Origin of the sequence: Pseudomonas sp. (assembly GCF_017744435.1) — a bacterium.
Classification (GTDB): Bacteria; Pseudomonadota; Gammaproteobacteria; order Pseudomonadales; family Pseudomonadaceae; genus Aquipseudomonas.
The window spans coordinates 55,650-112,298 of sequence record NZ_JAGIBG010000010.1 but is presented as its reverse complement, the minus strand read 5'-3'; the positions used below and the strand labels follow the sequence as shown (position 1 = coordinate 112,298).

General features: G+C 63.3%; 51 protein-coding genes, 4 tRNA genes and 1 pseudogene (2 of these 56 running past the window's edge). 30 read left to right on the top strand and 26 right to left on the bottom strand.

Annotated features, from left to right (window positions below):
- Window positions 1-866, bottom strand: the 5' portion of a protein-coding gene (dusA, locus tag J7573_RS09750; RefSeq protein WP_294333650.1) for a tRNA dihydrouridine(20/20a) synthase DusA. Its footprint begins 145 nt before the window's first position; the window shows 866 of its 1,011 coding nt (coding positions 1-866); the start codon lies at window positions 864-866; the stop codon falls past the left edge of the window.
- Between the two features lie 282 nt (window positions 867-1,148).
- Here dusA and J7573_RS09745 point away from each other — a divergent pair.
- A pseudogene (locus tag J7573_RS09745) lies at window positions 1,149-1,493 on the top strand (DNA adenine methylase); the annotation flags it as partial.
- 91 nt (window positions 1,494-1,584) lie between these two features.
- On the opposite strand, the gene J7573_RS09740 reads toward J7573_RS09745, so the two are convergent.
- From J7573_RS09740 to J7573_RS09725, 4 genes are all read right to left on the bottom strand, one after another.
- Window positions 1,585-2,031, bottom strand: coding sequence for a hypothetical protein (locus tag J7573_RS09740; RefSeq protein WP_294333647.1), 447 nt, complete (start codon window positions 2,029-2,031; stop codon window positions 1,585-1,587).
- Window positions 2,028-2,582, bottom strand: coding sequence for a UDP-4-amino-4,6-dideoxy-N-acetyl-beta-L-altrosamine N-acetyltransferase (gene pseH, locus J7573_RS09735; RefSeq protein WP_294333645.1), 555 nt, complete (start codon window positions 2,580-2,582; stop codon window positions 2,028-2,030). Before pseH ends, J7573_RS09740 begins: the two co-directional genes overlap by 4 nt.
- A gap of 182 nt (window positions 2,583-2,764) precedes the next feature.
- Window positions 2,765-3,367: a phosphatase PAP2 family protein gene (locus J7573_RS09730; RefSeq protein ID WP_294333643.1), complete on the bottom strand. Its 603-nt coding sequence runs from the start codon at window positions 3,365-3,367 to the stop codon at window positions 2,765-2,767.
- 151 nt (window positions 3,368-3,518) lie between these two features.
- The gene (locus J7573_RS09725) at window positions 3,519-5,276 is read right to left on the bottom strand and encodes a phosphoethanolamine transferase CptA (RefSeq protein ID WP_294333640.1); all 1,758 of its coding nucleotides are present in this window, start codon (window positions 5,274-5,276) and stop codon (window positions 3,519-3,521) included.
- A 457-nt stretch (window positions 5,277-5,733) separates the two neighbouring features.
- Here J7573_RS09725 and J7573_RS09720 point away from each other — a divergent pair, with 457 nt between their 5' ends.
- The 12 genes from J7573_RS09720 to J7573_RS09665 all read left to right on the top strand — a co-directional run bounded on the left by J7573_RS09720 (window position 5,734) and on the right by J7573_RS09665 (window position 18,226).
- The gene (locus J7573_RS09720; protein ID WP_294333639.1) at window positions 5,734-5,991 is read left to right on the top strand and encodes a hypothetical protein; all 258 of its coding nucleotides are present in this window, start codon (window positions 5,734-5,736) and stop codon (window positions 5,989-5,991) included.
- A 192-nt stretch (window positions 5,992-6,183) separates the two neighbouring features.
- Entirely contained in the window at window positions 6,184-6,471 is a 288-nt protein-coding gene (locus tag J7573_RS09715; RefSeq protein ID WP_294333635.1) for a DUF3077 domain-containing protein, read from the top strand.
- Between the two features lie 165 nt (window positions 6,472-6,636).
- Window positions 6,637-7,731 (top strand): dimethylsulfone monooxygenase SfnG, encoded by a 1,095-nt coding sequence (gene sfnG / locus J7573_RS09710; protein ID WP_294333633.1) that lies wholly within the window; start codon window positions 6,637-6,639, stop codon window positions 7,729-7,731.
- Window positions 7,732-7,892: 161 nt separating this feature from the next.
- Window positions 7,893-8,492: a DUF2491 family protein gene (locus J7573_RS09705; protein ID WP_294333631.1), complete on the top strand. Its 600-nt coding sequence runs from the start codon at window positions 7,893-7,895 to the stop codon at window positions 8,490-8,492.
- Between the two features lie 12 nt (window positions 8,493-8,504).
- Window positions 8,505-8,930, top strand: a complete 426-nt coding sequence (locus J7573_RS09700; RefSeq protein ID WP_294333628.1) for a DUF350 domain-containing protein — start codon at window positions 8,505-8,507, stop codon at window positions 8,928-8,930.
- A 16-nt stretch (window positions 8,931-8,946) separates the two neighbouring features.
- The gene (locus tag J7573_RS09695) at window positions 8,947-9,678 is read left to right on the top strand and encodes a DUF1190 domain-containing protein (protein WP_294333627.1); all 732 of its coding nucleotides are present in this window, start codon (window positions 8,947-8,949) and stop codon (window positions 9,676-9,678) included.
- Window positions 9,679-9,680: 2 nt separating this feature from the next.
- Complete coding sequence (locus J7573_RS09690) at window positions 9,681-10,838, top strand: glutathionylspermidine synthase family protein (RefSeq protein WP_294333624.1); 1,158 nt, start codon at window positions 9,681-9,683, stop codon at window positions 10,836-10,838.
- A gap of 256 nt (window positions 10,839-11,094) precedes the next feature.
- Window positions 11,095-11,577, top strand: a complete 483-nt coding sequence (locus J7573_RS09685) for a formate dehydrogenase subunit gamma (RefSeq protein WP_294333621.1) — start codon at window positions 11,095-11,097, stop codon at window positions 11,575-11,577.
- Complete coding sequence (locus J7573_RS09680) at window positions 11,571-13,130, top strand: formate dehydrogenase beta subunit (protein WP_294333618.1); 1,560 nt, start codon at window positions 11,571-11,573, stop codon at window positions 13,128-13,130. The genes J7573_RS09685 and J7573_RS09680 overlap by 7 nt, the downstream gene beginning before the upstream one ends.
- Window positions 13,127-15,997 carry a formate dehydrogenase subunit alpha gene (fdhF, locus tag J7573_RS09675; RefSeq protein ID WP_294333617.1) on the top strand — a complete coding sequence of 957 codons (2,871 nt, stop codon included), beginning with the start codon at window positions 13,127-13,129 and terminating at the stop codon, window positions 15,995-15,997. Before J7573_RS09680 ends, fdhF begins: the two co-directional genes overlap by 4 nt.
- Window positions 15,994-16,197, top strand: coding sequence for a formate dehydrogenase subunit delta (locus J7573_RS09670; protein ID WP_159409542.1), 204 nt, complete (start codon window positions 15,994-15,996; stop codon window positions 16,195-16,197). The genes fdhF and J7573_RS09670 overlap by 4 nt, the downstream gene beginning before the upstream one ends.
- Window positions 16,198-16,420: 223 nt before the next feature.
- The gene (locus J7573_RS09665) at window positions 16,421-18,226 is read left to right on the top strand and encodes an ABC transporter ATP-binding protein/permease (RefSeq protein WP_294333615.1); all 1,806 of its coding nucleotides are present in this window, start codon (window positions 16,421-16,423) and stop codon (window positions 18,224-18,226) included.
- A 138-nt stretch (window positions 18,227-18,364) separates the two neighbouring features.
- On the opposite strand, the gene J7573_RS09660 is transcribed toward J7573_RS09665, so the two are convergent.
- Window positions 18,365-19,069 (bottom strand): SOS response-associated peptidase family protein, encoded by a 705-nt coding sequence (locus J7573_RS09660; protein ID WP_294333613.1) that lies wholly within the window; start codon window positions 19,067-19,069, stop codon window positions 18,365-18,367.
- A gap of 102 nt (window positions 19,070-19,171) precedes the next feature.
- Here J7573_RS09660 and umuD point away from each other — a divergent pair, with 102 nt between their 5' ends.
- A complete protein-coding gene (umuD, locus tag J7573_RS09655; RefSeq protein ID WP_152956159.1) occupies window positions 19,172-19,603 on the top strand; it encodes a translesion error-prone DNA polymerase V autoproteolytic subunit in 432 nt (143 codons plus the stop codon).
- Between the two features lie 6 nt (window positions 19,604-19,609).
- On the opposite strand, the gene J7573_RS09650 is transcribed toward umuD, so the two are convergent.
- Window positions 19,610-20,812 (bottom strand): MFS transporter, encoded by a 1,203-nt coding sequence (locus J7573_RS09650; RefSeq protein WP_294333608.1) that lies wholly within the window; start codon window positions 20,810-20,812, stop codon window positions 19,610-19,612.
- A 138-nt stretch (window positions 20,813-20,950) separates the two neighbouring features.
- Between J7573_RS09650 and umuC the strand changes: the two genes are divergently transcribed.
- Window positions 20,951-22,225, top strand: a complete 1,275-nt coding sequence (gene umuC / locus J7573_RS09645) for a Y-family DNA polymerase (RefSeq protein WP_294333607.1) — start codon at window positions 20,951-20,953, stop codon at window positions 22,223-22,225.
- 164 nt (window positions 22,226-22,389) lie between these two features.
- Here the strand turns inward: umuC and J7573_RS09640 are convergent, their stop codons facing one another.
- The 4 genes from J7573_RS09640 to J7573_RS09625 form a co-directional block, all read right to left on the bottom strand.
- On the bottom strand, window positions 22,390-23,718 hold the full coding sequence (locus tag J7573_RS09640; RefSeq protein WP_294333605.1) for an MFS transporter: 1,329 nt from the start codon (window positions 23,716-23,718) through the stop codon (window positions 22,390-22,392).
- Window positions 23,715-24,608: a glycine betaine ABC transporter substrate-binding protein gene (locus tag J7573_RS09635; protein WP_294333604.1), complete on the bottom strand. Its 894-nt coding sequence runs from the start codon at window positions 24,606-24,608 to the stop codon at window positions 23,715-23,717. Before J7573_RS09635 ends, J7573_RS09640 begins: the two co-directional genes overlap by 4 nt.
- 95 nt (window positions 24,609-24,703) lie before the next feature.
- On the bottom strand, window positions 24,704-24,973 hold the full coding sequence (locus tag J7573_RS09630) for a cupin domain-containing protein (protein ID WP_294333602.1): 270 nt from the start codon (window positions 24,971-24,973) through the stop codon (window positions 24,704-24,706).
- A 19-nt stretch (window positions 24,974-24,992) separates the two neighbouring features.
- Complete coding sequence (locus tag J7573_RS09625) at window positions 24,993-26,657, bottom strand: choline dehydrogenase (RefSeq protein ID WP_294333600.1); 1,665 nt, start codon at window positions 26,655-26,657, stop codon at window positions 24,993-24,995.
- 255 nt (window positions 26,658-26,912) lie between these two features.
- On the opposite strand from J7573_RS09625, the gene J7573_RS09620 reads away from it, so the two are divergent.
- Window positions 26,913-27,770, top strand: coding sequence for a LysR substrate-binding domain-containing protein (locus J7573_RS09620; protein ID WP_294333599.1), 858 nt, complete (start codon window positions 26,913-26,915; stop codon window positions 27,768-27,770).
- A 52-nt stretch (window positions 27,771-27,822) separates the two neighbouring features.
- On the opposite strand, the gene J7573_RS09615 is transcribed toward J7573_RS09620, so the two are convergent.
- Genes J7573_RS09615 through J7573_RS09605 form a run of 3 tightly spaced genes read right to left on the bottom strand, consistent with a single transcriptional unit; the run spans window position 27,823 to window position 30,069 of the window.
- Window positions 27,823-29,106 (bottom strand): arsenic transporter, encoded by a 1,284-nt coding sequence (locus J7573_RS09615; RefSeq protein ID WP_294333597.1) that lies wholly within the window; start codon window positions 29,104-29,106, stop codon window positions 27,823-27,825.
- Window positions 29,107-29,116: 10 nt separating this feature from the next.
- Window positions 29,117-29,593 (bottom strand): RES family NAD+ phosphorylase, encoded by a 477-nt coding sequence (locus J7573_RS09610; RefSeq protein ID WP_294333595.1) that lies wholly within the window; start codon window positions 29,591-29,593, stop codon window positions 29,117-29,119.
- A complete protein-coding gene (locus J7573_RS09605) occupies window positions 29,593-30,069 on the bottom strand; it encodes an antitoxin Xre/MbcA/ParS toxin-binding domain-containing protein (protein ID WP_294333593.1) in 477 nt (158 codons plus the stop codon). The genes J7573_RS09610 and J7573_RS09605 overlap by 1 nt, the downstream gene beginning before the upstream one ends.
- 249 nt (window positions 30,070-30,318) lie before the next feature.
- Here J7573_RS09605 and J7573_RS09600 point away from each other — a divergent pair, with 249 nt between their 5' ends.
- Window positions 30,319-30,858 carry a histidine phosphatase family protein gene (locus J7573_RS09600; RefSeq protein WP_294333591.1) on the top strand — a complete coding sequence of 180 codons (540 nt, stop codon included), beginning with the start codon at window positions 30,319-30,321 and terminating at the stop codon, window positions 30,856-30,858.
- Window positions 30,859-30,877: 19 nt separating this feature from the next.
- On the opposite strand, the gene J7573_RS09595 is transcribed toward J7573_RS09600, so the two are convergent.
- Both J7573_RS09595 and J7573_RS09590 read right to left on the bottom strand, forming a co-directional pair.
- Window positions 30,878-31,663 carry a sulfite exporter TauE/SafE family protein gene (locus J7573_RS09595; protein ID WP_103448188.1) on the bottom strand — a complete coding sequence of 262 codons (786 nt, stop codon included), beginning with the start codon at window positions 31,661-31,663 and terminating at the stop codon, window positions 30,878-30,880.
- A 103-nt stretch (window positions 31,664-31,766) separates the two neighbouring features.
- The gene (locus J7573_RS09590) at window positions 31,767-32,378 is read right to left on the bottom strand and encodes an XRE family transcriptional regulator (protein WP_294333588.1); all 612 of its coding nucleotides are present in this window, start codon (window positions 32,376-32,378) and stop codon (window positions 31,767-31,769) included.
- 115 nt (window positions 32,379-32,493) lie between these two features.
- Here J7573_RS09590 and J7573_RS09585 point away from each other — a divergent pair, with 115 nt between their 5' ends.
- Genes J7573_RS09585 through J7573_RS09575 form a run of 3 tightly spaced genes read left to right on the top strand, consistent with a single transcriptional unit; the run spans window position 32,494 to window position 35,145 of the window.
- Window positions 32,494-33,624, top strand: coding sequence for an FAD-dependent oxidoreductase (locus J7573_RS09585; protein ID WP_294333586.1), 1,131 nt, complete (start codon window positions 32,494-32,496; stop codon window positions 33,622-33,624).
- 18 nt (window positions 33,625-33,642) lie between these two features.
- A complete protein-coding gene (locus J7573_RS09580) occupies window positions 33,643-34,020 on the top strand; it encodes a RidA family protein (RefSeq protein WP_294333584.1) in 378 nt (125 codons plus the stop codon).
- A gap of 60 nt (window positions 34,021-34,080) precedes the next feature.
- A complete protein-coding gene (locus J7573_RS09575) occupies window positions 34,081-35,145 on the top strand; it encodes a hypothetical protein (RefSeq protein WP_294333581.1) in 1,065 nt (354 codons plus the stop codon).
- A gap of 43 nt (window positions 35,146-35,188) precedes the next feature.
- Here J7573_RS09575 and mcpA read toward each other — a convergent pair whose 3' ends face one another.
- Window positions 35,189-37,075 (bottom strand): methyl-accepting chemotaxis protein McpA, encoded by a 1,887-nt coding sequence (gene mcpA / locus J7573_RS09570; protein ID WP_294333579.1) that lies wholly within the window; start codon window positions 37,073-37,075, stop codon window positions 35,189-35,191.
- Between the two features lie 144 nt (window positions 37,076-37,219).
- The gene (locus J7573_RS09565; protein ID WP_294333577.1) at window positions 37,220-38,098 is read right to left on the bottom strand and encodes a LysR family transcriptional regulator; all 879 of its coding nucleotides are present in this window, start codon (window positions 38,096-38,098) and stop codon (window positions 37,220-37,222) included.
- A gap of 100 nt (window positions 38,099-38,198) precedes the next feature.
- Between J7573_RS09565 and J7573_RS09560 the strand changes: the two genes are divergently transcribed.
- Window positions 38,199-38,627, top strand: coding sequence for a PACE efflux transporter (locus J7573_RS09560; RefSeq protein WP_294333575.1), 429 nt, complete (start codon window positions 38,199-38,201; stop codon window positions 38,625-38,627).
- Window positions 38,628-38,642: 15 nt separating this feature from the next.
- On the opposite strand, the gene J7573_RS09555 is transcribed toward J7573_RS09560, so the two are convergent.
- The 8 genes from J7573_RS09555 to folD form a co-directional block, all read right to left on the bottom strand.
- Window positions 38,643-39,707, bottom strand: a complete 1,065-nt coding sequence (locus J7573_RS09555) for a hypothetical protein (RefSeq protein WP_294333571.1) — start codon at window positions 39,705-39,707, stop codon at window positions 38,643-38,645.
- An 81-nt stretch (window positions 39,708-39,788) separates the two neighbouring features.
- Window positions 39,789-40,469, bottom strand: coding sequence for a GntR family transcriptional regulator (locus tag J7573_RS09550; protein ID WP_294333569.1), 681 nt, complete (start codon window positions 40,467-40,469; stop codon window positions 39,789-39,791).
- A 16-nt stretch (window positions 40,470-40,485) separates the two neighbouring features.
- Window positions 40,486-41,190, bottom strand: a complete 705-nt coding sequence (locus J7573_RS09545; protein ID WP_294333567.1) for a FadR/GntR family transcriptional regulator — start codon at window positions 41,188-41,190, stop codon at window positions 40,486-40,488.
- A 44-nt stretch (window positions 41,191-41,234) separates the two neighbouring features.
- Complete coding sequence (locus J7573_RS09540; RefSeq protein WP_294333566.1) at window positions 41,235-42,545, bottom strand: C4-dicarboxylate transporter DctA; 1,311 nt, start codon at window positions 42,543-42,545, stop codon at window positions 41,235-41,237.
- A gap of 343 nt (window positions 42,546-42,888) precedes the next feature.
- Window positions 42,889-47,691: a DUF6543 domain-containing protein gene (locus J7573_RS09535; RefSeq protein ID WP_294333564.1), complete on the bottom strand. Its 4,803-nt coding sequence runs from the start codon at window positions 47,689-47,691 to the stop codon at window positions 42,889-42,891.
- A 66-nt stretch (window positions 47,692-47,757) separates the two neighbouring features.
- Window positions 47,758-48,249 (bottom strand): Lrp/AsnC family transcriptional regulator, encoded by a 492-nt coding sequence (locus J7573_RS09530; protein ID WP_294333562.1) that lies wholly within the window; start codon window positions 48,247-48,249, stop codon window positions 47,758-47,760.
- 74 nt (window positions 48,250-48,323) lie between these two features.
- Entirely contained in the window at window positions 48,324-49,415 is a 1,092-nt protein-coding gene (locus tag J7573_RS09525) for an ornithine cyclodeaminase (protein ID WP_294333664.1), read from the bottom strand.
- A gap of 225 nt (window positions 49,416-49,640) precedes the next feature.
- Window positions 49,641-50,495: a bifunctional methylenetetrahydrofolate dehydrogenase/methenyltetrahydrofolate cyclohydrolase FolD gene (folD, locus tag J7573_RS09520; protein ID WP_054883547.1), complete on the bottom strand. Its 855-nt coding sequence runs from the start codon at window positions 50,493-50,495 to the stop codon at window positions 49,641-49,643.
- Between the two features lie 270 nt (window positions 50,496-50,765).
- On the opposite strand from folD, the gene J7573_RS09515 reads away from it, so the two are divergent.
- From J7573_RS09515 to lon, 9 genes are all read left to right on the top strand, one after another.
- Window positions 50,766-50,842, top strand: a tRNA-Arg gene (locus J7573_RS09515).
- Between the two features lie 43 nt (window positions 50,843-50,885).
- Window positions 50,886-50,961 (top strand) — tRNA-His (locus J7573_RS09510).
- A 56-nt stretch (window positions 50,962-51,017) separates the two neighbouring features.
- A tRNA-Leu gene (locus tag J7573_RS09505) sits at window positions 51,018-51,102 on the top strand.
- A 44-nt stretch (window positions 51,103-51,146) separates the two neighbouring features.
- A tRNA-His gene (locus J7573_RS09500) sits at window positions 51,147-51,222 on the top strand.
- A gap of 240 nt (window positions 51,223-51,462) precedes the next feature.
- On the top strand, window positions 51,463-51,762 hold the full coding sequence (locus J7573_RS09495) for a DUF6388 family protein (protein WP_294333555.1): 300 nt from the start codon (window positions 51,463-51,465) through the stop codon (window positions 51,760-51,762).
- A gap of 249 nt (window positions 51,763-52,011) precedes the next feature.
- The gene (tig, locus tag J7573_RS09490; RefSeq protein ID WP_294333553.1) at window positions 52,012-53,325 is read left to right on the top strand and encodes a trigger factor; all 1,314 of its coding nucleotides are present in this window, start codon (window positions 52,012-52,014) and stop codon (window positions 53,323-53,325) included.
- Between the two features lie 91 nt (window positions 53,326-53,416).
- Window positions 53,417-54,058, top strand: a complete 642-nt coding sequence (gene clpP / locus J7573_RS09485; protein ID WP_003250240.1) for an ATP-dependent Clp endopeptidase proteolytic subunit ClpP — start codon at window positions 53,417-53,419, stop codon at window positions 54,056-54,058.
- Window positions 54,059-54,166: 108 nt separating this feature from the next.
- Window positions 54,167-55,450 carry an ATP-dependent Clp protease ATP-binding subunit ClpX gene (gene clpX / locus J7573_RS09480; RefSeq protein WP_054883550.1) on the top strand — a complete coding sequence of 428 codons (1,284 nt, stop codon included), beginning with the start codon at window positions 54,167-54,169 and terminating at the stop codon, window positions 55,448-55,450.
- Window positions 55,451-55,615: 165 nt separating this feature from the next.
- Window positions 55,616-56,649: the 5' portion of an endopeptidase La gene (gene lon, locus J7573_RS09475; RefSeq protein WP_159409581.1), read on the top strand. 1,363 nt of this gene lie beyond the right edge of the window; only the first 1,034 of its 2,397 coding nucleotides appear in the window; the start codon lies at window positions 55,616-55,618; the stop codon falls past the right edge of the window.

Genomic DNA, 56,649 nt, shown 5'->3' with positions numbered 1-56,649 from the left:
TGCATCGCGCCACCACTCTCCATATGCGCCACGATATAAGGCCGCAACTGCTCCAGTGCCTCGCTGCGGCTCACTACCGGCGCTTCGCTGGCAAACAGCTGCTGATCCACCTCGGCCAGCAGGTAAGGGTTATGGTACGCCTCGCGCCCCAACATCACGCCATCGAAGGTCTCAAGGTGCGCCTGGCATTCCGCCAGGGTCTTGATCCCGCCGTTGAGCACGATCTCCAGGTCCGGGAAGTCGGCCTTCAACTGCGCGGCCACGTCGTAGCGCAGCGGCGGGATCTCGCGGTTTTCCTTCGGCGACAGCCCTTCGAGAATCGCGATCCGTGCATGCACGGTAAAACTCCGGCAGCCGGCCTCACGCACCTGGCCAACGAAATCGCACAGCTCGGCATAGCTGTCGCGGCCATTAATACCGATGCGGTGCTTGACCGTCACCGGCGTGGATACCGCATCCTGCATGGCCTTCACGCAATCGGCCACCAGTGCCGGGTGGGCCATCAGGCAGGCGCCGATCATGTTGTTCTGCACCCGGTCGCTCGGGCAGCCGACGTTGAGGTTGACCTCGTCGTAGCCGGCTTCCTCGGCCAGTTTGGCGCAGGCGGCCAGGTCGGCTGGCACACTGCCGCCCAGCTGCAGGGCCAGCGGGTGCTCGGAGACGTCGTGGCTCAGGAAACGGTGGGCGTCGTTGTGCAGCAGGGCACCGGTGGTGACCATTTCGGTGTAGAGCAGGGTTTGCTTGGAGAGCAGGCGCAGGAAGAACCTACAATGACGATCCGTCCAGTCCATCATCGGCGCAACGCTGAAGCGGCGGGACGGATCAGGCCTTGTGGTGCTTGGGTTCGTGGTCTGTTCTAGGGGCATTGGGGTCTAGGGCAACGATCGGAACAAGGAAAAAGGCCGATGGCGCGGTCAGTGACCTCGCAGATCGGCCTTTGGAAAATGTTGCCCTAGTTTACCAAAGGTGGCTGGCGTGTGCCTGCCTACAGCCTGGCTGGCGATGGAGCGCCGATTTCATATCAAACCTTGGCGCCTCCATTGGAAGGTGGGGAGCTCATCAATCACCTGCAGCTTCTTTTCTGCATGTGTTACGCCAACTGCGAGTAGGCAAAGCGTAAAGCTGACAATCCTTTGCATCGTAAAAATCGGTTTTTCTACCTGCAGCAGCATGCCTTCGGCGACAAGGTCACGGGGCAGACGTTCGGTACCTCCACCACTGGACCGGCCATCAACCTGCTGCGCATCGAGGAGAATCTGTCCGCCGCTTGGCAGCGCCTCGCCGGCACCTACGTCGAGAACCTGTCCTGGCTCGCCTGCGCTGAGCGCTACGATCGAGCGCACACGTTCTTCTGCATGGACCCGACGTACTGGCAGACCGCCGGCTATGGCGTCGACTTCCCCTTCGAAGCGTACGAGCGTATGGCCGACTTTATGCGCCGGTGCAAGGGCAGGGTAATGATCAGCATCAACGACCACCCGGACATCCGGCGCGAGCGACGAAGGTGATCGAGCAGTGATTGCGCTGTGCCAGGCACGCGTGCCTGAAATTATCAGGCAGTGACTAGGCAGGCGGCCCCGCGACTTATTCGGGCTTTGACTTCGTTGCCTTGCTAAGAAGATAAGAGTTCTGCACGTGCACCCCTCCAGTTGAGAGGATCGCAGAGATCAGCGAAGCGTTCCCTGGGTTGGAGTTGATGCTGAATTGGCCCACTCGTTTCGATTTTACCGCAGGCAGAGGCTCATGGTTGTTAACCATTTTGCCCAGCAAATCGGACTGAAGGTGAGAAAATTCATCTATTAAGAATACGCCGATTTCATTATTTTCGGTTATGTAGGTTGATCCAATGGTCGTGCCGTCCAGTGTTACCAGATACCAGTATCGGTATGGCTTGGACTGGACAAATAACTCATGTTCCGCATACTCAGGCACGGCATTGTGGCTGATGGAGTGAGTGGTTGAGCGCTTCTTGAGGAGCTCATAAAGCGTAAGGGGAGCACTTTCGGATTCGTATACGCTGATTAAAATCATGACTTTCGTTTCAAACGAGCGATAATCGGTTCAATTGAGGGGCGGTGAGCAGTCCACTCATCTTTCGTTATGCCCAGCAGTACTACGTCGATACGATTGCCATCTTTGAGGATGTTTTTTCTGCGGACCCCTTCTATCGTAAAGCCAAATTTCTGGTGCATCTTTACCACTGAGGGGTTCGTCTCAAGTACCTCGCAGTTCAGCTTTTCCAAGCCGGCTTCATCGAATGCATAATCAAGCATCCAGAACTCCACCAAGCTGCCGAACCCTTGGCCTTGCAGTTCGGTGTCCAAGTAGAAAGCCCAATCGGCCGTTTTTTGCGTGGTGTTAATCGCGTTCAGGGAAACCACGCCTGCGGCTTTGTCATCATGGATTGCCACGAATACAGATTGGCGCGCATTGCCCTGCAGCGATTTCAGCCAGTTCTCATGCTCTTGCAGCGAGATCTCATGGGAGGTGTACATATATTTACGGACTTCTTCTTGGTTTCTCAGAAGCCGTATTTCAGTTTGTACTTCGGGGGCGGCGTCAATTAGCTGAGAAAAAATCATGTAATCTCCCTGTTGAACCACGAACCCAAGCACCACCGGGCCTGAACCGTCCCGCCGCTTCAGGCCGATGGCGCGGTCAGTGACCTCGCAGATCGGCCTTCAGGAAAAGTTGCCCTAGTTTACCAAGAGTGGCTGGCGTGTGCCTGCCCACTGCCAGGATGGCGACGCAATGTCAGTTTACCTCAGCCCCGCAGCCAACCCGCCCTGATCGGCACCGCCATCAGGCTGCGGTAACACCGTTCCGCCAGATCGGTGACAGGCTGGCCGATACGTCGCCAGAGTGGCGAGAACCCTGCGTAAACCAACAGCGAAACGACCATCGCGCCGACCATGTCGAGCGGGAAGTGCACGCCCAGGAACACCCGCGCCCAGGCGACACTGAGCCCGGTCAGCAGAATGATCACGCCCCAGCCCGACAGGCCATCCAGCAGCAAGGTCAAACCGATGCAGCCGAACACGGTCATGTGATCGCTGGGGAAAGACGAATCAGGTGCGTGCAGCATCCACGTATGCCCCAGCCCGATCATGAACGGCCGGGGATGGGGCCAGATTGCCCAGAGGAGCTGGTTGGCAAGCAATGCGATCACGGTAACCAACGCTGCCTTGAGCACCAGTTGGCGCTCCCCCCGGGTGCCCCACAGCCAGAAGCCCAGCAGCAACACGGGAAGCAGGTAGATCAGGCCGGCAGCAATGCCGATGGCGAGCTGGATCAGCCAGTGCGGCGTGTCACTGCCGCCGTTGATCAGCAGGAAGAGGGAGCGGTTGAATGCTTCGAATTCGCCCATGGTGTTTTTCCCTGCCGTGCGTTCAGACGCTGTATTGATTTCAAGTAAAGCTGCTGGCACGCATTGCGCAGCAGCCGGACAAAGAAAAGGCCGATGGCGCGATCAGGGACCTCGCCATCAGCCGTCAGAGCGGTGGGTATCCGTCCGCTCGCTACTGCTGGGAATTGGCCGCGGTCTGTTGAGTCTGCTCCGCCGTGTCCTGCGGCAGCTGGTCGAACTCATGCAACCCATCCTTGCGGTACGGGTCGCCAATCCAGCGTGGCGTTGGCGTGAACTGCGCGTTCACCAGGCTCTTGGCCGGCTCGAACTTGTCATAGCTCAAGCCCGCCAGGTCCGACAGCGTATGAATCAGGTGCGAGCTGCTATAAGGGCGCTTGGCCATCGACTGCAGGTCACGTGGGTGTTCGGCCTGCCAGCTCGGTGAGGTCCACAGCAGGAACGGCACGGTGTACATCGGCCGGGTCGGCGCGCCTTCGTTGCGGCCCAGGCGGTCGTGGTTGCCGGAGCTGTACACGTCTTCGCCGTGGTCGGACAGGTACAGCAGGAAGCCGTTGGGCGTGGCCGCCGAATACTGCTTGATCAGGCTCGACACCACGAAGTCGTTGTAGCGCACCGCGTTGTCGTAGAAGTTGTAGGTTTCCACCTGGTCATCGGTCAGCGCAGCCGGCGCACCCTTGCGATCGGTGAAGTGCTGATAGGCATCCGGGTACCGGTAGCGGTAGTCCATGTGCGTGCCCAGCAGGTGGACGATGATGAACTTCTTCGGCGCCGGGTCCTTCAGGGCCTTCTCGAACGGTGGCAGCACCACTTCGTCGTACTGGCTGGCGTTCTGGTTGCGCTGGTTGTTCAGGTACACCTGCTCGTCGGTCTGCTGCGAGAACGTGGTGAGCATGGTGTTGCGCTTGGTCATGGTCTGCTGGTTGGTGATCCAGAAGGTCTTGTAGCCTGCCTGTTTCATCAGGTTGATCAGCGACGGATCGGTGAGGAAGCGGTCGGGGTGTTCTTCGTCACCGAAGGTGAGGATCTGCTGCATCACCTCGATGGTGTAGGGGCGCGGGGTGACCACGTTCTGGAACACGGTCAGGCTCTTGTCGGCGGCGGCCAGGGCGTCCAGGTTGGGGGTAGTGTCGCGGTTGTAGCCGTACAGGTGCATGTGCTCGCGGGTAGTCGACTCGCCGAGTACCAGCACCAAGGTGCGCGGGGCGTCGCCGCTGCTGTCCTGGAGGTTCTGAAGGGGTGGCAGGGCAGCGTTCTGTGCCAGCAGTTTCTGCATGTTGTTCAACTGCTGCAGGTACTGGCGGTAGCCGACCACCAGCTGCCACGGTACGGCCGGTTCCATGCGCTGCTGGACCTTCTCCATGGCATCGGCGAAGTTGCGTTCCTGGGTGACCATCTGCTTGTAGAACGGCAGCACCAGGTTGGCGGCCAGCAACAGCACCACCACCGGGATACGGCTGCGCAGGCGCAGGGTGACCGGGCGCACACGGGTCCACAGCAGTACGGCGCCCACGGTGTAGGCCAGCAGGCCGAGCATCAGGCCAATGCTGAAGTACTGGCTGAAGTATTCGCCCGCTTCGGCGGTGTTCGACTCGAACATCACGAAGATGACGCTTTGCGAGAACTCCTGGTGGTAGATGCCGAAGTAGCTCAAACCCACCAGCGAGGCGGCCCATAGCACCACGCCAATGACGGCGGCGAGGGTGCGGGTGAGGCGTGGCAGCAGCAGCACCGGGACGAACCACAGGGTGCTGAGGAACAGGGCATCGCGGAAACCGGCGAAACCGGTGGTGCCACTGAACAGCAGGAGCGCCTGGGTGACGCCGGAGAAGTACCAGAAGAACAGCAGGAGCCAGCCCAGGCCGGCCCAGTCCACGCGCTTGGGCGCGGATGGGGATGCGGTGTTTGCCACGTGTGCCTCGTAGAACCATGGCGGCAGCCAGAAAAGGATGGGGCTGCCGGAAAGGCAGAGAGGCTAGAGGGCGGATCGTGAAAATTACGTTAACTAAATATGGAAGAAATCTTAACAAAGCATTACGAGAGGGCGGGGAGTGGGTGGTTCCTACGAATGAAGAAACAGATTTTTCCTCTGGTTTGTAGGACGCGTCTGAATCAGTCTTTGGGGCATTGCGGTGGGAAAGTGAGCTCCCTAGGCTGGCGGTGCCGTTGCAAATTCAATGGCCAGGTCTGCAAGCCTGTCGAAGCCTCAGGATTCGTGCTCACCGTGTTCAATGGTGGCTGCGTATGGGTGACCTTATGGTCAGCCGGGATTCTTGAGGCCTCGGTCTTGCAGGCCCGTATGCAGCCGCCACCCATTTCTCTGCAAGCGATGGGCAGTGGTTTCTCTCACAACGCCTCGAGATACGACCATGCTCAAGATTGTTCCTGATCCACCGTTCACCCCCGACGCCTCCCACTACCTCGAAGACACCCTGGTCGAGGCCACCGAATACCTGCTCTGCGGACTTGCCCTGGCCCAGCAGACCGTTACCACGTTGCCCAAGTCGCCCGCCACCGTCATGACCCTGTCGATGATCCATGAGATGGAGGCCGTGCGCGCGTTGCTGGAGTCGGCAATTGCGCAGGTGCAGTTGAAGCGGCCTCGGCAGGGGCACACGCTGCACTGAGGCGCCGGCTCATTCGGCTGATGGCTCGTATAAACAGGTTGTCCGGGCAAACGCATTCGCGGGTAAACCCGCTCCCACAGGGATCGCGCAAGGTCTGAAACTCTGCACAAGGCTCAGGCCCGACAGAGTAGTTGTGGGAGCGGGTTCACCCGCGAAGAGGTCATCAGCCTCAGTAAGTAAAGAGGATTGAGAATGGACAAGGAACTCCCCGAAGCAACCGCCAGGCTTGGCGTCACCGTCGGCTCGGCCACCTGCCTGGAAGCCGTGGCCAAAGGCAAGCGCCTGTTCCGCGTAGAACCCGGCAACTGCTGCGACCACGCCATGGCGCAAGCCTCTGTACTGATGGACTGCTCGCGCCGCGCCTCCTTCATCGGCGTGATGGACGACGAACCCGCGCTGGTCTGGGCCTCGCACTACCTGTGCGAGATGGCCAAAGCACTGATGGACGATGCGCACTTGGGGATGCTCAAGCACCACTGAAACACTGTTGCCCGGGCAACAGCAGTTCAGCAGCTTGCTCCGCCAGCCTGCAGGGCAGACCATCAGCCCTTTCGACCAAGTCTCTGACCTGCATGGCATTTTCACCCTGGCACGGTTGCTGCTCCGCTCCCTGGACACTCTCAAGTCCTGCCAAGGAGCACCTGCATGAGCCAGCAACCGATCAAATTCGCCTACTGGGTCCCCAACGTCAGTGGTGGCCTGGTGGTCAGCACCATCGAGCAGCGCACCAGTTGGGACATCAACTACAACCGCAAGCTGGCGCAGATCGCCGAGCGCGCCGGTTTCGACTACGCCCTGTCACAGATCCGCTTCACCGCAGGCTACGGCGCCGACAACCAGCACGAATCGGTCACCATCAGCCACGCGTTGCTGGCGGCCACCGAGAAACTCAAGGTCATCGCCGCCATTCTGCCGGGCCCGTGGAACCCGGCGCTGGCGGCCAAGCAGCTGGCCAGCATCGACCAGTTCACCAACGGCCGTGTCGCCATCAACGTCGTGTCGGGCTGGTTCAAGGGCGAGTTCCACGCCATTGGCGAGCCGTGGCTGGACCATGACGAACGCTATCGCCGTTCCGAGGAATTCATCCGGGCGCTCAAGGGCATCTGGACCGAAGACAACTTCACCTTCAACGGCGACTTCTATCGCTTTCGCAACTACAACCTCAAGCCCAAGCCGTTGCAGCAGCCGCACCCGGAAATCTTCCAGGGCGGCAGTTCGCGGGCAGCGCGGGACATGGCGGCGCGGGTCTCGGACTGGTACTTCACCAACGGCAATACGGTCGAAGGGATCAAGGCGCAGGTCGATGACATCCGCGCCAAGGCTGCCGCCAACGGGCATTCGGTGAAGATCGGGGTGAATGCCTTCATTATCGCGCGCGATACCGAGGAACAGGCGCGGGCGGTGTTGCAGGAGATCATCGACAAGGCCAACCCCGAGGCGGTGAAGGCTTTCGGCCATGAAGTGAAGCATGCCGGCGCCGCCAGCCCGGAAGGCGAGGGCAACTGGGCCACGTCCAGCTTCGAGGACCTGGTGCAGTACAACGACGGTTTCAAGACCAATCTGATTGGCACGCCGCGGCAGATTGCCGAGCGCATCGTGGCGTTGAAGGCAGTGGGTGTGGACTTGATTCTGTCCGGTTTCCTGCATTTCCAGGAGGAGGTGGCGTACTTCGGTGAGCAGGTATTGCCATTGGTGAGGGCGCTGGAGGCAGAGAAGGCAGAGGTGCAGGCTGTCGCTTGAGCTGCGCAATACTCGGGGGGATCGCCGGCAAGCCGGCGATGAGGTAGTAACATCACATTTCCAGCGACAAGAATGCTCATACCATCAGTGTTGGCCCTGGTGGTGAAACCCGTTAAGGTGTCGCCCCCAGCAAGGAACGCCGCGACCCCAGGGAGTAGTCGATGTCGCTTTTCAATCGGGCCAACCCACCTTTCGGCCTGCGCAAGGGCAGTATCTTCACGCCTGCCCGAACGCTCGAACCGCTGTTCGACGGTTACTCGGAGCTCCAGTTTCCCGGCCGGGAAACGGTGTGGGCCTGCGGCGAGGTCGACCTTGGCCAGTCGGTACGTCTGTTGCGTTACTACCTGGACAACGAAGATTACTGGCTGCAAGTGCTGATGCACGGCAGCCAGCCGGGCGATATCGTGCTGTTCGGCTACCACAGCGCCATCGCCGTGCGCGACGACGCACACCGGCAGTATCTGGTCGGCTGCCTGTCCAAGGTCGGCCTGCCGATCTACACGCATGATGGCTGCCTCTACTCGCGCCAATGGGGCCAGGCCCAAGGGCAGGCTGAGCTGGTCCAGTTCCAAGAGCAGGTGGTCAGCCCGCAAGCGCGCTATGGCATCCAGCACCTGTCGATGCTTTATGCTCGCGACACGGGCCTGCTCGACCGTCGCGAATTCCTGCTGTTTTCCCTCGAAGAAGATGAGCACGGCGCGCTCACCTTCACCACCTCGCTGGGCGTCACCCTGTTCCCCACGGACTTCAACGTAACCTGACAAGGATTCACCATGCTCGACGCGCTTCGCCTGTCACTCAATGCTTCGGCAGTGACCGGTTTCATCCTCTATATCAGTGTGGCACTGCTGTTGTTCTGGCTGTTCCAGTTCATCTACACGCGCCTCACGCCCCACCGCGAGTTTTCACTGATCCGCGAAAACAATCCGGCAGCCGCCATCGCCTTGGGTGGCTCGTTGATCGGTTTCTCGCTGCCGGCCAGCAACATCATCGCCTACAGCGTGAGCATTCTCGACTTCGTCGCCTGGGTGGTGATCGCGGCAGTGGTGCAGCTGCTCGCTTTTGGCCTCACCAGCCTGGTACTGCGCGACCTGTCCAGGCGCATCGCCAACGGTGAACTGGCTGCGGCCATATACGCCGCCAGCGTGGCAATCAGCGTGGGCTTTCTCAACTCGGCCTGTATGACCCCGGCGGCCTGAAGTGCAAGGAGCCCCCATGAAGCCCCCTATTCGACGCAGCTCCGTCAAGCTGGTGCTGGCCGGCTCGTTGCCGCTGGCGCTGACCGCTTGCGGCCCGCAGGAAGAGCTGTACACGGTCACCCAGCAAAGCAATTACGACAGCGTTGCGGCCTGTGTCGCCGACAATGTGCCGGAACCCGTCTGCAACGATGCCTTCAAGCGGGCGCTGGCAGATTACCAGCGCAATGCGCCGACGTTTTTCACCAAGGCGGAGTGCGAGGCGCAGTTCACCCCGGACGGTTGCCAGATCACTGTTGGTGGCCGCTACATGCCGCGCATGAGTGGCTTCGAGCTGCAGACCAGCGCTGAGGTGACGCAGTCTCAGCTCGACGCGGGTTATGCCCAGGGCGGAGGCTATGGCCATGTGGCCACTGCCGCGGTGGCCGGCATGCTGCTTGCGCAGATGGGCAACAGCGCCGGCCGTCACTACAGCGCGCAACCGTTGTATGCCTACCGCGACGGTGCAGGCCAGCGGCATGGCTTGCTTGGCCAGCGCTATGGTGCCATGGGTGGTATTCAGCGCGTGAAACAGGACGAAGAGAGCAGCAGTTCTTCGAGTGGCGGAGGAGGGGGCGGCAGCTACGGCGGCTCGAGCCGCAACGAATCGCGTTCGGCGACCTCGGCTTCGGTCACGCGCGGTGGCTTTGGCGGCCAGGCCACTGCGCGCAGCGGTTGGGGTGGCAGGTCCGGCAGTTACTTCGGGGGATAGGCATGCGCAAGGTCGAACTGGCGGAGCGTCCCGACTGGCGCACGACAGCCCTGCGCGAGGGCTTTGCCTTTCACACGATCGGCGGTGAACGTTACTGGGACGAACGTGGGTACTACCAGTTCAGCGAGGCCCAGGTGGTGCATGACCTGCACGCCCCGACCGCAGAGCTGCATGCGATGTGCCTGGACGCGGTAGGGCGCATCGTCGAAAGCGAAGCACTGATGGCGCGTCTGGCGATCCCGCCAGCCTTCTTCGATCTGGTGCGCCGCTCATGGCAGGAAGGGCAGGCGCACCTCTACGGGCGCTTCGACTTCAGTTATGACGGCAACGGCCCGGCGAAGTTGATCGAAGCCAACTACGACACGCCCACTTCGTTGTATGAAGCGGCGGCCTTCCAGCTGATCTGGCTGGAGGAACAGATCCAGCGGGGCGTTCTGCCCGCCGAGGCCAGCCAGTTCAATACCCTGGCCGAAGACCTGGTGCAGGCATTTGCAGCGATGCCGGGGCATGGCGAGTTCCATTTTTCCACCATCTCCGGTTCGTTGGAGGACCGCGGCACCACCGACTTCTTGCGCAAGATGGCCGAGCATGCCGGTATCCGCACCCGGCATATCGACCTGGAGGACATAGGCCTGGATGGTGAGGGCCGCTTCGTCGACCTGCAGGGGCGGGCAATTGAGCGGCTGTTCAAGCTGCATGCCTGGGAGCACATCTTCCACGAGGATTTCGGCCAGGCGATTGCAGGGTGCGACACGCAGTTCGTCGAACCACCCTGGAAGGCGTTGATTTCCAACAAAGGCATTCTGCCGTTGCTCTGGGAGTGGCATGAAGGCCATCCGAACCTGTTGCCGGCCTTTGTCGACGACAGCCCGCAGTTAGCGGTGCCCAAGGGCTGGGTACGCAAGCCGTACTTCTCGCGGGAAGGGGCTAATGTGGAGATCCGCACCGCCGAGGGGGAGCGGGTTTTCGAGGACGGGCCATACGATGATGCGCCATATATCCTGCAGGGGTTTGCGCCGCTGCCTAAGTTTGGTGACAGCTATACCTTGATCGGGTCCTGGGTGATTGGAGGCAGGGCCTCGGGGATTGGCATCCGTGAGGATGATTCGTTGATTACCAAGGACAGTTCGCGGTTCTTGCCCCATGTGGTGATCGGCTGAGGAGGTCAGGACCACCCGCATGAATCCTCAGGTCGGTTTCAGGATGCGCCTGGTCGCTCGCACACAACCTTCCGGCAGCACAAGTGCCATGCTTGTGGGATGCCCATGAGTCCAGTGCGCGCAGACGCACGGCCATCGGCAAGGAGGCCTCCGCGCCCACGCCACCGTGACGTGGCCGGTGTGCCGCAGCAGAACACGCCGGACACCCGCCCTCCATAACAATTCAGGCAGGGTCCGTGATGCCGAGGTCCGCTGTATGCCTGATGAACTGCTTCACCTGCCGGTAATCCAAAGCATCCTGATCCGCGAGAAGGACACCCCCGGCGCGCTGTTGCCGATCCTTCACGCCCTCCAGGACGCTGTCGGTTTCATCCCCGAAGCTGCCGTCCCTGAAATCGCCCATGCCCTCAACCTCAGCCTCGCCGAGGTGCGCGGGGTGATCAGCTTCTATCACGACTTCCGCACTACGCCGCCTGCCCGCCACATCCTGCGCCTGTGCCGCGCCGAATCGTGCCAGAGCCGTGGCAGTGAAGCCCTGGCCGCGCAACTGCGCGAACAGCTGGCGCTGGATGACCACGGCACCAGCGCCGATGGTGCCATCAGCCTGCGCCCGGTGTACTGCCTGGGCGCCTGCGCCTGCTCGCCGGCGCTGGAGCTGGATGGCCAGGTGCATGCGCGGCTCACCCCCGAGAGCCTGCGGGCGTTGGTGAACGGTTGTCTGGAGGACGAAACATGCTGAAGTTGTTCATCCCCTGTGACTCGGTCGCCCGTGCAGTCGGCGCCGATCAGGTCGCCGATGCGATCAAGGCCGAGGCCGAGCGCCGCCAGCTGCCCATCGAGGTTCAACGCACCAGCTCGCGTGGCCTGTACTGGCTGGAGCCGCTGCTGGAATGCGAGAGCAGCGAAGGGCGCCTGGGCTTCGGCCCGGTCACCCCGGCAGACGTGCCGTCGCTGCTTGACGCCCTGGCCGGTGAGCCCGGCGGCCATTCGCTGGCGCAGGGCCCGGTCGAAGAAATCGCCTACCTGAAATCCCAGCAGCGCCTGCTGTTCGCCCGCGCCGGCATCACCCGCCCATTGTCGCTGGACGACTACCGCGCCCACGGCGGTTTCAAGGGCCTGGAGACGGCCGTGGCGCTGGACGGCGCCGCGGTGGTCGCCACCGTGCTCGATTCCGGCCTGCGCGGACGTGGCGGTGCGGCATTCCCGGCCGGCATCAAGTGGCGCACCGTGCGCGACGCCAAGGCAGAGCAGAAGTACGTGGTGTGCAACGCCGATGAAGGCGACTCCGGCACCTTCGCCGACCGCATGCTGATGGAGGGTGATCCGTTTCTGCTGATCGAAGGCATGATCATCGCCGGCCTCGCCGTCGGGGCCGACAAAGGTTACATCTATGTGCGTTCGGAATACCCCGACGCCATCCGCGTGCTCAACCAGGCGCTCGCCATCGCCCGCGACGCCGGTTACCTCGGCAGCAGCGTGGCCGGCAGCGGCCAGGCCTTCGACCTGGACGTGCGGGTGGGCGCCGGTGCCTATATCTGCGGCGAGGAAACCGCACTGCTCGAATCCATCGAAGGCAAGCGCGGCATCGTTCGCGCGAAGCCGCCGTTGCCCGCGCTCGAAGGCCTGTTTGGCCTGCCCACGCTGGTGCACAACGTGCTCACCCTGGCCTCGGTGCCAACCATTCTGGCCGAGGGCGCGGCGTTCTACCGCGATTTCGGCATGGGCCGCTCGCTGGGCACCATGCCGTTCCAGCTGGCCGGCAATATCCGCCATGGCGGCCTGGTGGAACGCGCCTTTGGCCTGACCCTGCGGGAACTGGTGGAAGGCTACGGCGGCGGCACTGCCAGCGGCCGCCCGCTCAAGGCTGCGCAGGTTGGCGGCCCGCTCGGCGCCTGGGTACCGCCCAGCCACTTCGATACCCCGCTGGACTACGAGGCCTTCGCCGCCATGGGCGCGATGCTCGGCCACGGCGGCGTGGTGGTGGCTGACGATACCCTGAACATGGCCAGCATGGCGCGCTTCGCCCTGCAGTTCTGCGCCGAGGAATCCTGCGGCAAGTGCACCCCGTGCCGGATCGGCTCGACCCGTGGCATGGAGGTGGTCGACCGGCTGATCGCGACCAGTGACTTCACTGAGCGCCATGACCAGGCCCTGCTGCTGCGCGACCTGTGCGACACCATGCAGTACGGCTCGCTGTGCGCCATGGGCGGCATGACCGCCTACCCGGTGGCCAGCGCCCTCAAGTACTTCCCCGCCGATTTCGGGCTGACCACCACGGAGGCCGCACAGTGATCAACTACTTCGATCCTGAAACTGACCTGGGCACGCCGGCCCGCGACAGCGACGTACAGGTCAGCCTGAACATTGATGGCCGCAGCATCAGTGTGCCGGCCGGCACCTCGGTGATGCGCGCCGCCGCCATGCTCGGCACCAGCATCCCCAAGCTGTGCGCCACCGACAGCCTCGAAGCCTTCGGCTCGTGCCGCATGTGCATGGTGGAAATCGACGGCATGCGGGGCTACCCGGCCTCGTGCACCACACCGGTCAGCGAAGGCATGGTCGTGCGCACGCAAACCCCGCGCCTGGCCGACCTGCGCCGTAATGTGATGGAGCTGTACATCTCCGACCACCCGCTGGACTGCCTGACCTGTTCGGCCAACGGCAACTGCGAACTGCAGACCGTTGCCGGCCAGGTCGGCCTGCGCGAGGTGCGCTACGGCTATGACGGCGCCAACCACCTGGCGGAGAAGAAGGACACCTCCAACCCGTATTTCGACTACGAACCCAGCAAGTGCATCGTCTGCAGCCGTTGCGTGCGCGCCTGCGAAGACATCCAGGGCACCTTCGCCCTGACCATCACCGGGCGTGGTTTCGAGTCGCGGGTGGCAGCGGCCGGCGGCGACAACTTCCTGGCCTCCGAATGCGTGTCGTGCGGCGCCTGCGTGCAGGCCTGCCCGACCGCGACCCTCACCGAAAAGAGCCTGGTCCAGCTTGGCCAGCCCGAGCGTGCGGTGATCACCACCTGTGCCTACTGCGGCGTTGGCTGCTCGTTCCGCGCCGAGATGAAGGGCGACCAACTGGTGCGCATGGTCCCGGACAAGAACGGCGGCGCCAACCACGGCCACGCCTGCGTCAAGGGCCGCTTCGCCTGGGGCTATGCCACCCACCCCGACCGCATCACCAGGCCGATGATCCGCAAGCGCCTGGAAGACCCGTGGCAGGAAGTCAGCTGGGATGAGGCGGTCACCTACGCCGCCAGCGAGTTCCGCCGCATCCAGCTCAAGTACGGGCGCGACTCCATCGGCGGCATCACCTCCAGCCGCTGTACCAACGAAGAAGCCTACCTGGTGCAAAAACTGGTGCGCACGGCGTTCGGCAACAACAACGTCGACACCTGCGCCCGGGTGTGCCATTCGCCGACCGGCTATGGCCTGAAGCAGACCCTCGGTGAGTCGGCCGGCACCCAGAGCTTCGACTCGGTGATGCAGGCCGACGTGATCCTGGTGATCGGCGCCAACCCCACCGACGCCCACCCGGTGTTCGGCTCGCAGCTCAAGCGCCGCCTGCGCCAGGGCGCACGGCTGATCGTAATCGACCCACGGCGCATCGACCTGGTCGACTCGCCCCACGCCCGTGCCGAACTGCACCTGCAGCTGCGCCCGGGTACCAACGTGGCCATGCTCAACGCCCTGGCCCACGTGATCGTCAGCGAGGGCCTGCTGGCCCAGCGTTTCATCGACGCCCGCTGCGAAACCGAGGACTTCGCCCGCTGGCGCGACTTCGTCAGCCTGCCGGAAAACACCCCGGAAGCCCTGGGGCCCGTCTGCGGTGTGCCCGCCGAGCAGATCCGCGCCGCTGCCCGGCTGTACGCCACCGGCGGCAACGCGGCGATCTACTATGGCCTGGGGGTGACCGAGCATAGCCAGGGCAGTACCGCGGTGATGGGTATCGCCAACCTGGCCATGGCCACCGGCAACATCGGTCGCGAAGGGGTCGGGGTGAACCCGCTGCGCGGGCAGAACAACGTGCAGGGCTCCTGCGACATGGGCTCGTTCCCCCACGAGCTGCCTGGCTACCGGCACATCTCCAACGAAGGCGTGCGCGCCGAGTTCGAGCAGGCCTGGGGCGTGACCCTGCAGCCTGACCCGGGCCTGCGCATCCCCAACATGTTCGAGGCGGCGCTGGATGGCAGTTTCAAGGCGCTGTACTGCCAGGGCGAGGACATCGCCCAGAGCGACCCCAACACCCAGCACGTCACCGCTGCCCTGCGCGCCATGGAGTGCGTGGTGGTGCAGGACATCTTCCTCAACGAGACGGCCAAGTTCGCCCACGTGTTCCTGCCGGGCAGCTCGTTCCTCGAGAAGGACGGCACCTTCACCAACGCCGAGCGGCGCATCTCGCGGGTGCGCAAGGTCATGGAGCCGCTGGCCGGCAAGGCCGACTGGGAGGCTACCGTGGCCCTGGCCAATGCCCTGGGCTACCCGATGAACTACCGCCACCCGTCCGAGATCATGGACGAGATCGCCCGCCTGACGCCGAGCTTCCACCGCGTCAGCTATGCCGAGATCGACCGCCACGGCAGCCTGCAATGGCCGTGCAACGACGCCGCTCCCGACGGCACCCCGACCATGCACATCGACCAGTTCGTGCGCGGCAAGGGGCGCTTCATGCTGACCGGTTATGTGCCGACCGACGAGAAGGTCAACAGCCGCTACCCGCTGCTGCTGACCACCGGGCGCATCCTCAGCCAGTACAACGTCGGCGCCCAGACCCGGCGCACCGGCAACACCGCCTGGCACGATGCCGACCGGCTGGAGATCCACCCCAGCGACGCCGAAAGCCGTGGCATCCGCGACGGCGACTGGGTGGGTATCGGCAGCCGTGCGGGGCAGACCGTGCTGCGTGCCAAGGTCAGTGCGCGGGTAGCCCCTGGGGTGGTGTACACCACCTTCCACTTCCCCGAGTCCGGTGCCAATGTGATCACCACCGACAACTCCGACTGGGCCACCAACTGCCCGGAATACAAGGTCACGGCGGTGGAGGTGGTGAAGGTGTTCCACCCGTCGGAATGGCAGAAGCGCTACCAGGACTTCAGTGACGAACAGCGGCGCCTGCTCCAGGAGCGCCGCACTGCGGAAAAAGCCGAGGTGCGCCGATGAGCAGCGACAACTTGGTCAAGATGGCCAACCAGATCGCCCACTACTTCGACAGCGAACCAAACCGGGCGCTGGCGGTGCAGGGGGTGAGGCAGCATCTGAACAGCTTCTGGACACCGGCCATGCGCCGGCAGCTGGGGGAGTGGATTGCCGACCATGGTCAGGAAGGGCTGGATGCCAAGGTGGTGGAGGCCTTGGCTTAGCGCTGGCCTGTACCGGCCTCTTCGCGGCGGTTCGACGCCTCGATAAACCCGCTCCCACAGGGTGGTGCGCAAGGTCCGAACCCTGCGCAATATCTTGTGGGAGCGGGTTTACCCGCGAAAGGGCTGGTACAGGAAAAAATGAAATGTCCGTCATCTATGTCTGAAGAATCCTAGGGCAATGCTACGCTCGCGAATATTCCTACATTTTTCGCGGACGCTTCCTATGGACATGAACTGGCACCAGGCCCTGCAAGAGAGCCTGAGCTGGCTTGCAATCGCCTCGTTCATCACCCTCATCGGCTTCACCGCTGCTGCTTCCCTGGCCGTGCGCTACACGCGCTGGGGCAGCCAGTTCTGGCAGTTGGCGGGACCGTACTTCACCTTCCGGCGCAGTTGGCGCCCGCTGCTGCTGTTTGGCCTGCTGCTGGTACTGACGCTGTTCTCGGTGCGCCTGAACGTGCTGTTCTCGTTCTGGTACAACGGTTTCTACAGCGCCTTGCAGGCGCTGGACCAGACCGCCTTCTGGTACTTGCTGGGGGTGTTCGCGGTGCTGGCCACCATCCATGTGCTGCGTTCGTTGTTCACCTTCTACGTGACCCAGGCCTTCAGCATCCAGTGGCGGGTGTGGCTGACCGAGCGCCTGACCGGCGACTGGATGAAAGGCGATGCCTACTACCGCGGCCGCTTCCTCGCCGAGCCGGTGGACAACCCCGACCAGCGTATCGAACTGGACGTCAGCGCGTTCGTCAGCAACTCGGTGTCGCTGGCCCTGGGTGCGGTCAGCGCGCTGGTCTCGCTGGTGGCCTTTACCGGCATCCTCTGGGGCCTGTCGGCGCCGCTGACGGTGGCGGGGTACGAGATTCCCCGGGCAATGGTGTTTGCGGTTTACATCTATGTGCTGATCGCCACCTGGATCGCCTTCCGCCTCGGCCAGCCGTTGATCCGCCTGAATTTCCTCAACGAAAAACTCACGGCGAACTTCCGTTATGCGCTGATGCGCCTGCGCGAGAACGCCGAGAACATCGCCTTCTACCAGGGTGCGCCGGTCGAACGGGCAACTCTGCTGGGGCGCTTCGGTGCGCTGATCGTCAATGTCTGGGCACTGGTGTTCCGGAACCTGAAATTCAGCGGCTTCAACCTCGGTGTCAGCCAGGTGGCCGTCGTGTTCCCTTTCATCCTGCAGGCACCGCGCTTCTTCAGCGGCGCAATCAAGCTGGGTGACGTGATGCAGACCGCCCAGGCGTTCGGCCAGGTGCAGGATTCGCTGTCGTTCTTCCGTGAGTCCTACGACACCTTCGCCCAGTACCGCGCCACCCTCGACCGTCTGACCGGTTTCCTCGATGCCAACGACCAGGCCAGCACGCTGCCACGGGTGTTGACCGAAGACCAGCCACGGGCGCTGGACATCATCGGCCTGCAGGTGCTGCGCCCGGACGGCCATGCACTGATCGCCGACCTCGACCTGCGCCTGCACGGTGGCCAGGCGCTGCTGATCAAAGGGCCGTCGGGCAGTGGCAAGACCACCTTGCTGCGCGCCCTGGCGGGCCTGTGGCCGTATGCCGAGGGCGAAGTCCGGCGGCCGTTGGGTACCCAGGCGTTGTTCCTGTCGCAGCGGCCATACCTGCCGCTGGGCGACCTGCGTACCGCCATTGCCTACCCGGCCGACAGCCAGCCGGAGGATGAAGCCCGCATGCAGCAGGCCTTGCGCGAGGTCAACCTGGCACACCTGGCCGAGCGGCTGGCAGTGAACTGCGACTGGTCGAACATTCTCTCGGTCGGTGAGCAGCAGCGCCTGGCATTTGCCCGGGTGCTGTTCAACCGGCCGCAGGTGGTGTTCCTCGACGAGTCCACCTCGGCGATGGACGAAGGGCTGGAGCATGCGATGTATGCGTTGCTGCGCAAAGAGATGCCCGAGACCTTGCTGGTGAGCGTGGGGCATCGCAGTACCTTGGCCGACTTCCATACCCACCGGCTGGAAGTGGACGGGCAGGGCGGCTGGGCGCTGCGGCAGCAAGAGGTTCTGGCTTAACCTGCGGCAGGTGTATTGTCAGTGCTGGCCTCTTCGCGGGTAAACCCGCTCCCACAGGGATCGCGCAGGTCTTGAACTCTGTGATGTACTTGTGGGAGCGGGTTTACCCGCGAAGAGGCCGGCACTGACAACCGAAATTCAGGGCTGATGCTCGGCATCGAGCATAACGATCAGCTCAGCCCCGTCATTACGCACATTCCCCACGTCCTTGCCCACCGCAAACCACTCGAACGCCTCCACCGGCAAGCACTGCTCCCGCGCCAGGCGTTCGGCCTCCTCGGCAGGTACCTCAGGGTCGATCCATGCCCGCGCATGCTCCGGGCTCAGTACCAAGGGCCGGCGGTCATGGATATCGACCATCCCTGCATCGCTGGCGGCGGTGATGATCACGAAGCCATCTCCCTCGTTCGGCTCCAGCCCCGCATGCACCTCGGCCAGCGCCGCCATGAACATCGGCGCCTGGCTTTTCAAACGAATGAAATATGGCTGTTTGCGCTTGGGGTCCTGTGGGTCGGCCACCCATTCATACCAGCCATCGGCCATCACCAAGGCCCGCCCTTGCGGCCAAAGGGCCTTGAAGAACTTGCCGGTGGTCACCGTCTCGACCCGCGCGTTGATCGGCGCCGGCCGTTTACCCGTGGCCCAGAACGGCGCCCAACCCCAATGGCAAGGGTCGATGCGCAGGCCATCGGTGGCGTGATGCAGGATCAGCACGCGGCTGCCGGGGGCGACGTTGTAGCGGCCGATCGGCACGTTGTCGTAGCCGCTGATCACGTCCTGCTCGGCGTCCAGTTCACGCAGGTAGTCGGCCAGGCCCTGGTACTGGGCGAAGCGTCCGCACATGGCATGTACCCCCACTTGTCGAAATATCCTACGGCGAAATTGACCGGATACTCGCTACGGCGTTTACTGTATATCTATACAGTTTAATATCAAGGCCGTCGCATGACTTCCATCCTGGGTCCCATCACGGGCGGCAGTGTTGCCGTGCCGCGCTATCTGTTCCGTGTCCCGGCTGGCTTTCCGTCGCCAGCCGCCGACCACATGGAGCAGCCCATCTCGCTGGACGAGCTGCTCAACCTGCGCGCACCGCACATCTATCTGGTCAGGATAGACGGCGACAGCATGCAGGGGGCTGGTATCTTCGATGGCGACCTGGTGCTGGTCGACCGCTCGATCGAGGCGCGCCATGGCCATATCGTGATTGCCGCGGTCAACGGCGAGCCCTTGTGCAAGCGGCTGCAGCACGTTGCCGGGCAAGTGCTGCTGCGCTCGGAGAACCCGCGCTATGCGCCACGCTACATCATGGAGGGTGACGACTTCATGATCTGGGGCGTGGTGACCTTCAGTGTGCGCAGCCATGACCCGGCAGCCTGAGCCGGCTTAGCGCAGCAGCATCACCCCGACCAGGGTGGCACCGGCAAAGCCCGCCCCGACCAGGAAGGTCGCCTGGAACCCCGCGCCATCCCACAGCAGCCCGGCCACCACACTGGCGACCAGCAGTGCCACCCCGGTCAGCAGGTTGAACAGGCCGAATGCCGTGCCGCGCAGGTTGGCCGGCGCACTGTCGGCGATCAGCGCGGCGAAGACGCCTTGGGTGAAGCCCAGGTGCAGGCCCCAGGCGGCAACCCCCAGCGCCAGCCCGGCCCAGCCTGGCAGCAGGGCCAGCAACAGGTCGGCGGCGATCAGCAGGGCCAGCCCGATCATCAGCACGCCACGGCGGCCCACGCGGTCGGACAGCGCGCCAGCCGGGTAGGCCGACAGCGAATAGGCCAGGGCCATGAGCACCAGCACCGCCGGCGCCCACAACGGCGCCAGGCCCATGTCCTGAGCGCGCAGCAGCAGGAATGCCTCGCTGAAACGGGCCAGGGTGAACACCATGGCCAGGCCGATCAGCCGCCAGTAGGCCGGGCCCAGTCGCACCAGCTCATGCAGCGCCAGCGGCGAGCGCACCGGCCGCGCGCTGGGCGCCGTCTCGGGCTCGCGGACGAAGGCAACGAGAATGTACACGGCAACGAACGCCGGGATCACCGCCACCCAGAACACCGTCTGGAAATGGCTCGCGGTCAGCCACATCAGCACGATCGCCAGCAACGGGCCGAGGAATGCGCCGACGGTGTCCAGCGTCTGGCGCAGGCCGAAGGCCGCGCCGCGCAGTTCGGGCGGAGTTACATCGGCCACCAGCGCATCCCGGGGGGCACCGCGGATGCCCTTGCCGATACGGTCGACGAAGCGCGCCGCCGTCAGCCATTCCAGCCCGGAGGCCATGGGGAACACCGGCTTGGTCAACGCGCCCAGGCCATAGCCCAGCACCGTCAGCAGCTTGCGCTTGCCGAGGCGGTCGCTGAGCGCACCGGAGAAAACCTTGGTGATCGCTGCGGTGGCCTCGGCGATGCCCTCGATGAAGCCGACGGCGACCACCGAAGTGCCGAGCACTGTGACCATGTACAGCGGCAGCAGGGCGTGGATCATCTCCGAGGAAATGTCCATGAACAGCGACACGAAGCCCAGCGCCCAGACGCTGCGGGGAATCTTCGGCAGGGCCTTGGCGGTGGTGCTGTGCTCGGTTTTTTCGGCGCTGCGCATCGGGAGCCTCGGCGCGGTTGTCACAGTTCGAAACTGTAGGAGTTCGTACGCGGGATGCAAATCGGATGAGTGGCGGGAGGCATCGGTGGGAGGTTGTGGTTAACTGTATATAAATACAGTATTTGTTGATGCTGCCAGATGAACCCCATCCCTGTCTTTGCCCTGATCGACTGCAACAGTTTCTACGCCAGCTGCGAGCGGGTGTTTCGCCCCGACCTGCAGCGCACGCCCATCGTCGTGCTCAGCAACAACGACGGTTGCATCGTCGCCCGCAGTGCCGAGGCCAAACCGCTGGTGAAGATGGGCCAGCCGTACTTTCAGGTGAAAGACCTGCTGCGTCGGCACGGGGTCGTGGCGTTCTCCTCCAATTATGCGTTGTACGGCGACATGAGCCAGCGGGTGATGACGGTGATCGAGGGCATGGTCCCGGCGCTGGAGGTGTATTCCATCGACGAGGCCTTTGCCGACCTGGCCGGCATGCCCGGCGACCTGGAGCGCCTTGGCCGGGACATCCGCGCCCGGGTGTTCAAGCACACCGGCATTCCGGTGGGGGTGGGTATCGCCGGTACCAAGACCCTCGCCAAGCTGGCCAATCACGCAGCCAAACGCTGGTCGGTGCAGAGCGGTTGGGTAGTTGATCTGCGTGATCCGCTGCGTTACGAGCGGGTGCTGAAACGCTGTGATGTGTCCGAAGTCTGGGGCATCGGCAAACGCCTTACGGCCCAATTGCAAGAGATGGGCATCCGCACTGCCTGGGACCTGTCCCGCGCCAACCCCGGCCTGCTGCGCAAGACCTTCAGCGTGGTGGTGGAAAAGACCGCCCGCGAACTGGCCGGCACGCCTTGCCTGCAGCTGGAGGAGGTCGCCCCGCCACGCCAGGAAATCTGCTGCAGCCGCATGTTCGGCCAGCGCCTGACCGAGCTCGCACCGCTCAAGGAGGCGGTGGCCACCTACGTGATGCGCGCGGCGGAAAAACTGCGCAAGCAGCGCTCGCTGGCGCAACGGATGCGGGTGAGCATCCGCACCGGCATGTTCAACCCCGAAGAGCCGCGCTACGCCAACGGCGTGGTGGTGCAGCTGCCGTACCCGACCGATGATGAGCGGCTGCTGACACGCATGGCGCTGGAGGCGGTGGAGCGGGTGTATCGCGAGGGGTTTCGCTACAGCAAGGCCGAGGTGTTGCTGATGGAGTTGTGCCAGCGCGGGGAGGTGACGGGCGATCTGTTTGCGCCGATGCAGAGCGTGAAGGCCGAGCGGGTCATGCAGGTGATCGACGGCGTCAACGGGCGCTGGGGGAGGGGGACACTGCGCAGCGCGGCGGTGCCGGCGGCGGCGCAGTGGGCGATGCGCAGGGAATTGATGAGTGCGGGGTTTACCACGCAAATGGCCGGGTTGTGGCGGGTCAATCCTTGAATCCGCTGGTTCTACTACGTGGATTGAGCACTTCAAGTACTTTTTCAAGGCACGCGCTGTACCTGTGGGAGCGGGTTTACCCGCGAACACCGGCGAAGCCGGTGCCATGCACCGTGTTGGATTCTTCGCGGGTGAGCCCGCTCCCACAGGAACCGTGACAGCTTTCAGTCGAGCGCAGCCGCTTCGCGCAGGCTCAAGGCATTGGTCTCTGGCGCATACAGCCACGAAACCACCAGGCCGATCAGGGTAATCACCGCCGCCGCATACATCGTGTTGGCCACCCCGATGCCACTGAGCGAAGCCGGCACCAGATACGTCCCGGCAGCCGCCCCCACCCGGGAAAACGACGTCCCGATCCCCACCGCCATCGAGCGCATTTCCGTGGGAAAAATCTCGTTCGGGTACACCAGCGTCAGTACCTGAGCACCGCCAATGAACAGCGCGTACAGCGAGAAGAACAGCAGGATCAGCCCGCTCGAACTGCTGTTGTAGGCACCCAGGCCCAGCAACGCCATGCCGGAAAACAGGAAACTGCAGATCAGCATGTTGCGCCGCCCCACCGTATTGATCAGGCGCGTGGCGATCAGGCAGCCGATGACGAAGAACAGGGTGATGGCGACGGAGCTGATCGAGCCGAAGTCACCGGTCAGCCTGAGCGCCGCCAGGACCTTGGGCGCAAAGGCGTAGACCGAGAACACCGGCACGATCGAGCAGGTCCAGAACACCACCACGAACATCATCCGTTTGCCGTAGCCGGAGTGCAGCAGGGCACGCAGCGGCAGCTTGCGCTCCTGCGCCTGCTCTGGAAGGTTGGCGAGCGAGAACGCGCGGCCATAGACCTGCTTGATGATCGCCTGCGCCTCGTTGCGGCGTCCCTTGCTCAGCAACCAGCGCGGCGATTCCGGGGTGCCCAGGCGTATCAGGAGCAGCAGGGCGCCCAATACCGCGCCACTTGCCAACACCCAGCGCCAGGCCTGCTCAGCGTCACTGCGCAGGATCAGTTCGCCCACCACATAGGCGCAGGCCGCACCGGCAAACCACAGCAACGCCAACGCCGCCAACCTGGGCCCGCGGTACTGCCTGGGCAGAAACTCCACCAGCAGGGCGGTTGCCACCGGGTACTCGATGCCCACCGCCACACCGATCAACAGCCGAAGCATGAATAACGCCAGCGCCGTATCCGCCCAGCATTGGGCGACAGAGGCCAGCACGAAGATCACCGGGCCAACCAGGAACATGCGTTTTCTGCCGAAAACATCCGTCAGCCAGCCACCGATGAAACCACCGAAGAAGATGCCCAGGAGCGCCGAGGCTGCAATCATGCCTTCACAGAACCCATCGAGTTGCAAGGCGGAGGACATCTGCAACATCACCACGCCAATGATGCTCAGGACATAGCCATCAACGAATGAGCCGCCCCCGGAGCGAACGGTCAGGCGTTGGTGAAAGCGGTTCAGGGGCACGTCTTCAATGGAGGTTTGCGCACGCTTCATGGTTGCCCCGCTGCCAACTGGAACATGGCGCTGAAGGTGGCCTTGTGCGCAGCGTAATAGTCGGCCACGACCTGATCGGCAGAGGTCTCGCGTGCCTGTTTCATCATTCCTTCCAGGTCCTTGAGCGGGATCTGGTAGTGGGCGAAGAACGTGGCCACTTGTGGGAAGTCCTTGCTGAAGCCCTGGCGGGCAATGGCGTGAATCTGTTCGGCCTTGCCGTAGACCTCCTTGGGGTCATCCAGGTAGCGCAGCTGCCAGGTGGAAAACATCCAGTGCGGGCTCCAGGCATTGAGCAGCGCCCATTGGCCGCGTTTGAGCTGGCGGTCGAATTCGTTGAGCATGCCGGTTTCGGATGAGGCCACCAGCTTGTAGCCGTCGAGCTTGTAGTCGGCGATGGCGCGGGTGGCGGTCTTGTACTGGCCGTTGCCGACTTCCGAGGTGAGGATCTTGCCGGCGAACTTTTCGCGGACCTCCGGCTTGTTCAGGTCCTCGATGCTTTTGACTTCGCTTTCCGGAATGCTGGTGGGTACTGCAAGGCCCAGGCGGCCTTCGTACAGTACGCCTAGGTCTTCGAGCTTGTCTTTGTACTTGTCCCAGAACGGTTTGTGGCTGTACGTGAGCCAGGCCATGGGGATCATGTCGACCTTGCCGGCAGACAGCGCCTGAAACTGGATACCGATATCGGCCATGACCAGTTTCACCGGTTGCTGGAGCTGGTCTTCCAGGGCCAGCTTGGCCAGTTTCGTGGTGATCTCGGCGTCGGCCCAGTTGACCCAGCCGACCACCACAGGTTTCTTGTCCTCGGCCTGGCCAAGGGCGGCCAGCGAGGCAAATGCAATACCCACTGCCCATTGGCACACGGTGCGGGTTCTGACGAGATTCAGGATCATCGGGCATCTCCATTTCTTGTAATAGTCGGGTTTGGCAGATTGATGATTGGCGCTGTCCCTTGTTGTTCGTTCAGCCGTCCTGGCTGGCGTGACAGTCAGAGGTACTGGTAGCGGTTGACCACCGGTGTACGAATGGCCCAGAGGCCATCCACGCCTTTACGGATAGTCACGTGGTTGCCGGCGGCAATGGCGACCGGCGGATTGCCTGGGCTGTGGATGACCGCTTCGCCGCTTTGCACGACGAACTGCACATCCTGGTCGTACTGGTAAGCGAAGCGGTCGGTTTCGCCGCTTTCCCACAGCGCCCAGTGTTGGCTGGCCTGCTGCTCTTCGGGGGTGGCCTGGCGTTTGATGATGGTGGTCATTGTCTTGCTCCTGCGACGTTCACGCCGACGCCTTGTGTCGAGAGCCCGGTTTGAGCTGGCTGTGATAGGGCAGGGCTTCAGGCTGCAACCCCGGTTTGCCCAGCACCAGGTCGCTGGCTTTTTCCGCCAGCATGATGGTGGCGGCATTGATGTTGGCACTGGGCACGGTCGGGAACACCGACGCATCGATCACCCGTAGGCCTTCGATACCCCTGACCCGTAGGTGACTGTCGACCACGGCCATGGGGTCATTGTCGCTACCCATCTTGCAGGTGCCGCAGGGGTGGTAGGCGCTGGCGGCGTCTTCGCGGATGAAGGCATCCAGCGCCTTGCCAGAGCGGATGTGGCGGCCCGGGGTATCCTCGCGATGGTTGTAGCGTTTGAACGCGGGCTGCTCGGCGAAGGCGATGCCCAGGCGCATGGCCTCGCGCATCACCCGCCAGTCTTCCTCGGTGGCCATGTAGTTCGGGTCGATCCGTAGCGGGTCGGCGACCCTGGCGCTGCGCAGCTTCACTGAGCCGCGACTGGTCGGGCGCATCGGGCCTACGCCGATGCGGTAGCCGTAGGTGGTGCTGAGCGGGATCCAGTTCTTGTCGAAAAACACCGGGAAGAAGTGGAACTGGATATCCGCATGCGGGGTGCTCGGCGAACTGTTGAGGAAGGCGCCGACGTGGCATTGGTTGACCGCCGCCACACCCTTCCTGAAACCGAACCACTGCAAGCCGGCCCAGAGCATGCGGTGGTACTGCAGTTCGCGGTTCAGCGATACCGGTTCCTTGGTTTCCATCTGGATATGGCATTCCAAATGGTCCTGGAGGTTTTCGCCGACACCCGGCACGTTCAACCGGGTGGCAATGCCGTGCTCGCGCAGGTGATCGGCAGGGCCGATCCCCGAAAGCATCAACAGCTGAGCAGAACCGAACACGCCGCAGCACAGCAGGCTCTCGCGCTGCGCACGGACATCGATCACACGGTTCTGGTAGACGACGCGAAAGCCAGTTGCCCGCGTGCCTTCGAAGTTGATCTTCTGCACTTCGCAGCCCAGCCAGAGGGTCAGGTTGGGGTGCTGGCCCAGCGCGTGGATATAGCCATAGGCAGCGCTGTTGCGAATGCCATCACGCACGCTCATCTCGAAGCGCGAAACCCCTTCCTGGCGATAGCCGTTGACGTCGTCCGTCAGGCTGAAGCCCGCCTGTTGGCCCGCCTCCAGGAATGCGGCATTGAGCGGGCTCAGCTGTTCCTGGCGCTGGGCACGGATGGGGCCGCTGTCGCCACGGTGGATACCGCCGATCGGGCTGGATTCGATTTTCTTGAAGTAGGGCGCGCAGTCAGCCCAGCTCCAGCCTTCTGCCCCTTGTGCCTGCCAGCCGTCGTAGTCGAGCGGGTGACCACGCAGCCAGGTCATGCCATTGATCGACGACGAGCCGCCGAGCACCCGACCACGGGGTTGCTGGATCTTGCGGTTGTTCAGGTGGGTCTGTTCTTCGGTGTAGTACCACCAGTTGTACTTCGACGTCGGCTTGAACGCCGAGCGCAGGCCTGCAGGCATGCGGATGATCCACGACTTGTCGGAGGGGCCAACCTCCAGCAGCAGGACCTGGTGGCCCGCATCGGAAAGCCGACGCGCCAGCACGCAACCCGCCGAGCCAGCACCGGCAATCACATAGTCAAATTCGGCTTTCATTGTTCTTCTCCGGCACACACGGCCAAGCCAATCGGGGCATCGGTGGTGAGCGGTCACACACCGTCGACGGGCCCAATCTAGCCAAGGGCGGAGCAGGCGGATATCGAATAAAAAATAAGCACGGCATAAAAAAAATTTAAGCCGCAGGCAGCCAGTCGTTGCTGGGCAGGTGCAGGGCGCAGACGGGTTTGACAGGCGTTTTTTCATGCCTGCCTAATGCCGGGCAGCGTTCATTTTTCCGCCGAGGTAGTTTCCGTGCGCCTTCTCGACCTTGCGTTGCTGCACAGCTTCAAGACCATCGCCGAAAGCAAGAACCTCTCGGTGGCGTCGCAACGGCTGCACAAGACCCAGGCCGCGGTGAGCATCCAGTTGAAGAAACTGGAGGACCTTGTGGGGGAGCGGCTGGTGGAACGGGGGCACCAGAGCACGGTTCTCACGGCCCACGGTGAACGCATGCTGGAGTATGCACGCAGGATGCTGGCGCTGAGCGACGAGGCCATGGCGCACTTCACCAAAGGCGAGGTGTGCGGCACCGTGCGCTTCGGTATTCCGGACGACTACGCCAGTGCGTTCTTGCCACCGGTCATTCAGCAGTTCACCCAGCGTTACCCCAAGGTCAGCTTGAAGATCCGCAACGACATCAGCCAGAACCTGTTCGCCGCCCTGGAGGCTGGCGAGCTGGACCTGGCGCTGGTCACCCAGCGGGCGGCGGATGGCAACGGCGAGGTACTGCGCTGCGATCAGCTGCACTGGGTGGGGGCGGCAGGTTTCGAGCTGGACCGCAGCGCGCCCTTGCCGTTGGCGCTCTACCCCCATGGTTGCGGGTATCGCCGGCACATTCTTTCGGCGTTGAGCGCGAGCCTGATCGATTACGAAGTGGCCTTCGAGTGTACCGGTGTTACTGGCGTGCAGCTTGCGGTGGAAAGCGGGCTGGCGATTGCGGCAACGTCCACGCCGTTGATTCGGCCGGGATGGCAGATACTGGAGACCGGTGACGCGGCGCTGCCGGCGTTGGGTAATGTCATCATCGAACTGCGTCAGAGCCTGGGTGAGCCTTCGGCCGCAGTCCGGTTCTTTGCCGATGAGCTACGCAGGCAAGTCGTTGCGCGCTAGCTTCGAAATCGCCGGGGCCGCTGCGATGGGCCGCACAGCGACCCCGGCGATCTCAAAGGCTCAACCGCACTGCCAGCGCCGCCAAGGTCAGCAGCAACACCGGCACGGTCAGCAGCACGCCAACCTTGAAGTAGTACCCCCAGCCAATCTTCACGCCCTTGCGCGCCAGTACATGCAGCCACAACAAGGTCGCCAGGCTGCCGATCGGGGTAATCTTCGGCCCCAGGTCGCAGCCGATCACATTGGCGTAGATCATCGCCTCGCGGATCACGCCGTGCGCCTCGCTGGCCTGGATCGACAATGCGCCGATCAACACGCTGGGCAGGTTGTTCATCACCGAGGACAGCAGCGCGGCTATCAACCCGGTACCCAGAGAGGCGGCCCACAGGCCGTGCCCGGCAAGGTCGTTCAGCACGTGGGTCAGCGAGTCGGTCAGGCCGGCATTGCGCAGCCCGTAGACCACCAGGTACATGCCCAGCGAAAACACCACGATGTGCCACGGCGCCTCGCGCAGCACCCGGCGGGTCATGATCACGTGGCCGCGTGCGGCAACCGCGAACAGCACCAGGGCGCCAGCGGCGGACACCGCACTGACCGGGATGCCGAGTGGCTCCAGCACGAACAACCCGGCCAGCAAGCCCACCAGTACCACCCAGCCGACGCGAAAGGTGGCGCGGTCGCGGATGGCCAGGGCCGGCAGCTTGAGGTCCTTGCTGGCGTAGCGGGTGGGAATGTCGCGGCGAAAGTAAAGCCACAGCACCAGCAGCGTGGCCGCCACCGCCACCAGGTTGACTGGCACCATCACGGACGCATAAGCGTTGAAACCCAGGCTGAAGTAGTCTGCCGAAACGATGTTCACCAGGTTCGACACCACCAGTGGCAGGCTGGCGGTGTCGGCAATGAAGCCGGCGCCCATGACGAAGGCAAGGGTCGCAGCGGGGGAGAAACGTAGCGCCAACAGCATCGACATGACGATTGGGGTGAGGATCAGCGCTGCCCCGTCATTGGCAAACAGCGCTGACACGGCGGCCCCCAGCAGCACCATGAAGGCGAACAGCCGCCGCCCGTCACCCCGTGCCCAGCGCGCCACGTGCAGTGCGGCCCATTCGAAGAAACCCGCTTCATCCAGCAGCAGGCTGATGACGATCAGGGCGATGAAGGTGGCGGTGGCATTCCAGATGATCGCCCAGACGGTGGGGATGTCGTGCAGCGTGACCACCCCGAACAACAGCGCCAGCATGGCGCCGAGGCTGGCGCTCCAGCCGACGCCGAGGCCCCTGGGCTGCCAGATGACCAGGGTCAGGGTGAACACGAAGATCAGCGCGGCTGGGAGCATGGGCAGGGCATCACTGGTTGTGGGCGCCGACTTGGAACATCCGTGGGTCGTACATGAAATCGTACATTTCAACCACCTGGATCTGGCTCACCGCTGGGTGGCTGGGGTTGATCACGATGTTGCGTTCCAGCGGCAGGATGGCAGATGGGATGATCAGCCCAAGGTGGCTGTTCGACTTCAGCCAGGCAGTGCCGAAGTCCATGCTTGGGCGGTCGGCAGGCAGGCTGGCCCAACCTTCGGGCAGGTCCGCCGCATCGACCTGCAGATACAGCGAAGTATCCGCAGGTAGCTCGAAGCAGGTGATCTTCAGGGGAACGGTGGGTTCGCCCGCCGCATGTACAAAGGTTTCCAGGCAACAGATTGCCGGCGTCATGCCCATGTATACGGCGGGTACGTCCTGATCGTTCCAGCGCCCGCCTTCGATGGCCGCACCCTTGCCGCTCAAGTCAGTGGCGCGTTTTGCCTTCGCTATTCGCCACCCCCGCATCAGGCAACCCCACCCCATTCCAGGGCCTGCAGTACCCGGCGTACCTGCTTGGCACCGATTTCGGTTTCGCAGAGCAGGATCGGCGCAACATCGCCCAGGGCCTTGTTCGGCTTCGATAGCCACTGTGCAGCCGTGTCACGGCTTTCGAAGACTTCCTCGGCCTGATGGGACACCGAGGCGATGCGGTCCAGGCGTTCGGAGGCAACGGTATCGAGCACTTCATGCTCCCGAACGCGCCGCTCCAGCGTGGAGATCGAGGCATTGAGCAACAATGCCAGACTGGGTTCTTCCAGGTTGAAGGTGTAGCGCACGGCACGGAAGAGGTGGGCAGAAAAGCCGCGCTTGATCTGCACCAGCCGCTCCGACTCCCTGAGTGCATTGCGGCCGGCGCTGAATGCCCAGAATTCGTCGATGCCAGAACTGCGCACATCTTCCTTGGCTTTTTCGTGACGCCGCTGGGCGATTGAAGTGCTCATCACGCCTCCGTCAATTGACTGGTTTTTTTCGTCAAATGAAGTATAGGCGTGTCTGGCACTCGATTGCACCTACCTTCCGGCAGGCGCATGGTTTCCTGTTCGCTCATCCGGCCGTCACCCTGGCAAAGGCTTGCCGAAAGCGCAGCATGTCCGCACCCCGTGCGATCCGCCCTGCCAAGACGTTATTGCGGTAAAACTGCCGCCAGCGTGGTAAACCAGTCAACCCGACTCGCAATGAAGAACGCCCAAGTGAGAGCCGTACACCTGACCTTGCTCTGCCATGCCCTGACTCAAGCCCAGAAAAGTGGGCGCCTGGCGCATCCCGACGACGGCCCTTTGCGTTTGCCTGACCTGCCGTTGGGCATCGAGCCCACCGTGCAACTGCTGACTGCGCCGGAGCGGCGTGCAAGCGAGAGCGCGCACTGGGCCGCAGCACAGGCGCAGGTCGAGCCCGCATTGGCCGATTGCGACCTGGGCAGTTGGCAGGGCTTGCCGCTGAAGCAGTTGCAAGCAGAGCAACCCCGTGCTCTGGCCCAGTGGCTGGAAGATCCGTTCAGCGCACCCCATGGCGGTGAGTCGTTCGCGCAGGTGTGCGAGCGTGTGGGGGCCTGGTTGATGGCCTTCGACAGGCCGGGTGAGTGGCTGGCGGTGACTCACCCTTGGGTGATTCGCGCTGCACTGGTGAAGGTGTTGGCGTGCCCGCTGGCTGCCGCCCAGCGAATCGATGTGCTGCCGTTGTCACGGGTCGAGCTGAGCTTTACCGGGCAATGGCGCTTGCGCCTGGGCTGAGCAAGCGCCGGTTGCCGGGTCAGAACGCCAGTTTGTAGCCGATCAGCAGCAGCATGGTCGCCAGGCAGGGGCGCAGCACGCGGTCGGAGATGCGCCCGGTAAGGTGGCTGCCCAGGTAGATGCCGGGCAGCGAGCCCAGCAACAGGTAGCCCAGCAGCGACCAGTCCATGTTGCCCATGCCGGCGTGGCCGATACCGGCGACCAGGGTCAGGGGTACGGCGTGGGCGATTTCGGTACCGACCAGGCGGCGGGTGGCCAGGAACGGGTAGAGCAGGAACAGCGCCACGGTGCCCAATGCGCCAGCGCCGATCGAGGTCAGGGTGACCATCACGCCCAGCACCACGCCGGTCAGTACGGTGAGGGTGTTCAGGCTGCGGTCGCTGAGGTGGTAATGATCACCGGCGTGACGGCTGGCGAACGCTTGCAGGCGCGACTTGAACAGGATCGCCAGCGCAGTGAGGATCAGCACCACTGCCAGGCCTTGCTTGATGATGGCGTTCAGCGCCGTGGTGTCGGTGTGCAGGGTGCTGAGGAACCACAGGGTCAGGGCTGCCGCCGGCACGCTGCCGAGGCTGAGCAGGCCGGTGATCTTCCAGTCGATGTTCTTGTTGCGCGCATGTACCCAGATGCCACCGCCCTTGGTGATGGCGGCATACAGCAGGTCGGTGCCCACGGCAGTCGCGGGGTTGATGCCGAACCACAGCAGGATCGGGGTCATCAGCGAACCGCCGCCGACGCCGGTCATGCCGACGATGAAACCCACAACCAGTCCGGCAATGGTGAAACCGAAAGATCCTACATCCATACGCTACTCGACTGCCCAGCTTTGCCCGTTATCGGATGGGTGCCAGCATATAGGGAGTTTTTATAGCCAAATAGACTTGTTCGTTATTAGGTTATAACCGGCCTCAGCGCTCGGTCATCACCACCATCACATGGGCATCGCCGCCATCCTCGCTCTCCGACAGGTAGATGTGCCCCACCTGGCTGTCGAAGTACGCCGTTTCCTGCGGGCCGATGCTGACGGCCTCGCCGGTTTCGAATTCGATGCGCACCCGGCCGCTCAGCACCACCGCGAACTCCTGGCCCGGATGGCGGATAAAATCGTCGAACTGGCCGCGTTCGCGAGCGATGATGCGGGCGTAGGCAGGGGTCATGCGCCGTTCCGGAAAGGCCCCGGCGATCGGGTGATAATCGTAGGTGCCAGTGGAATATCCGGCGGCGGCCGGCAACGAGTCGACCACCACGGTCACTGGCGCCGCTACGGCCTCCGCCACCGCGCCACTGGCGCGGAACAGGTGGGCAATGTCGACATTCAGGGCGCGCGCGGCAGCGGCCAGTTTTTCGTAGCTCACCGAAACCTGTGCCAGCTCCATCTTCGACAAGGTCGACACCGGCACGCCACTGAGCTCGGACAATTGCTTGAGGGTCATCTGGCGTGCCTTGCGAACCTGGCGCAGGCGCCCGCCGACTTCGGCGCGGTCTAGCAAGGGCAGGGCAGCGGGGCGGGCATCAGGCATTCGTGGCTCTCGGCATACGTCATGGGTCGCGCATCTTAACTCGCGCGCTTGCATGTTCCGAAATTCTCATATATTAGAATTCTCATAAATGATAATTTGCGCAGCAGGAGCGTGCATGACCCAGATCTACGACACCCTGATCATCGGCGCCGGCATCGCTGGCGCCTCGCTGGGCTATCGCCTGGCCGGTGAGCGCCGCGTGCTGTTGCTCGAACGCGAAGCGCAGCCGGGCTACCACTCGACCGGGCGCTCGGCCGCGATGTTCATGGAGGCCTACGGGACCCCGCAGATCCAGGCCCTGACCCGCGCCAGCCGAGCCTTCTACGAGGCGCCACCCGCCGGCTTCTGCGAGCACCCGTTGCTCGAACCGCGTGGCTGCCTGTATGTCGCCAGCCATGAACAACGTGAGCTGCTTGAGCACACCCACGCGCAGAATCTGGCCAACGGCACTGCGGTCAGCCTGCTCGACCGCGACACGGCGCTGGCGCTGGTCCCCAGCCTGAACGCCGACAACCTGGCCGGTGCGGTGCATGAGCCGGGCGCCATGGACCTGGATGTGCACGCCCTGCACCAGGGCTTCCTGCGTGGCTACCGTGCTGCCGGTGGCGAACTGCGCTGCAACGCCGAACTGCTCCGGGCCCGCTACGTCGATGAACTGTGGCAGGTGGAGCTGGCCGACGGCAGCCAGTTGCAGGCGCACACCCTGGTCAATGCCGCGGGAGCCTGGGCTGACCGGGTGGCCGAGCAGTGTGGCGTAGCGCGCGTCGGCCTGCAGCCGTGCCGGCGCAGCGCGTTCACCTTCCCCGGCCCGGGCGATCAGGACTTTGCCCATTGGCCTGCGGTAATCGGTGTCGACGAGAGCTTCTACTTCAAGCCTGACGCCGGCCAGCTGCTGGGCTCACCGGCCAATGCCGACCCGGTCGAGCCCCAGGATGCCGCGCCCGAGGAGCTCGATATCGCCTTGGGCATCTATAACATCGAGGCCATGACGTCGCTGTCCATCCGCCGCCCCAGCCATACCTGGGCGGGCTTGCGTTCGTTCGTCGCCGACGGCGACCTGGTGATTGGCTTCGACCCGCAGATGCCGGCGTTCTTCTGGCTGGCGGCGCAAGGTGGCTATGGTATCCAGTCGGCGGCCGGTGCTTCGCGCCTGGCCGCCGACTTGCTGCTCGGGCAAGCGTTGTGCCCGAGCCTGACCGCCCAGGGGGTGGCGCCCGAGCGCCTGTCCCCGGCACGTTTCCAGTAACCCTGAAAGGAGTTTGTCATGAGCAATCAGATCCAGCGTTTCCCCAGCAGCCTGCCGTTCCCGTTTTCCCGTGCGGTGAAGGCCGGCGGTTTTCTGTTCCTGTCTGGCCAGGTGCCGATGAGCAGCACTGGCGAGGTGGTACGCGGTGATATCCAGACCCAGACCCGCGCCGCCTGCGAGCGCATCGCCGAGAGCCTGGAGGCCTGTGGGGCGCGCTTCGACCAGGTGGTCAAGGTGACGGTGTGGCTGTCGTCGATGGACCACTTCGCCGGTTTCAACGAGGTCTACAAGGCGTTCTTCGGCGCCGCACTGCCGGTGCGTTCGACCGTGGCGTCGGCGTTGGCGCTGGGGGTGGATGTGGAGATCGAAGTGCAGGCATTCGTCGGCGAAGGCTGAGCCAGCCGCGGTTCGCGGGCAAGCCCTGTGGGGCCACAACAACAATAACCAGAGGTTCACATGCAAGAGCAACTGAAGATCGCCGGGGCCTTCGTCGGCGTGATCGTGGGGGCGGGCTTTGCGTCCGGGCGGGAACTGCTGTTGTTCTTCGTCGATTTCGGCCTCTGGGGGCTGTTGGGCGCCCTGGTCAGCGCGGCGCTGTTCACCTTCCTCGGCATGGCCCTGGCCGGGTTGGGCAACCGCCAGCGCGCCACCTCGCACAAGGATGTGATCCAGGCCATCTGCGGGCGCCATCTGGGCTTGTTCGTCGATTGGCTGATCACCTTCTTCATGTTCGCCGTGACCGTGGTCATGCTGGCCGGTGGTGGTGCATTGCTGGAGCAGCAGTTCGGCATTCCGGCACTGACCGGCAGCGTGCTGGTGACGCTGCTGGTGGTGGCGATCGTGTGCCTGGACGTGCGCAAGGTCATCGTCGCCATTGGTGCCATTACCCCGTTGCTGATCCTGGTGGCGTCGGCGATTGCCTTGTACGCGGTGTTCACCCGGGGGCAGAGCCTTGCCGCGCTCGACCAGCTGGCCAGCCAGCAACAGGCGGGCACCCGGCACTGGTTGCTCGGGGCGTTTCTGTACGTGTCCTACAACATCGTTGCCGGTGCACCGATCCTGGCGATCCTCGGCGGCTCGGCCAAGGGCGAGAAGGCCGCAGTATGGGGCGGCCTGCTCGGGGGCGCTGCGCTGGGCTTGCTGATGCTGGTGATGAGTAGCGGGCTGTTGTCGCGCCTGGACAGCGTGGCCGACTTGCCCATGCCGATGCTGTCGATTGCCAACGAAGTGTCGCCGCTGCTGGGTGGGGTGATGTGCCTGATCATCTTCGGCATGATCGTCAACACGGCGGTGGGCACCTTGTTCTCGTTCCTGTCGCGGCTGTTGCCAGCGGGCACGGCGAAGTTCCGCTGGGGTTCGGTGGTCACCGGGGTGGCGGCGTTCGTTTGCAGCCTGGTGGGGTTCATCAGCCTGGTGGGCGAGGTGTATCCGCTGTTCGGCTATCTGGGCTTCGTGCTGATGGCGGCGGTGTTGCTGGCCTGGGTGCGGCGGGGCAGGAGTGGCCAGGCGGTGGTCGCCTAGCGCGCAACCCCCTCGTCGGCGAGCGCCGACGAGGGGCGCTGCATCAGATGCGGAAGCTGCCCACCAGCTGCTTCAGGCGCCCGGCCTGCTGCGCCAGGGCATCGCAATGCTGCAGGGTCTGGTTGAGGTTCTCCACCCCTTGCTGGTTCAGCGCGTTGATCTGGGTGATGTCCAGGTTCAGGCTCTCGACCACCGCCGTCTGTTCCTCGGTCGCCGTGGCCACCGACTGGTTCATGCCGTCGATTTCACCGATGCGCTGGGTCACGCTGGCCAGGCGCTCGCCGGCCTGGTTGGCCACCTGCACGGTCTGTTCGCTCGATACCTGGCTGGTGTTCATGGTGTGCACCGCCTCGCGCGAGCCTACTTGCAGGCTGGTGATCATGCGGTGGATTTCTTCGGCCGATTCCTGGGTGCGGTGTGCCAGGTTGCGTACTTCGTCGGCAACCACGGCAAAGCCGCGCCCGGCCTCACCAGCACGGGCGGCCTCGATGGCGGCGTTGAGCGCCAGCAGGTTGGTCTGCTGGGAAATGCCCTTGATCACGTCGAGGATCTTGCCGATCTCGTCGGTGCTGGCATTGAGGGTTTCGATCTGTTCGCACGACTCGCTGATACGCTGCGACAGCGCGGTCATGGCATTGATCGCCTGCTCGACCACTTCACGGCCGCCATGGGCCTGGTCACTGGCGCCGCTGGCGTGTTGCGAGGCGTCGGCCGCATTACGGGCAATCTCCTGAGTCGCGGCGCCCAGCTGGTTGATCGCCGCGGCCACGCTGTTGGTGCGCATGCTCTGTTCTTCGGAGCCGATGATCGAGGCGTTGGAGGCGTTGACCACTTTCTCCGAAAGGTCGTGCACCAGGCGGGTAGCCGAGGACACTTCGCTGATCGAGGTGTGGATACGCTCGACGAAGCGGTTGAACGAGCTGGCCAGTTCGCCGAACTCGTCCTTGTGCTGCACGTCGAGGCGGCGGGTCAGGTCGCCTTCACCTTCGGCGATGTCGCGCATGGCGCGGCCCATGGTGGTCAGCGGGCGCATCAGCACCGGGATCAGCAGGCCCAGCAGCACGGCGATGGCGACCACCGCGATGAGCATGGCGATGATCGCCGAGGTGCGGAACTGGCTGATGGCGGCGTAGGCCTTGTCCTTGTCGATCGACAGGCCGATGTACCACTGCGCCGATGGCAGGCCGGCGACCGGGGCGAACGAGATCAGCCGTTCCTCGCCGTTGAGGGTGACGTCCTGCATGCCGGCAGTCACGCGCAGGCCGCTGCCCGGGTAGATGTCCTTGAGGTTCTTCATCAGCTGGTCCTTGTCCGGGCTGACGATCACCTGGCCACTGCTGTCGGCGAGGAAGGCGTGGCCGATGCCGCCGAAGTCGACCGAGTTGATGATCTCGACCAGGGTGTCGAGGGTCAGGTCGCCACCTACCACGCCGATCAGCTCGCCGTTGCGCTTGCTTTTCACCGGTACCGCGATGGTCACCATCAGGCCACCGACGGCGCCCTGGTACGGTGCGGTGAGCACGGTCTGGCCGGCGCTGGCCGCACTGGAGTACCACGGCCGCTGACGGGGGTCGTAGCCGGCCGGCATCTGCGTGTCAGGGCGCTGGGTAAACACGCCGTTGGCCTGGCCCAGGTAAGTGAAAAGGAAATTTCGCGTGTAGGAAGGCTGCTCGATCAGCCCGCCCAGGGTCTCTCCTGCCCCTTGTTCGGCAATGTCCTGCGCCAGGTTTTCCAGCACCAGAATGCGCCCGCTCATCCAGTTCTGCACGCTGCTGGCAGTCAGCGCGCCGGCCTGCTGCACGGAAGATTCGATGTTCTGGCGAAGGGTGTTGCGTTGCAGATAATCGTTGTAGAGCGTGAACAGCGCAAAGGCCAGCACCACGACACCGCAGGCGCTGAGGAGGATCTTGTGGCGAAATTTCAGGTTCATGTTTCGAGACCTTGAGCCATGGAGGGGAGGGCGCCGCGCGCTTGTGGCGCGATGGCGGGGCCTGTCTCCTGGCATATCGGCTTGGCCGGTAAAAGGTTGAAACACTTACCTATTTTTTTGCTGTCCCGGTCGACGGACGGTGAGCTAGCCAGTGGCCAACAGGTCGATCAGCAGGCGTGCGCCCTGGCGCAGGGGCTGCTGCTTGCGCCAGAACGCATGGATCGGCAGCTGAAGTTCGTTGCGGGTGTTGCGAAACTGCAGGCGCACCAGGCGCCCGGCATCGACCAGTGGCGCCACCCGGGCCAGTGGCAGGTCGCCCCAGCCAAGGCCGGCTTCGACCATCTGCAGGGCCAGGTCGAAGCTGTCGGTGGACCAGTGCGTGGCGCCGATCAGCGGGCGTGGGTCGAGCAGTGGCAGGTCACGGCTGCGGACCAGGATCTGGCGCACATTGACCAGGTCTTCGAGGTAGTGGATCCGGCCCTCGCGCAGGGCCGGGTGGGCCGGCGCCAAGGTGGCCACCAGCGACTCCATGCCGATGTGCTGGAAACTGCGCCGGGCATCGACCTGCAGGCCGGCAAAGGCCAGGCACAGGTCGGCGCGGCCACTGTCGAGCAGGTGCAGGGCTTCTTCCTGTGGGGCGCTGAGCAGTTGGATGTCGAGCAGCGGGTAGCGTGCACCGAGGCTGGCAATGGCCGCCAGCAGCGGGCGATGGTCGATATCCGGGACCACGGCAAGGGTCAGGCTGCTTTCCAGTCCTTGGGAAAGCTCCAGCGCGTGCACCTGCAGCAGGCCCAGCTGTTCGGCGATCAGCCGCGCATGGGGCTCCAGTGCCAGGGCCTGAGCGGTGGCGCGAACCTCGCGTGGGCCGCGCTCGAACAAGGTGTAGCCCAGTTCGGCTTCAAGGTTGCCGATGGCCATGCTCACCGCCGAAGGCACGCGTTGCAGGGCGCGTGCTGCGGCGGAAAACGAACCGCGGTCGAGCACGGCGAGAAACAGCTGGATGTTGTCGCTGGAAAAGTTCATGGCAGCCTCCTGTCAGTCAATCTGAAAGCTGCTGACTTTTTCTGTCAAGCGGATTGAATCATCCTTGCGCCTCATCGCATTTCTACACATGAGGTAACCCGTGCAGGGCGTCAAACGCAAACTGGTCTACGTGACCTTCTATGAACTGATCGGCCTGTGCATGTCGACGCTGGGGCTGGCCTACCTGTCGGACACCCAGGCTTCGCACACCGGGCCGCTGGCGGTGATGATCACCACCATCGCCATGCTCTGGAACCTGATCTACAACAGCCTGTTCGAGTACTGGGAGAGCCGCCAGACCAAGCGTGGGCGCAGCGTGGCGCGGCGGGTGGCGCATGCCGTCGGTTTTCAGCTGACCTTGGTGGTGTACCTGATTCCGCTGATAGCCTGGTGGCTGGACATGAGCCTGCTGGAGGCGTTTCTGGTGGACCTGGCGTTCATCGTTCTGATCCCGTGCTACACCTTCGCCTACAACTGGGCGTTCGACCGGATCTTTGGCTTGCCGACTTCGGCGATGGCCACTGCCTGAGGCCGGAACAGGAGCCTACGGCAAGCGAATCAGAAGAGGCTCCTGTCTTGCGGGTGGCTGGCGCTGTTCGGTCTGCTGTTCCATCGAGGGCTGGGGCAGGGTCGCCAGCAGGCTGTCTTCGACCTGCCCTGACAGGTAATACACCCCCGCCAGGGCGCCGCTCTGGCGGTTCTCCATCAGCTCCTGCCATTCCTGGTTGAGCGCGACATTCAGGATCACCCGCAACTGCTCGATCATCTGCGGCTGGTCACGGTTGTGGGCCATGATGCCGTAGCCGGTCGAGACAATCGAAATCATCGCCCCGGCCACCTTGCCCACGGCGCTTGCCACGGCGCTGGCGATGCCGCGCGGGGCCAGCGTGGCGCCGATTTTTTCGCTGGCATCCGTCGCCACGGACGACAAGCCCGCGTCAGTTTTCCCGGGGCCTTTGGCGGCCTGCTTGTGCAAATGGTCGCGCAATGCCAGCCAGGCCGGCTGCTGTTCCAGCGACTTCGCCCGCAATAACTCATAAAGCGAGGCGTTGCGGGCGGGCGGTGGCCCCAGGTGGATGGCCGGGATGCGGTTCAGGCGTTGGCTGATTTGCTCTGGGGCGGCATTGTAGCGCTGGATGATGGCGGGCAGTTGCTGGCCGAACAACTGTATATACAGCTCGCAGGCACGGTCGCGGATGCCCTCGGGGTTGATCTGTTCGGCCACCGGTTCGATGACCCGTTGGTGGTACTGCTCCTGCAGGTACAGTGCCAGGCGCTTTTCCGCAGGCTCGCGGCCCTCGCCGCTGTCGAGCTTGTACCAGGCCACCTTCATGGTCAGCCACTGCTGGGTCCAGTAGCCGGTGAACCAGGGGATGAAGTCTTTTTCGGTGCGTTGCTGCACCTGCTCCTTCCACACTCGCATCGAGCGCCGCGCATAGTCGTTGGCGGAGCCAGCGGCGCCGACCGAAGCCTCGATCAGCTCCTGGTCGATACGCTGCCAGGCGGCAGGGTCGAGCACCGCCGGCGGGGGCGGGGCAGGCGGGCGTCTGCCGGCGCAGCCGGCGATGGCCAGCAAGAGGCACAGCATGATCAACAGGCGTGGGCTCACTCGGCGGCCTCCCGGGGGATAGAGGCTGGGTGGTTATCCGAGTATAGGGTCACGGTCCGGGGGCCGCACGGCGGCCCCGGCTCAATCGAGGTTGAGCTTGTCTTCGAGGCGGTCGAGGTGCTCATGCATCAACGCCAGCGCCGCCGCCGCATCACCGGCTTCCACTGCATCGATGATCGCGGCATGTTCCTCCCAGGCGCAGTGATCACAGCAAGGCGACTCATAACGGGCGATGATCAACGAGGTCATCGGCACCAGGCCATTGAGAAACCGCGCCAGCGGCTCATTGGCCGCGACCTGGGCGAGCTTGAGGTGAAATTCGCCACCCAGGCGGATGGCGGCGCAGCGCTCGCCGCGCTCGTGGTGCTGGCGCTCGCGGTCGACCAGTTGGCGCAGCTGGCGAACGTGCGCTGGCCGGGCACGCTGGGCGGCCAGGCTGATCAGGGTGGTCTCGGCCAGGCGCCGGGCGCTGAGCACCTGACGCGCCTGCTCGGGATCGGGGGCGGCCAGGTGCGCGGTGTGGCTGGGACGCTGCACCACCACTTGCTGATCCGACAGGCGCCCGAGCACCCGGCGGATCACGGTGCGGCTGACCCCGAAGGCATTGCCCAGGGCCTGTTCGGGCAACAGGCTGCCAGGTGGCAGGCGCTGTTCGAGGATTGCGTCGAACAGGCGCGGGTAGATCTGCTCGGCCGACAGGCGGGTCTCGCCGGCGGCGAGCAGGGCAGGCAGGCGGGGGGCGGCTTGGGCGCAGGCGGTCATGGTCGCTCTCCTGGGGTCATTGGCCGGGCTGGTCGTCCGGGATGTTGAGTTGAATGCCCATGCGCTGGCCTTCGGCAAGGATGTGCTGGCGCATCTGGGCGCTGGCCTGGGCACTGTTGCGCTCGCGAATGGCGCGCACCACGGCTTCGTTTTCCTTGAGCCGCGCGGCCAGGTGCTCGGGCGAGTTGCGCAGCATGCTGGCGCTCTGCTTGAGGGCGTTGCCGGTCTGCTGCACCACGCTCTGGAAGATCGGGTTGGTGGTCAGTGCGAACAGCGCCTCGTGGAAGGCGATGTAGGCCTTGACCCCAGCTTCGCTGTCATCGGCTTCCAAGGCTTCGCGCATGTCCATCAGGGTCAGGCGCAGCTGGCCGATGTCCTGGTTGTTGGCCGATTGCGCGACCAGGCCGACGATGAACGGTTCGAGGGTGTAGCGCAGCTCCAGCACGTCGGCCAGGCTGGCCGCTGCGGCGCTTTCGCTGGCCGGGTCCTGGGTTGCGGCCTCGGCATCCAGCACCAGCACACCCTTGCCCGGCAGCGAGCGCACCAGGCCGAGGGTTTCCAGCACGGTCACTGCTTCGCGCAAACTGGGGCGGCTGATGCCGAGCTGTTCGGCCAGTTCGCGCTGGCCGGGCAACATGTCGCCGGAGCGCCATTGGCCGCGGGCCAGGGCCTGGCGCAGTTTTTCCACCACGGAGGTGACGACGGTCGATGAGCTGATCACGGTTTGCTCCTGAAAAGGCCGGCGAAAACGCCGGCCACGCGGGCTCAGAATTCCTGCTGATGGGCGTTGGGTTGTTTGCGCGGTGCATGGGCGAAGCCGGGTTTGCCATCGAGCACGTTCTGCGCGCGCTCAAGGTCGATGTCCTTTTCCCAGCGGGCGATGGCCACGGTGGCCACGCAGTTGCCGATCAGGTTGGTCAGTGCCCGGCCAATGCCCATGAACCAGTCCACCGCCAGCACCAGTACCAGGCCCACCACCGGGATCGCCGGCACGGCGGTCAGGGTCGCGGCGAGGATCACCAGCGCCGAGCCTGGGATGCCGTGAGCGCCCTTGGAAGTCACCAGCGACACCAGCAGGATGGTCAGCAGGTCGGTCATCGCCAGTGGCGTGCTGGTGGCGTTGGCGATGAACACGATGGCCAGGGTCAGGTAGATGGAGAAACCGTCGAGGTTGAACGAGTAGCCGGTGGGGATGACCAGGCCGACGGTGGAGCTGCCGATGCCCAGGTGCTCCAGCTTGCGCATGATCTGCGGCAGCACGGCGTCGGACGACGCGGTGCCAAGCACGATGGTCAGCTCTTCACGCAGGTACTTGATGAACGGCAATAGCTTCAGGCCCGACACGCGCATCACGGTACCCAGGACGACCAGCACGAAGCCGGCGCAGGTCAGGTAGAACAGCGCCACCAGGCCACCCAGGTGCTGCAGCGACTCCAGGCCGTACTTGCTGGTGGTGAAGGCGATGGCGCCAAACACACCGATCGGCGCCAGGCGCACGATCATGCCCATGATGCGGAAGATCACGTGGCTCAGCTCGTTGATCAGCCGTGAGATGCCCGCGGCCGATTCACCCACCAGATTCAGGGCGCTGCCGAACAGCACCGAGAACAACAGCACCTGAAGGATGTTGTTGTCGGCGAAGGCACCGACCACCGAGGTCGGAATCAGGTCCATGAAGAACGCCGTGGCCCCATGGATGTGCTGGCCACGCTCGGCCAGGCTGCTGGCGTCGGCGCTGGACAGCTGATCGAGGTGGATGTTGGCGCCACTGCCGATGCCGGAGCTGAAGGCGAACACCAGGCCGATGACCAGGGCGATGGTGGTCAGCACCTCGAAGTAGATCACCGATTTCAGACCGATGCGCCCGACCTTCTTCAGGTCGCCGGCACCGGAGATGCCGCTGACCACCACGCAGAAGACGATCAGGCCGATGAGCATCTTGATCAGCTTGATGAAACCATCGCCGAGGGGTTTGAGTTGCAGGGAGACTTCGGGGAAGCTGAGGCCGCAGGCGATGCCGAGGGCAAGGCCGAGCACGACTTGCAGGAAGATCGAACGCGAGCACCATTTGAGCATGGGAGTGATCTCTGATCGGTGTCCTTGCTTCGGTGCCGCACGGGGCGAAAGAGCGCAGGACTTCATTATTGTTGTGGTCTTACCGGTTTGTTCAGCGCCGGATCATAAAACCGCGAAAAATCCGACATTGCAAGGGATTTTGGCCTTACCGGTCTGACCAGTTACGAGGCATTGGCGCCGATCGGGCTCTAGTTCGGTGCATGGAGCGATACTGCCGCCCCAGGCGGTCCGACGAAATCAGCTCAGGACGGGGTCAACGCCTGGTCAGCCGATGCAATCAGCTTGCCAGGGTTCCAGGGCGGGGATGGCCCCGTGCCGGGTAAACGACACGGGGGCGGGTGGCTTAAACGTCGGGCGCGAACGCTCGCGGATTGGCTTCGCTCATGCTCGCGGTCAGACCGGCCAGGAGCGCTTCACGCGCTTGTCGGCGACTTTGCAGCAACAGTTCCGACGCCCGCAGGTAGAGGTCACTGTCGTTGGACAGGTCGACACGTTGCAGCACACCTGCGCGGCGCCAGGCAATCTGCCCCATGTGCTGCTCCAGGCTGGCGATATAGCCCGGCGGGACCTCGGGCCCGCTATAAGCACCGGCCTCGGCGGCGCTGTCATTGAGCGTGTCGAAATACTCCGAAGCCCCCTCCCACTGCAGGTCGAACCGCTGGAATGCTTGTGGATGCAGACGCTGCAGCCAGCGCTGCCAGAAGGGTTGATCGCTGACCCAGGCATTCATATGTACCGCAGTCGTCTCCGACCACACGGCCTGTTCCAGGCGTTGCAGGGTCGCGTCGCTCAGGCGCGCCAGGTACTCGAAGCGCATGCCATCCGGTTGTGCGGGCAGCCGCAACCGCTGCTGCAGGCGAATGCGTGCGTACAAGGCCATTTCCAGCTCATCCAGCAGGAAATCCGCCTCGGTCAGTTGCGCATCGCTCAAATCGTCGTGCCTCGACAATGCCGGAGCCGCCTCGCGCTCAGCGTTATTGCCGGCATCGCCCAATGCCCGGCGCCTGGCGCGTCGTGCGTTGAACAATTCGCCGATATGCTCGTCGAGCGAACGCTGGCGCATCAGGCTCGCGGCGCTGTCGATGGCGACCTGTTCGTTGCTAGCGCCAGGTGTTGCATGGGCTACCGACTGCCAGAGCGTGACTTCTGTCTCGACTTGCTGGAACAGTAGGCTGGCTTGGTCGACACACTCCTGGCCAGCGTCCAGGAGCAGGTCGTTGATCTGCTGTTGCAGTTCGGCAAAACCCGTGCCGGCTTGATCGTGCCGTGCGCCGTCAACCAAGGTCTGCAACACCTGGCGCATGCGCTCGTCCATGGCGGCTGGGCTGGTTCGGAATGCCTCGGTGCTGGGCAGTCGTTGGTACAGGTCAAACAGAGGCTGCCAGTTTGGGTCCATCCAGAACTCGGCCAGGTGTGCACGCAGTGCGCCAGGCCAGCCGGCAGACCAGTCTTCGGCATCAGGGTCTTCCTGCTGGGCAGGTAGACCGGCTTCTTCCAGGCGCTGCAAGGCCAGGTCGTTGAATGGGTTGTCGTCGAAAGCGTAAGTCAGTTCCTGGTCGCCTTCGCGGAGCCGACGGGCGAACGCGGTATCGCGCAAGGCTGGCGCATCGCTGAGCTCGTTCAGGCTCAGGTCGATGCCGTGCAGGTTGAGCGGCTGCTGGTTCATCAGCGAGGTCAGCCCAGGGGGCCACTCGAAGATCAGCGTGCGTTCCAGGTCGAGTTGCTCGAGTGCTGTCCAGCCGGTCAGGTCCGGTGCGAGTTCCAGCGGGTTGTAACGCAGTGAAAGCAGGCGCAGCCGATTCAGCCCGGCCAGTGCCGCGCGGCTGGCTTCGGTGAGCACGATCTCGTTGCGGCCCAGTTCGAGGTGAGTCAGGCTCGGCCAGCGCTGCAGTGCCTGGAAGTGCTCCACAGCGAAGTTCAACGTGTTCAGGTCAGCCTGGAAAAACGAGAGCGCCGGGAGGCTGGCAAGCCGTTGCAGGGTGCTGACCGGGAGGTCCTGGAGGCATTGCGACAGGTTGAGGCGCTGGAGGTTGGTCAGGCGTGTCAGCGTCGCGAGGTCGGCTTCCTGGGAGAGATCGAGCAGGTTGTGCGAGAGGTCGAGCGATTGTATTTCACGGAGTTCGCTCAGTGCTGGAGGAAGGGCGCGCAGGGCGTTGTCTTCGAGGTCCAGGTGGCGGACCTGGGGGAAGGCTCTGAGAAAATCATCCAGCCGGGTATTGGCATGATCGACCAGCCCACTGATCCGCAACTGACGAACGTGGGGCAGGGTTACACTCATGGCCGGCAATGAGTCCAGCTGCGCCGCGTCGATATCGAGGGTGACGAAATCGATCGCGCTGCTAGGGTCTTCGGGATTTTCCCGGCGCCACGCGTGGCGCAGGCGTTGGGCCTGACGCTCGCGTGCAGCGCGCTGTTGCCCCTGGCCATGTTCGACCCAGTGCTGCAGTTCGGTGTCCAGGCGTTGATAATCGCTGCGCAGGCGTTCCAGCAGGCGCATGAATGCCCCTGGCCCATGGCCGGCTTCGTGACGCAGGCGCTGACGCAACAGTCGGCGTTCCTCCAGGTCACCTGCCGGGTAGAGTTGATCGAACAGTTCATCGGTCGTCAGCACACCTCGGCTGCGGCCACTGAGCGGGTAGCCAATGCGTTGGCTGCCTGGCAATCGGCTGGGCGGGTTGTACAGGGGGCGAAGCGGCGCCATGCCCAGGTCGTGCGCGGCTGCTTCACGGTCGCTGCAGGCCTGTTCGAACAGGGCATCGCGCAAGCGTGGCGCATCGTCGATGGCCAGCCCCAGTGCATCCCGCTCGCGGTCTGGCAGGGCACGCAGGAGGGCATTCAGCAGCTCATCCTGATTGCCCAGGGTTTGCCCGGCCTCATCGACCGGTTGGTAGCCATGATTGCTACGCAGCACGCGTTTTACCGTGGCGCCCGACTTGCCGGCCGCGTCGATCAGGCGGCCGTTTTCAACGAGTTCCAGGCGAATGTTGCCGGTCCACCCCGGCAAGCGTGGCAGGTTGGCAAAAACCAGCGCATCGCGATCGCTGCTACTGGCCGACACTTGCCGTAACGTGCCCAGTGCGCGATTGATCCGGGCTTCGCGCAGATACAGCCGGGCTTGCTCGGCCATGGTCAGCGGCAGGCGACCGCTCTGCTTGAGGCGAGCCACGTCGCGTGACGCCGCATTGGTCAGGATCTCGTTGCGGGCGCGTGGGCTGAGCGAGGGAAAATCTCTTGCCAGCACGGCACTGTCGCCGCTTTCAACGAACGGCAACGGCTTGGCGCCAAAGCCTTCAAGGCTATCCAGCAACAGCGCGGGCAGTGGACGGTGATCGAGCAGGAGCCGACGCAGGGCGGAGTCATCGTAGCCGCAGCTACGCAGGGCGTGGGCCAGGGCAGTGTCGTCCAGGCCAGCACTGGAGGGGCCAAGGCGACGCGCCAGGTACGGGCTGCGCCAGGCCAATGGCCGTTCGTGCTCCAGCAGCCAGCTGCCTGCACCGTTGCCGAGCAATCTGGGCTGGTGGCGATGGCCCTTGCCCGGCGCCAGGCGCCAGCCACTCTTGGCTTCACGCTCCAGGGCGAATGCCTGGTCCTGGTGTTGCCACCAGTGCCGCCCGTGCCATTCATGCATGCCGTCGGCAGTCATCGGGGTATCCGCAGGCCATGGGCGAGGTTGGGCGAACGCTGACAGGTCGCCGTGCCACAGGCGCTCGCCATCACCCTGGCCAACGCGCAGCCATTGGTGCAATGGCCCTGGGGGTTCGATAAAGCGCCCGGCGGCACCCAGTGCGGCAAATTGTGCCAAGTTCTCGAACACGGCGAACAAGTGGGCGACAGCCGCGTCGGTGTCGTGCTCATTGGCGGCATGCACCCCCTCGAGGAACTCGTCGATCAGCTGGGCGCCACCCACTCCCAGCATCACTTCGGCCAGGCCCGGAATGAATAAACTGGCGACATTCAGCACATTCAGCCCGGTCTGCAGCCAGTTTTCGATGCGCTCGCGCAGCGCCGCTGCGTCGCGTTGCTCGGTCGGCACCACGATACTGGCAGCATCCCGTAGCTTGCGCTCCAGCAGGGTGCGTGTGCGCTCTGCAAAGCAGTCCTTGCGCCAGGCTGAAGCGCTCCAGGGCAACCGTGCGTTCTTGTCCAGGGTCTCTTGCCACAAGTGGCGAGGGTTGGGGAAAAGCCGGGTAATCCAGCTGACATGCTGGCCTTTTTCCAGCACCGGTGTACCTGGCTGCACGGTGGCGTAGGGATAGCGGGGAAACAGCGCTTCGCGCAGCCTTGTGGCGAACTGGGGCTGGTGTTCATGGCTGACATAACGCAAGATCACACGCCTTTCATCATCGTGCCAGAGCATCTGAGTGAGATTGCGGCCCAGTTCCGCGAGAGAAGAAAACTGGCGCATGGCTCCGCTTGGGTGCCCGGGGAGGTAAAGCAGGCAGGGCTGGTTGTCGGCATCTGCCTCTGAGCTGACCAGCAACGGCCCGTTCAGCGGGCAGTCGAGCAGGTTCAGATAACTGCATACAAACGCGTGCTGGCTACCGTCGGGGCGAGCGAGCAGCGTTGTGCCCGCCAGTGCCGCTTCGCCCAGTGACTCTGCGCGGCTGTCGATGTGCCCGCGCAGTCGGGCCAGGCTCAAGTCGGCGGCGAAGGCTGCACGGTCCTGGTCTTGCAGCAGCTGTGCCGTGAGCCTGGTACCGAGCAGGTCGGCCAGGTGGTCCTGGTAGCGGCGGCCGAGGTCGAGGTTGCGGATCGCCTTCACGAAGCGATTGGCATCGATGTCGGTAGCCGCCGGTGCATCCTTGTGCAGGTACAGCCGTAGAGGGGCACCTTCATCGAAATTCTGCATGGCAGCTTCCAGCCACGACATGTCGCGCTGCAGTGACCCATGCCACAACCAGCCCTGATCGACGTCGGGCAGTTCCCGGTCGGCAAACCAGTAAGCCAGCGCGTCGTCCAACAGTGCGCGGCAGAATGCCTCGGGTGCTTGCAGCGGCGCGAGCTGCCGGCGCAACTGGTGGCTGGCGCGATGGCTGTCGCGTATGCGCCGCTCAAGCTGCTTGCGTTGCTGTGGGGTACACGACGTCAGCCATTGAGGCATGCGCCGCTGGATGGATGCGAGGTGAGTCGAGTGGGCTTGAGGCATGGGCCGTACTCCATTGCAAGGAAACGGCGAGCCTATTCAACGTGACGCTGCGGTGGAGTTACCGGGTTACCGCCCGATCTGCGGCGCCATGCACTTGACCGACGCCAGCTCCGGGTGCGCCACCAGTTTGTCGATGTGCAGTGCGTCGTCGTTCATCCAGCTTTCGCTGAGCACCCGGTAGTGCTCCATGTCACGGCAGCGCAGGCGCAGGCTGTAATCGAAATGGCCGCTGATCAGTTGGCACTCATAGACTTCCGGGCACGCCAGCAGGGTAGCTTCGAAGGCCTTTTGCGCGGCGCGGCCGCTCTGGTTGGACAGGGCCACCAGCACCAGCAATGACACGCCGGGCGCGACTTTCTGCAGGTCGATGATCGCGCCGTAGCCGCGGATCACGCCACGGCGTTCGAGCTTGCGCACCCGTTCCAGGCAGGGGCGCGGGGTGAGGTGGACCAGGGTCGAGAGCTTCTCGAAAGTGATGCGGCCGTCGTGGCGCAGCACTTCGAGGATGGCTTCGTCGATACGGTCCAGGGGTGGGGCGTTGGCGTCCTTGGTGTCCATGCGCAGGGCTTCTTTCGAAAGTGGGCATGGACAGGGTAGGCGCAAACCGGGGCGCTGCGCGACCCCGGGGTGTATCAGGCACAGGCGCTGTCTGCCTTGAGCATCGCGCGAACCCCCACTACCCGCGGTTGCAGCAGCGCATAGAGGTCCTTCGGGTTGTCCAGCATCGGCACCAGTGCAATGTCCTGGCCGATCCCCAGCATGCGTGCGCTGTCCAGCACGTAGCGCAACGCCGAGTAGTCTTCGAGGGCAAAGCCGACCGAGTCGAACAGGGTCACCTGCTCGGCATGCTCGCGGCCTTGCACAAGCCCTGCGATCACTTGCCAGAACTCGATCACCGGCGAGTCGCCAGGCATTTGCTGGATCTCGCCCTCGACACGGCTCTGTGGCTCGTATTCGACGATCACCCGCGCCTGTTCGACGATGTCGCGGTGCAGTTCGGTCTTGCCCGGGCAGTCGCCACCCACGGCGTTCAGGTGCATGCCCGGCTCGATCATGTCCGGCGTGAGGATGGTCGCATAGGCCTTGTCGGCGGTGACCGTGGTGACGATATCGGCACCGCGCACGGCTTCGGCAACCGAACTGGCGACGCTCAGCTTCAGGCCGGGGCGGCCGGCCAGGTTGGCCACCAGCTTGGCAGAGGCCGTCGGGTCGATGTCGTACAGGCGGATTTCGTCGATACCTACCAAGGTGTTGAAGGCGATGGCCTGGAACTCGCTCTGCGAGCCATTGCCGATCAGCGCCATGCTGCGGCTGTCTTCACGCGCCAGGTAACGTGCCGCCAGTGCCGAGGTGGCAGCCGTGCGAATCGCCGTGGTCAGGGTCATCTCGCTTAGCAGCAGCGGGGTGCCGGTGTCGACGTCGGCCAGGGTGCCGAAGGCCATTACCGTGGGCAGGCCATGGCGGGTGTTCTTCGGGTGACCGTTGACGTACTTGAAGGCGTACAGGCTGGCATCGGACACCGGCATCAGCTCGATGACCCCGTCGGGCGAGTGGTTGGCCACCCGTGCACACTTCTCGAAGGCCGGCCAGCGCAGGTAGTCCTGGCGGATGTACTCGGCCATCTCCACCAGGCAGGTGGGCAGGCCTTTGCGGTTGACCAGGCGGGCGAGGTCTTGCACATCGATGTAGCGGGTCTGACGGGTCTCCTTGCGGCGACGCTCCAGTAAGGGCTGTGGAGATATTGTCAGACGCGCAGCGTTGGGATGCTGGCTGAAGCAGGGGCTGGCGACAGCGGGGGCGGCTGATTTCTGCCAGGTGGCAGCAGAATCGGCTGAGGAGAACCTCTACCCGCCATCAGGCAATCTTTTGTAAGGCGTGGTACGACCGTTGCCCAACTCCTCAGCTGATCGCGCAAATGAAAACGGCACCTCGAAAGGTGCCGTTTTTACTCACTTATGCAGCTCTTCGGCTGCATACAGCGTGTTCTCCAGCAGGCAGGCGCGGGTCATCGGCCCGACCCCGCCCGGAACCGGCGTGATCCAGCCAGCGCGCGGCAGGGCGGTCTCGTAGACCACGTCGCCGACCAGCTTGCCGTCTTCCTGGCGGTTGATGCCGACGTCGATGACGATGGCGCCTTCCTTGATCCATTCACCCTTGACCAGGCCAGGCTTGCCGGCAGCCACGACCACCAGGTCGGCGCGGCCGACGTGGCCGGCCAGGTCCTTGGTGAAACGGTGGCAGACGGTCACGGTGCAACCGCCCAGCAGCAGCTCCATCGCCATCGGGCGGCCAACGATGTTGGACGCACCGACGATCACCGCGTTCATGCCGTACAGGTCCTGACCGGTGCTTTCCAGCAGGGTCATGATGCCTTTGGGCGTGCACGGGCGCAGCAGCGGGATGCGCTGGGCCAGGCGGCCGATGTTGTACGGGTGGAAACCGTCGACGTCTTTGTCGGGGCGGATGCGCTCGAGCAGCAGCGAGGCATCCAGGTGCGCTGGCAGCGGCAGTTGCAGCAGGATGCCATCGACGGCCGGGTCGTCGTTGAGGCGGTCGATCAGCTCGGTCAGCGCTTGCTGCGTGGTCTCGCTGGGCAGGTCGAATGCCTGAGAGATGAAGCCGACCTCTTCGCAGTCCTTGCGCTTGTGCGAGACATAGACTTGGGAGGCGGGGTCGGTGCCGACCAGGATCACCGCCAGGCCCGGCGTGCGCAGGCCTTGCTGGCGACGCTCCTCGACACGTTGAGCGATCTGCTTGCGCAGGTTGGCGGCGATCGCCTTGCCATCGATTAGGTGTGCAGTCATAGACGCGTGATTAACCATCGAGAAAGGAACAATAAAGAGGGCGCATTCTCGCACGACATCGCCCAAGGGCAAAGGCGGGTGGTCGGGCAAATCCCCTAACCCCTTAAATAATTTAAATTTTTTGGAGAAAGGTGTTGACGACCTGGGGGCTCGCCTATAAGATTCGCCGCACTTGTCGGGCACAGCCTAGCACTGGTTGGCGAGGTCGGGCAGAATGAGTGGTTTAGCAGTTACCTGTTAACAGCTTGTTCGGTTAGGCTTCAAGCTTAAGCGCCCGTAGCTCAGCTGGATAGAGCATCCGCCTTCTAAGCGGATGGTCGCAGGTTCGAGTCCTGCCGGGTGCGCCATTTAGGCAGCTTGGGCAAGCAAGTAAGGCTGTAATGCAATATGGTGGGCGTAGCTCAGTTGGTAGAGCGCTGGATTGTGATTCCAGTTGTCGTGGGTTCGATTCCCATCGTCCACCCCATATTCGACGAAGGCGCCTTTGATTGAATGATCTGGCGCCTTTGTTTTAAGCGTTACGCGGACGTGGTGAAATTGGTAGACACACTGGATTTAGGTTCCAGCGGCGCAAGCTGTAAGAGTTCGAGTCTCTTCGTCCGCACCATGCTTCTGTAAGGCTGTATCGCAACACTGAAACACCGCAATATGGTGGGCGTAGCTCAGTTGGTAGAGCGCTGGATTGTGATTCCAGTTGTCGTGGGTTCGATTCCCATCGTCCACCCCATATTTTTCGAAGGCGCCTTGATCGTGAGATCAGGCGCCTTTGTTGTTTCTGGGGTGTATGACTTGAGCCTTTCAGCGCCTGCGAAATCGAGCCTCACAGGCGCTGAAGGCCTCAAGCCAAAAACTTCGCAGCCACAACTCAATCTCCCCCCTTGTAATCCTCTGGTGATACCCCAATAAAAGCTGTTAGATTTCAGCCGGTTGAAACACCGGCCCATTTGGCCGGCAGAGGAACACCCCGATGATTGCAAAAGAAGCCCGCCAGGCCCTGGCGTTGCAGCGCTTTGCCGAAGCCAATCCGCAGCTGCTCGAGGAAATCCGTGAGCTGGATGCGCGTGAGCAGGCCCAGCAGATCGAGTGGGCATTCGAGGATGCCGCCGATGAGCAGGGGATTCAGCCCTGGGAGCTGGCGCTGCAGTTGATTGCCGAAAGCCCAGAGCAACTGCAGGCCATGCGCCTGGAAACCCATCGTGAAGTGGCTGAAGCGCTGGGTGTGGAGTGGGAAGAGTACTGCCAGTTCAACGAGATCGATCCTGAATAGGCGGGTCGCTTTCAAGCTGGCGGTTGTTTGACAAGGTATTTCGGTTGTGTGCCACCCGTTGGGAGGTATGCGGCCCTCTATATAAAGAGGCTCGGCACTTTACCGTGCGGGCCATGCAAGTTAATCGACCGGCGTGGTTTCCCGTCGTCCCGGGTGGGGTGACTTCTGGTGCGTGACTCACTAGAATGTTTGCCCTTGATTCTGGAGTCGGGCTATCGCCGGCTAACGTCTGTGCAACGAGGAATATCCATGCAAGTTTCTGTTGAAAACACTTCCGCTCTCGAGCGCCGCATGACCATCGCCGTTCCGGCCGAGCGCGTCGAGAACGAAGTCAACAAGCGTCTGCAACAGACTGCCAAGCGCGCCAAGGTCGCGGGCTTCCGCCCAGGCAAGGTGCCGATGAGCGTGATCCGTCAGCGTTTCGAGGCCGATGCCCGTCAAGAGGCTTTCGGTGACCTGGTCCAGGCTTCCTTCTACGAAGCCATCGTCGAGCAGAAGCTGAACCCGGCTGGCGCTCCGGCTGTCGAGCCGAAGTCCTTCGAGAAGGGCAAGGACCTGGAATTCGTTGCCATCTTCGAAGTGTTCCCAGAGTTCACCGTTGCCGGCTTCGAGTCGATCAACGTCGAGCGCCTGAGTGCCGAAGTGGCTGACGCCGACCTGGACAACATGCTGGAAGTCCTGCGCAAGCAGAACACCCGTTTCGAGGCCGTCGAGCGCGCTGCGCAGAACGACGACCAGGTCAACATCGATTTCGTCGGCAAGGTCGACGGTGAAGTGTTCGCCGGTGGTTCCGCCAAGGGCACCCAGCTGGTACTGGGTTCCGGCCGCATGATCCCTGGCTTCGAAGATGGCCTGGTGGGCGCCAAGGCTGGCGAAGAGCGCGTTGTCAACGTGACCTTCCCAGAGGACTACCAGAACCTGGACCTGGCTGGCAAAGCCGCCGAGTTCACCATCACCGTCAACAGCGTATCGGCCCCTGCGCTGCCAGAGCTGAACGAAGAGTTCTTCGCCCAGTTCGGCATCAAGGAATCGACCCTGGAAGGCTTCCGCACCGAAGTTCGCAAGAACATGGAGCGTGAGCTGCGTCAGGCGATCAAGACCAAGGTCAAGAACCAGGTCATGGACGGTCTGCTGGCCGCCAACCCGATCGAAGTGCCAAAGGCCCTGCTGGAAAACGAAGTCAACCGTCTGCGCGTCCAGGCTGTTCAGCAGTTCGGTGGCAACATCAAGCCTGAGCAACTGCCGGCCGAGCTGTTCGAAGAGCAAGCCAAGCGTCGTGTGGTCCTGGGCCTGATCGTCGCCGAAGTGGTCAAGCAGTTCGAGCTGAAGCCAGATGAAGGCAAGGTTCGCGAGATGATCGAGGAAATGGCTTCGGCTTACCAAGAGCCTGAGCAGGTCATCTCCTGGTACTACAAGAACGACCAGCAACTGAACGAAGTTCGTTCGGTTGTGCTGGAAGAACAAGTTGTAGATACTGTTCTGCAGAAAGCGACTGTGACCGACAAGTCGGTCTCGTACGAAGATGCCGTTAAGCCAGCACAGGCTCCTGCCGCCGCTGAGTAACAGGCTTCTCTCGTAGGAAACCCCCACAAGCCAGCCTTCGAGCTGGCTTGTGCGTATTCAAGCCATGACTATTTGGGAGTGAGCGCAGGACATGTCCCGCAATTCTTATATTCAGCAGAGCTCTGACATCCAGGCCGCAGGCGGCCTGGTCCCGATGGTTATCGAGCAGTCCGCCCGTGGCGAACGTGCCTACGACATCTACTCGCGCCTGTTGAAGGAGCGAGTGATCTTCCTGGTTGGCCCGGTAGAGGATTACATGGCCAACCTGGTAGTGGCGCAGCTGCTGTTCCTTGAAGCGGAAAACCCGGACAAGGATATCCATCTGTACATCAACTCCCCAGGCGGCTCGGTGACTGCTGGCATGTCGATCTACGACACCATGCAATTCATCAAGCCGGACGTCTCGACCATCTGCATCGGCCAGGCCTGCAGCATGGGCGCATTCCTGTTGGCCGCGGGTGCCAAGGGCAAGCGTCACTGCCTGCCGAACTCGCGCGTGATGATCCACCAGCCACTGGGCGGTTTCCAGGGCCAGGCCACGGATATCGAGATCCACGCCCAGGAAATCCTCAATATCAAGGCGCGCCTGAACGAGCTGCTGGCCTACCACACCGGCCAGGAGCTCGAGACCATCAAGCGTGACACTGAGCGTGACAATTTCATGAGCGCCTCGCGCGCGGCCGAGTACGGCCTGATCGACTCGGTGTACGACAAGCGGCAACTGGCCTCCTGAACCCAGGTGCCAGAGCAGGTAGGTGCGGAAAGCGCCTACCTGCGGACTTGAAAAAGCCCGCAATTGCCTTCATCTTGTGTTGCAAGCCTACCGGATTGGATCGATCGAATGACTGACACCCGTAACGGCGAGGACAGCGGCAAATTGCTTTATTGCTCCTTCTGCGGCAAAAGCCAGCACGAAGTGCGCAAACTGATTGCCGGGCCCTCGGTATTTATCTGCGACGAGTGCGTCGACCTGTGCAACGACATCATCCGTGAGGAGGTGCAGGAAGCCCAGGCCGAGAGCAGCGCGCACAAATTGCCTTCGCCGAAAGAAATCAGCGGCATCCTGGACCAGTACGTCATCGGTCAGGAGCGCGCGAAGAAGGTGCTGTCGGTAGCGGTGTACAACCACTACAAGCGCCTGAACCAGCGTGACAAGAAGGGCGACGAAGTCGAACTCGGCAAGAGCAACATCCTGCTCATCGGGCCTACCGGCTCGGGCAAGACCCTGCTCGCCGAAACCCTTGCACGGCTGTTGAACGTACCGTTCACCATTGCTGACGCCACCACCCTGACCGAAGCCGGTTATGTGGGTGAGGACGTCGAGAACATCATTCAGAAACTGCTGCAGAAGTGCGACTACGACGTGGAAAAGGCCCAGATGGGCATTGTCTACATCGACGAGATCGACAAGATCTCGCGCAAGTCGGACAACCCGTCCATCACCCGTGATGTTTCCGGTGAAGGCGTGCAGCAGGCGCTGCTGAAGCTGATTGAGGGCACCGTTGCTTCGGTTCCGCCGCAGGGCGGCCGCAAGCACCCGCAACAGGAGTTCCTGCAGGTTGATACCCGCAACATCCTGTTCATCTGCGGTGGCGCCTTCTCCGGCCTGGAAAAGGTCATCCAGAACCGCTCCACCAAGGGTGGCATCGGTTTTGGCGCCGAAGTACGCAGCAAGGAAGAGGGCAAGAAGGTTGGCGAATCGCTGCGCGAAGTCGAGCCGGACGATCTGGTCAAGTTTGGCCTGATCCCTGAGTTCGTCGGCCGCCTGCCGGTGCTGGCAACCCTCGACGAGCTGGACGAGGCTGCGCTGATGCAGATCCTCACCGAGCCGAAGAATGCCCTGACCAAGCAGTACGCCAAGCTGTTCGAGATGGAAAGCGTGGACCTCGAGTTCCGCACCGACGCCCTCAAGGCCGTCGCACGCAAGGCCCTGGAGCGCAAGACTGGCGCCCGTGGCCTGCGTTCGATCCTCGAAGGCGTGCTGCTCGACACCATGTATGAAATTCCTTCGCAGAAGGATGTCAGCAAGGTGGTGATCGACGAGAGCGTCATCGAAGGCACTTCGCAGCCGCTGATGATCTACGAGAACAGCGAGCCGCAAGCCAAGGCCGCGCCCGACGCCTGATTTCAGGTCAATGCCGGGTGATGGCAGCAAGCAAGAAAGGGGCCTACGGGCCCCTTTCTGCTTTTCCTATGCAAGCGCTTGTAATTTCCCAAGCGTGCCCCCACATTAGGTCCAAGCATCATTTCCACCGGTTTCCGGCCATAAGGCCGCTGTAGAGGCGAAATCATGAAGACCACCCTCGACTTGCCTCTTTTGCCATTGCGCGATGTCGTCGTCTATCCGCACATGGTCATCCCACTGTTCGTGGGGCGTGAGAAGTCCATCGAAGCCCTCGAGGCCGCGATGACGGGCGAGAAGCAGATCCTGCTGCTGGCCCAGAAGAACCCGGCCGATGACGATCCAGGCGAAGACGCCCTGTATCGGGTCGGTACCGTCGCTACCGTATTGCAACTGCTGAAGCTGCCCGATGGCACTGTCAAGGTGCTGGTCGAGGGCGAGCAGCGCGGTGCGGTGGAGCGTTTCACCGAAGTAGAAGGGCACATCCGTGCCGAAGTTTCCCTGATCGACGAAACCGACGCCGCCGAGCGCGAGTCGGAAGTCTTCGTGCGCACGCTGCTGTCGCAGTTCGAGCAGTACGTGCAGCTGGGCAAGAAAGTCCCCGCCGAAGTGCTGTCGTCGCTGAACAGCATCGAAGAACCTGGTCGCCTGGTCGATACCATGGCCGCGCACATGGCGCTGAAGATCGAGCAGAAGCAGGAAATCCTCGAAATCGTCGACCTGGCGACCCGTGTCGAGCATGTGTTGGCACTGCTGGATGCCGAAATCGACCTGCTGCAGGTCGAGAAACGTATCCGTGGCCGGGTCAAGAAGCAGATGGAGCGCAGCCAGCGCGAGTACTACCTGAATGAGCAGATGAAGGCCATTCAGAAGGAGCTCGGCGATGGTGACGAAGGCCACAACGAAGTCGAAGAGCTGAAAAAGCGCATCGAAGCCGCTGGTCTGCCGAAAGATGCCCTGGCCAAGGCCCAGGCCGAGCTGAACAAGCTCAAGCAGATGTCGCCGATGTCCGCCGAAGCCACCGTGGTGCGCTCGTACCTCGACTGGCTCGTGCAGGTACCGTGGAAGGCCCAGAGCAAGGTGCGTCTGGACCTGGCCAAGGCCGAAGAGATCCTCGATGCCGACCACTATGGCCTGGAAGAGGTCAAGGAGCGGATTCTCGAGTACCTTGCCGTGCAGAAGCGGGTGAAGAAGATCCGCGG

Bases quoted from the DNA above. Each gene is read 5' to 3' on its own strand.
- J7573_RS09740 (WP_294333647.1), bottom strand. From the start codon at position 2,031: ATGATTTTAATCAGCGTATACGAATCCGAAAGTGCTCCCCTTACGCTT.
- pseH (WP_294333645.1), bottom strand. From the start codon at position 2,582: ATGATTTTTTCTCAGCTAATTGACGCCGCCCCCGAAGTACAAACTGAA.
- J7573_RS09730 (WP_294333643.1), bottom strand. From the start codon at position 3,367: ATGGGCGAATTCGAAGCATTCAACCGCTCCCTCTTCCTGCTGATCAAC.
- J7573_RS09720 (WP_294333639.1), top strand. From the start codon at position 5,734: ATGCTCAAGATTGTTCCTGATCCACCGTTCACCCCCGACGCCTCCCAC.
- J7573_RS09715 (WP_294333635.1), top strand. From the start codon at position 6,184: ATGGACAAGGAACTCCCCGAAGCAACCGCCAGGCTTGGCGTCACCGTC.
- sfnG (WP_294333633.1), top strand. From the start codon at position 6,637: ATGAGCCAGCAACCGATCAAATTCGCCTACTGGGTCCCCAACGTCAGT.
- J7573_RS09705 (WP_294333631.1), top strand. From the start codon at position 7,893: ATGTCGCTTTTCAATCGGGCCAACCCACCTTTCGGCCTGCGCAAGGGC.
- J7573_RS09700 (WP_294333628.1), top strand. From the start codon at position 8,505: ATGCTCGACGCGCTTCGCCTGTCACTCAATGCTTCGGCAGTGACCGGT.
- J7573_RS09695 (WP_294333627.1), top strand. From the start codon at position 8,947: ATGAAGCCCCCTATTCGACGCAGCTCCGTCAAGCTGGTGCTGGCCGGC.
- J7573_RS09690 (WP_294333624.1), top strand. From the start codon at position 9,681: ATGCGCAAGGTCGAACTGGCGGAGCGTCCCGACTGGCGCACGACAGCC.
- J7573_RS09685 (WP_294333621.1), top strand. From the start codon at position 11,095: ATGCCTGATGAACTGCTTCACCTGCCGGTAATCCAAAGCATCCTGATC.
- J7573_RS09680 (WP_294333618.1), top strand. From the start codon at position 11,571: ATGCTGAAGTTGTTCATCCCCTGTGACTCGGTCGCCCGTGCAGTCGGC.
- J7573_RS09670 (WP_159409542.1), top strand. From the start codon at position 15,994: ATGAGCAGCGACAACTTGGTCAAGATGGCCAACCAGATCGCCCACTAC.
- J7573_RS09665 (WP_294333615.1), top strand. From the start codon at position 16,421: ATGGACATGAACTGGCACCAGGCCCTGCAAGAGAGCCTGAGCTGGCTT.
- J7573_RS09660 (WP_294333613.1), bottom strand. From the start codon at position 19,069: ATGTGCGGACGCTTCGCCCAGTACCAGGGCCTGGCCGACTACCTGCGT.
- umuD (WP_152956159.1), top strand. From the start codon at position 19,172: ATGACTTCCATCCTGGGTCCCATCACGGGCGGCAGTGTTGCCGTGCCG.
- J7573_RS09650 (WP_294333608.1), bottom strand. From the start codon at position 20,812: ATGCGCAGCGCCGAAAAAACCGAGCACAGCACCACCGCCAAGGCCCTG.
- umuC (WP_294333607.1), top strand. From the start codon at position 20,951: ATGAACCCCATCCCTGTCTTTGCCCTGATCGACTGCAACAGTTTCTAC.
- J7573_RS09640 (WP_294333605.1), bottom strand. From the start codon at position 23,718: ATGAAGCGTGCGCAAACCTCCATTGAAGACGTGCCCCTGAACCGCTTT.
- J7573_RS09635 (WP_294333604.1), bottom strand. From the start codon at position 24,608: ATGATCCTGAATCTCGTCAGAACCCGCACCGTGTGCCAATGGGCAGTG.
- J7573_RS09630 (WP_294333602.1), bottom strand. From the start codon at position 24,973: ATGACCACCATCATCAAACGCCAGGCCACCCCCGAAGAGCAGCAGGCC.
- J7573_RS09625 (WP_294333600.1), bottom strand. From the start codon at position 26,657: ATGAAAGCCGAATTTGACTATGTGATTGCCGGTGCTGGCTCGGCGGGT.
- J7573_RS09615 (WP_294333597.1), bottom strand. From the start codon at position 29,106: ATGCTCCCAGCCGCGCTGATCTTCGTGTTCACCCTGACCCTGGTCATC.
- J7573_RS09610 (WP_294333595.1), bottom strand. From the start codon at position 29,593: ATGCGGGGGTGGCGAATAGCGAAGGCAAAACGCGCCACTGACTTGAGC.
- J7573_RS09605 (WP_294333593.1), bottom strand. From the start codon at position 30,069: ATGAGCACTTCAATCGCCCAGCGGCGTCACGAAAAAGCCAAGGAAGAT.
- J7573_RS09595 (WP_103448188.1), bottom strand. From the start codon at position 31,663: ATGGATGTAGGATCTTTCGGTTTCACCATTGCCGGACTGGTTGTGGGT.
- J7573_RS09590 (WP_294333588.1), bottom strand. From the start codon at position 32,378: ATGCCTGATGCCCGCCCCGCTGCCCTGCCCTTGCTAGACCGCGCCGAA.
- J7573_RS09585 (WP_294333586.1), top strand. From the start codon at position 32,494: ATGACCCAGATCTACGACACCCTGATCATCGGCGCCGGCATCGCTGGC.
- J7573_RS09580 (WP_294333584.1), top strand. From the start codon at position 33,643: ATGAGCAATCAGATCCAGCGTTTCCCCAGCAGCCTGCCGTTCCCGTTT.
- J7573_RS09575 (WP_294333581.1), top strand. From the start codon at position 34,081: ATGCAAGAGCAACTGAAGATCGCCGGGGCCTTCGTCGGCGTGATCGTG.
- mcpA (WP_294333579.1), bottom strand. From the start codon at position 37,075: ATGAACCTGAAATTTCGCCACAAGATCCTCCTCAGCGCCTGCGGTGTC.
- J7573_RS09565 (WP_294333577.1), bottom strand. From the start codon at position 38,098: ATGAACTTTTCCAGCGACAACATCCAGCTGTTTCTCGCCGTGCTCGAC.
- J7573_RS09550 (WP_294333569.1), bottom strand. From the start codon at position 40,469: ATGACCGCCTGCGCCCAAGCCGCCCCCCGCCTGCCTGCCCTGCTCGCC.
- J7573_RS09540 (WP_294333566.1), bottom strand. From the start codon at position 42,545: ATGCTCAAATGGTGCTCGCGTTCGATCTTCCTGCAAGTCGTGCTCGGC.
- J7573_RS09535 (WP_294333564.1), bottom strand. From the start codon at position 47,691: ATGCCTCAAGCCCACTCGACTCACCTCGCATCCATCCAGCGGCGCATG.
- J7573_RS09530 (WP_294333562.1), bottom strand. From the start codon at position 48,249: ATGGACACCAAGGACGCCAACGCCCCACCCCTGGACCGTATCGACGAA.
- folD (WP_054883547.1), bottom strand. From the start codon at position 50,495: ATGACTGCACACCTAATCGATGGCAAGGCGATCGCCGCCAACCTGCGC.
- J7573_RS09495 (WP_294333555.1), top strand. From the start codon at position 51,463: ATGATTGCAAAAGAAGCCCGCCAGGCCCTGGCGTTGCAGCGCTTTGCC.
- tig (WP_294333553.1), top strand. From the start codon at position 52,012: ATGCAAGTTTCTGTTGAAAACACTTCCGCTCTCGAGCGCCGCATGACC.
- clpP (WP_003250240.1), top strand. From the start codon at position 53,417: ATGTCCCGCAATTCTTATATTCAGCAGAGCTCTGACATCCAGGCCGCA.
- clpX (WP_054883550.1), top strand. From the start codon at position 54,167: ATGACTGACACCCGTAACGGCGAGGACAGCGGCAAATTGCTTTATTGC.